The sequence below is a fragment of the Streptomyces echinatus genome, assembly GCF_014203595.1.
Taxonomy (GTDB): domain Bacteria; phylum Actinomycetota; class Actinomycetes; order Streptomycetales; family Streptomycetaceae; genus Streptomyces; species Streptomyces echinatus.
This window is the reverse complement of the sequence record NZ_JACHJK010000021.1, coordinates 1-57671: the sequence shown is the minus strand read 5'-3', so window position 1 is coordinate 57671 and position 57671 is coordinate 1. Positions and strand designations below refer to the sequence as shown.

The window sequence follows — 57671 nt, the reverse complement described above, 5'->3', positions numbered from 1 at the left end:
CAGCATGCGCCCGGATGACTGGCACCTCACCGAAGACGTCGAAGACTTCCTGGCCCGAGCCGGGGACTTCCTGCGCTCGCGCCCCGCCCTGCACACCATGCCGCTGACACTGACCGAGAAACTACGCGCACTCGGGCCGGCCGCATCCGGCACCCGGGGTCCGGTCTTCGGCCGGCTGGAGCGGGACGGTGAGGTCCATGCCACCTTCCACCGCTTCCCGTCCCGTGGGCTGAGCGTCACCTCTCTCACTCCCGAGCAGGCCGATACCCTCGCGGCCCGCCTGGTCGCCCTCGGTCGTCCCCTGCCCTACGTCAGCGCGGACCACGGCACCGCCACCGCATTCGCCGAGGCCTGGCGACGGCACACGGGGGCGACCTCGACGCTCCGTGTCCGGCTCCACCTGTACCGCCTCGGCACGCTCACCCCGCCGGAGCCGTTCCCGGAAGGACGGGGCCGCCTCGTGGGGGAGCAGGACCACGAACATCTCATGCGCTGGTGCCGTGAGTTCGCCGCGGACGTGGGAGAGGCCGTCACCATCGACGCGGCTTCGTGGGAGGGCACTCGCTTCGCCGAGAAGCGGTACACCTACTGGGAGACCCCGGACGGCACCCCCGTCTCCATGGCGGGCGTGAACCCTCTGGTCGCCGGCCAGGTCCGGGTGGACCCCGTCTACACGCCGGCCCACCTCCGAGGCCGCGGCTACGCGGCCGCCGTGACGGTCGAGGTCAGCCGCGCCGCGCTCGCCGCGGGGGCCGAGGAGGTCGTGCTGTTCACGAACTCGGCCAACCCGACCAGCAACGCCCTCTACCAGCGCCTCGGATACGAGCGGATCACGGACTTCGTCGTGTACGACTTCACGGCTGCCGAACCTGAGGCGTCCGGCCTGGCATGACGACAGGTCAGCCGCTGACCGTGCGGAGGAAGTGGTCGGCGTCCTCGGGTTCGGCGAGCCGTCCCAGCTCCAGCCAGGAGCCGTCGGTGAACGAGAGCCGGAAAGTGGCGAATCCGCGCGGCTGACCCGCCTCGCCCTCGATGCGGACCTGGTCGAGGGGGAACTCCGCGAAGGTACGGAAGTCATCGGCCTTGGTGGGCGAGAGCCGACGGCGCGGGGAAGTGGCGATGCTGACGTGCCCGCCGGCCAGGATGACCAGGCGTTTGGGGTTGGGGGAGTGCCCGTACCAGCGCAGCAGCAGCTGGCCCGCGGTCCTGCTCCAGTCGCCGTCGAAGACGCCGTCGGCCGGGTCCTCCCGGCGATCGCGGGCACGCTCGGGATCGGTCGCGGCACGCTGGGGATCACCCGGGGTCTGCGGCTGTCCGGTCCGCGCGGCACGGTTGCGTCGCGGCCGGGACGACCCGTCCAGACGGGCGCCCAGCTTGTCGAGCAGCATCATCGGGACGACGACGAAGAAGAAGACGACAGCGCCGACGTACAGCAGCCAGTGGTGCCCCGGCTTCAGCCGCCCCTTTCCTGCCGCGCGGTGCACGTCCTTGGGCGGTGCGGGGATGGGTTTGTGGATCTCGCACCACACCAGTGCCACGGGCTCCTCGCCCACGATCTTCCGGGCCCGTCGATGTACCGCACGCTTCGCCATGCCGAGGATCCTAGGCCGGGCCTTCGCCACCTCCTCGACGGGGTGGAAGACCGGGGGGCCTCGAACGGTCAGTTCTGGTTGACCGGCCAGACGGCCGCCGGGTCGCAGTGGGCCGGACAGGCCAGCAGGTAGACCTCGTTGCCCAGGAACAGCCAGTAGCTGTCGTCCCCGAGGCTGTAGGGCTGTTCCGGCTGGCCGGGGTGGACGGCGAATTCCATGCCCTCCGGCACCTGGCAGAGGTACACCAGGTCCGTTCCGCAAGCGCACCTGTGGTGCTCGGGATCCTGCGCCCAGGACGGCGTACCGCCCACCTTGAACGCCTGGGCCCCGATCCCTCGCGTGTCGGGGGTGTCCACGAACGGCCGCAGCGTCAGCGGCAGGGCACGCACGGACGGTTCGGCCTCCGGGAAGGGGTCCGTCGCGCGGCGCTGGAGCAGTACCCGCCAGAACGGACCGGGGTAGGGCGGTTGCGGAGCCTCCCAGTAGCGGGGTACGAGCCGGCCGTCGGCATAAGGGGCTTCGGCCGCGTCGTTGTGCGCACGGCAGTGAAAGACCAGCAGGTGGTCGCCGCCGAAGGGCCCCAGGTCCGGGGGAAGGTCGAGCTGGAAGAACAAGGCCATCCGCTCGCCGCAGAAGCACTCGGGCCAGTCCTGGGAGCCGTCGAGGAAGGGCCGGCCACCCACCGAGTTCCGCGCCGGCCGGTCCAGCGGTTCGGTTCCGACCTCGACGGCGTGGGCGGGCAGCCCCTCCCGTATGGGCCTGACGCTGCGTTCGATCATCCGCACACCCTACTGACCTGTGGTGAATCTCTGCGCCCGGGTCAATCCTCTGAGTTGCTGTCAACCCCCGAGCGCCGGCTTGGATCCTGTTGACTCATCGCGGTGACGAGGGTGGAGGAGATGTGGGCCAGGGCGGGGCCGGCACCGATGAAGAACGTTTCGACCCCCGCCAGCTCGTGGTTCATGCGAGCCATCGGCATTTCGTGGTCCAGGTCGTGAACACCGCGGACTCCGCGGACGACGACGTCGATCCCGACCCGGCGGCAGTAGTCGACCAGCAGGCCGCCGGTGTGGGAGTCGACCGTGACGTTGCTCAAGTCGGCTGCTGCGGCGCGGAGCCGGTCCAGCCGTTCCGGGACGGGGAAACGGCCGGTCTTCTTCGCATTGACCATCACGCACGCGACGACCTCGTCGAACAGGAAGGCCGCGCGCCGGAGTACGTCCTGGTGCCCTTGAGTGACCGGGTCGAAGGATCCTGGGAAGAGGGCTCGCATGCTCGGGTCAGTAGACCACGCTGTAGGACGGTACGGCGTGGCTGCAGCTCGCGGCCCGGATCTGGTCCATCCCGCGGTCGTTCTTCGCGTGGGTCAGGACGACCTGGCCGGTGCGCGGACCGAAGACCCCGTCGACGTCGAGTTCCTGAGTGGCCCAGGTGCGGTTGGAGATCTCCTGGAGACGCTTGACGCCGGCCCCCGTCTGGGGGCCGAACTTGCCGTCCACCGCGATGCGCATGCCGGTGTACCAGTTCACGAAGAACTGTACGCAGGCCACCTGGCGTGCGTAGTTGGGGTAGCCGTAGCCGACGGTCGGGTTGCCGGGGTCGGCCTGGGCCGTGGTGGTGCCGGCGGCCAGGAGGGCCACGGCGGCGGCGCCCACCACGCCGTTCCGCAGGGCCTTGAGGTGCTTCATCGGGGCGTTCCTTTATGTGTACATGTAATGACGATGGCGTGATCGTACACGTGTGGTCCGGCCAGAACCTGACGGTGTTTCGGACCGTCCCGCGGAACGGTGTGCTCCTCGTCCGGCGCGCGCCGGGACTGACGGACCTGCCCGGCACGGGCGACCTCCGTAGCGCCGGGCTTCGGCGACGAGAGCACGACGACCTCGTACCAGGTCGCCGACGAGTACCAGAACCTGATGTCGAGGGCGCGCGTCGGAACCGTCGTCATCGAGATGCACTACGGGCCCCTCCGCGACGAAGCCGGTTCCGAGAGCCAGGCGGAGCAACTCATGCGCATCGTGTGCGACGGCGCCCGCGCTCCGCTGCGCGGATCCTCGGGTCTCCGGGCAGGCCTTGCCGGGAGTGGGGCCTCGTCGCTCCCGTTCGCGCTCACCGCCGGCCCGTGAAGACGCCGCACCCGTCGGCGTACGAGCACCGGATGCGCCGGCCGACCGTCCGGGGCAGGCGCGGAACGGACACGGAATCCGGCCCGCGCCCCGGGGGACGTCAGTGTTCCGGCGCGGCGATCCTTGCGCGCAGTGTCTTCTTGTCGACCTTCCCCATCGGTGTGCGCGGCAGCTGCGGCATCGCGATCAGCCGGTCGGGGATCTTGTAGGCGGCCAGGCCGCGGCCCCGGAGGAACTCCTTCATGGCCGCCGGGCGGACGTCCGCCTCGGTGAGGACGACGAACGCGTACGTCCGCTCCCCGAGCACGGTGTCCGCCACACCGATCACGGCCGCGTCCTGCACGGCGGGGTGGGTGCGCAGCTGCCGCTCCACCTCCTCCGCGGAGACCTTCTCGCCGGCCCGGTTGATGACGTCCTTGGTCCTGCCGACGATCACGATGTTGCCGTCCGGCCTGCGCCGGACGAGGTCGCCGGTGCGGAAGAAACCGTCCGGCGTGAACGAGCGGGCGTTCTCCTCGGGGGCCCGGTAGTACCCGCGGATCGTGTACGGGCCCCGCGCCTGCATCTCACCCGCCTCCCCCTCGGGCACGGGGTTCCCCGACTCGTCGACGATCCGGACCTCGTCATCGGGTGACATGGGGCGGCCGTCCGTGTTGACGGCCACCTCCTCGGTGTCGTCGAGCCGGGTGTAGGTCAGCAGCCCCTCGCTGATGCCGTACCACCGCTGGATGCGGCAGCCCAGCACCTGGGTCGCGCGGCGCGCCAGGGCCGGGTCGAGCGGAGCACTGCCCACCTGGATCAGCAGGCGGGACAGCTCGCCGGGCGGTCGTCCGGAATCGGCCCACAGCCGCAGCACCGAGGGCACGACCGTGGTCACGGTGACCGCCTCGCGGCGCATCAGCGAGAAGACGTCGTCGGGCCGCACACTCGACGTCAGGACCGCCTTCCCGCCCAGCAGGAGACTGCCGAACACGCCCGGACAGGCGAGGGCCGCCTGGTGCGCGACCGGGTTGACGGCGAGGTACACCACCTCCGGACCCACCCGCATCGCCTCCGCGCAGGCCCGCATGACGTACTCGTAGTCGTCATGGGTCCGGGGAATCAGCTTCGGCAGCCCGGTGGTCCCCCCGGAGAGCAGGAACAGCGCGGGGTCGGACGCGTCCACCCGGGGCAGCGCGACGTCCCGGGCGTCCAGCGACTCCAGCGGGATGAACTCCTGGGCGTCGCCGCTGACGATCACGTGCGGGAGCGACGGGATCTCGCGGGCGATCGTACGGAAGTCGAACCCGCCGAACTCGTCCTTCACCACGTAGGCGACAGCCCCGGAGTGAGCGCACAGGTGCGCGATCTCGGCCCTGCGGTGACCGGGCAGCGCCAGCACCGGGATCGCTCCGGCCCGCAGCAGCGCGAAGACCAGGACGACGAACTCCGGGATGTTGGGGAGCTGCACCACCACCCGGTCCAGGGGCCTGATGCCCAGTCCGATCAGGCCACCCGCCAACCGGTCCGCCCGCCGGGACAGCTCCGCGTAGGTCATCCGGCGTTCGCCGCACACCACGGCCACCCGCTCGGCGTTCCGTTCGCACGACTCGTGCAACAAGTCGCCGATCGGCCGGCCGCGCCAGACCCCTGTCCGGCGCAGGTCCGCCGCGAGCTGTTCGGGCCAGTGCACAAAACCGTCAAGCATGATCGCGTTCCCTTTCGGCAGTCGGTCGAGGCGTGGATCGAGGGGGCGCGGAGGTGCGGGTGGAGCCGTGGGTGCGCTCGCTGCGTCCCGGCCGTGGGACGGCGGCGACGCGGGTGAAGGGCGGGTGCCTACCCCGGTGGCGGGCGGTGTCCGGTGCGGTGGTGCGCGACGTCCGCGTGCGACGTGAGCCTGGTGCGGTGCGGCGGCGTGCCTGCGGTCCTTTGTCGTCCCTTGGCATCGTCAGCGCCGCGATGCACCGCGCCGCGATCTCTTGCCGAGATCTGTCGCGGGCCCCGCGAATCCGCGACGAGTGGAAAACATGGTGCGGACGGAAGCGACGGCCGAGCGGAAAGGCGGCGAGGATGAGCCGGATACGGGAACGCGGCTGGGTGCGGTCGATGACCGCCGGTGACCCCCTCGGTGTTCGGGTGGTGTGCTTCCCGCACTCGGGGGGCTCGGCGATCACCTTCGGCGAGTGGTCCACCGCGGTGCCGCCCGGTGTGTCGCTGATGGCCGTTCAGTACCCGGGCCGCGGCGACCGCTTCGCAGAGCCGCCCGTGGACGACGTGGTCGCGATGGCCGGCTGCGCGGCGGCGGAGCTGCTGCGGTTGCCGCCGGGCGATCACGTGCTGTTCGGGCACAGCCTGGGCGCCCTGGTCGCCTACGAGACCGCCCTGCTGCTGCGGGATGCCGGCGAGGAGCCCCTGGCGCTCTGCGTGTCCGCCGCCCTGCCGCCCGGAAGCATGAACAACAGGGAGGTCCACCTGGCGCCCGACGACGAGTTCTGGGCGACCCTGTGCGCGCTGGGCGGCATCGAACCCGCGGTCGCCGAGAACGCCGAGCTGCGTGACCTCCTGCTGCCCGTCATCCGCTCCGACCTGCGGGCCCACGCGACCTATCGGCCCCGCCCCGGCACCCGTCCGCTGTCCTGCCCGGTGCGGTGTTACCACGGCGAGGGCGACCCGCTGGTGGAGCAGGCCCAGCTGGCGGGCTGGGCGAGCGTCACCTCCGGCGGCTTCACCGGGACCGTGCGGCCGGGCGGGCACTTCCACGTGACGACCGACGTCGAGGAACTCGTCGCGGACGTGCTGAGCCAGGGCCGGAAGTGAGGCGGCCTTGACCACCATCGCCGTGATCCCCGGTGACGGCATCGGCCCCGAGGTCATCGGGCCGGCGTTGGACGTCCTCGACGCGCTCGGCCTCGGGGTGCGGACGGACGTCCTGGACCACGTCAACGCGGAGACCTACCTGCGCACCGGAACCGCGCTGACCGGAGCCGACCTCGACCGGATCCGGTCCAGCGAGGCGGCGCTCCTCGGCGCGGTCGGGGATCCCCGGCTCAGCGACACCGCGTACGTGCGCGGCGTCCTCACCACCCTGCGGCTCGAACTCGACCTCTACGTCAACTACCGGCCCGCCAGACTCTGGCACGACAGGCTCAGCCCGCTGCGCGACCCGGCCCGCCGGGCGATCGACTGCGTGATCGTCAGGGAGAACACCGAGGGGCTCTACAGCGGCATCGGCGGCGGAACGCGCACCGGGACCCCGCACGAGATCGCCATCGACGTGGACCTCAGCACCCGCCAAGGCGTCGCACGGGTCCTGGAGTTCGCCTTCTCCGTGGCGCGCAGGTCGGTGTGCCTCGTCGACAAGGCCAACGCCGTCCGCAACGGCGGCCAACTGTGGCAGCGGTGCTGGAGCGAGGCGGTCGCACGGCACCCGGACGTGGAGGCGTCCCACCTCTACGTGGACACCGCCGCCCTGCGCCTGGCCACCGATCCGACCGCCTTTGACGTCATCGTCACCAACAACTCCTACGGGGACATCCTGAGCGACCTCACGGCCGCGCTCGCCGGCGGCCTCGGCGTGGCGGCCTCGGCGAATCTCAACCCCGTGACCGGACGCGCGCTCTTCGAGCCCGTGCACGGCAGCGCCCCGGACATCGCGGGCACCGGCGTCGCCAACCCGTTCGGCGCGATCCTCTCCGTGGCCCTGCTGGTCGAGCACCTGGGCCGGACCGAGGAGGCGGACGCGGTGCGCCGGGCGGTCGCCGCGGCCGTGGCGGCGGGCCGCGTCACCCCCGACCTCGGCGGAACCCTGAGCACGAAGGAGGTGGGCACCGTGGTCCTGACGGAACTGCGGCGGCCTTAGGGCCTGTCGTCCGGATCAGGCCGGGCTCGCGGGCCCTGGCACCGTGCCTCGCCGCGTTGTCGTCGGTCGCTGTGGCCCCGCCATGGCGCCCGCCTCCGCCGTGCGACGCACGGCACCGGGCCCCGCTTTCTGATCCGGCCCGATCCCGACGAAGGACCCTGGCGAGGCGCGGACGCGGACACGACCGCGGAACCGCGGGCGGAGCAACGGACGAGGGGCGGAGACGGCATGAACGGGAACGGCACGGACCGCACGGACGGGAACCCGGAGACCGTCATCGTGGGGGCCGGTCTGGTGGGCGCGGTCACGGCTCTCTACCTCGCGCCCCGCTACGGACCGGTCACCCTGCTGGAGAAGCGGGCGGACCCCAGGCGGGAGCCCGGTGGACAAGGCCGGTCACTCGTTGTGATGCTGTCGGCGCGCGGCTGGCGCGCCCTGTCGGACCTGGGCCTCGCGGACGACGTACGCCGGATATGCGTCCCGCTGCACGCACGCTGCGGGCATCTGCCCGACGGCCGGACGCGGATGACCCCCTACGGCCGGGACGGACAGCCCATCTGGGCGGTGGAGCGCCGGCGGCTGCACCACATGCTGCTGGACGCCGCCGAGGCGACCCCCGGCGTGCGCATCCGCTTCGGGCAGCGCGTGCGCTCGGTGGACCTGGACGAACCCGCGGTGCTGGTGGAGGACCGGCACGGCACGCACCGGCTGACGTGCCGCCGGATCCTCGGCTGCGACGGCGCGCACTCCGCGGCCCGGGCCGCCCTGGAGGCGCGCGGCGCCCGGGCCGAGGTGCGCACGCTGGACCTGGCCTACCAGGAGATCGACGTACCGGCCGGCCGGCTGGACCCGACCATCACGCACTTCTGGCCCACCGGGAAGGCGATGTTCGCCGCGCACCCCCTGCCGTCAGGGAAGCTCTCGGGATCCTTGTTCATGCGCCTCGACGGCCCCGCCCCGTCCTACGCGGCGGCCCGCGGCGGCCAGGACCTGCCCGAGATGTTCACCGCCCTCTTCCCCGAACTGACCGGGATCATCCCCGACATCGCGGAACAGCTCGCCGCCAAGGCCGTCTCGACTCTCACGGCCGTCCGCTGCGACCGATGGGTCTGGCGCGACACCTTCGCACTGCTCGGTGACTCCTGTCATGCGATGGCGCCCTTCATGGGGCACGGCATGAACTGCGGCTTCGAGGACGCCCGGGTCCTCGTCGACTGCCTCGACGCCGCCGCGGACGGGGCGGCCGGCCTGGCCGCCTACGAGAAGTCGCGGACCGAGGACGCCGACGCGATCTCCCTGCTGTCCTACCGGCACTACTTCACCATGGCCAACCCACCTCGCGAGCAGACCGCTGAGGAGGTGCTGCGCGGGCGGCTGACCGCCCTCTTCCCCGACCGGTTCGTTCCGCTGTACGAGCGGTGCGCCTTCACCGAGGAGAGCTACGCCTCCATACTCCGCGACGACCAGCGTCTGGACCGGCTCGTGGCGGATCTGCTGGCCCGGCACGGCACCGAACTGGTCTCGGCACCGGACGACCGGCTGCGCGCCTGCACCCCTTCCCCCATCTCGACCACAGCAACACTGGAGGACCCCGGATGTTCGTGATCCTGTTCAAGTCGCGCCTGTCCGAGCAGGCCGGCGAGGACTACTACGCCACCGAGGAGCGGATGCAGGAACGGGTCCGCGCCATCGCCGGGTCCGACCCGGTGGAGGTCAAGCACTACACCGGGGAGGACGGTGAACGCCTCGCCGTCATGATGTGGGAGGACGAGGAGACGCTGGACAAGTGGCGTTGCGACCCCGAGCACCAGGTGGCGCAGCGACTGGGCAGGAAACAGTGGTACTCCGCCTACGAGCTGACCGTCGCCGAGGTGGTCCGGACCAGCGCGCACGACCACGGAAGCCCGGCCGCGGCGGCCGAGGAGCCGCGCTAGCAGGCGACGGAGGACGGCCGTCGGAACGCGCGGACCGCGATCGAAAGACGTCCTGCGAGGGCGGTCGCCGCGGGCCGGACGGAGGCCGGCCCGAGTGGTCGGGCAGGGCTGAGCTGTTCCGGTGATGGCCAATTCCCTTTCGATCTCTGGCCAACATCTTTCATCCCGGTTGTTCAACCGCACGGGCCGCGACAAGCATCGGCACGGCGAGGGCCGTTGACCGGGAAACCACTTTTGCTGGGGGCATCTGGATGGGTTGTACCGGCGTCACATCCGCACAGGAAGCCATGTGGCTCGCGCAGGAATTCACTCCCGACGTACCGAACAACGTGGCCACTCTCTGGGACATCGACGGAGACCTGGACACCAGCCTGCTCGCCGCGGCCCTGCGGGCGGCGGTGGCGGAAGCAGACGCCCTGAAGGTGAACTTCCGCCGCGACGAGGACGGGCTGCGGGCGGTCGCCCGGGACCTCGGGGCGTGGGAGCCGTTCCGTCTCGACGTCGGTGATGCCGCCGACCCCGCCGACGCGGCCCGCACCGTCGTCGCCGATCTCGTGCGCCGGCCCTTCGACCTGACCGAGGACGCGCTGCTGCGGATCGGCTCGATCCGGCTGGGCCCCGAACGGCACCTGCTCGTGCTCGTCTTCCACCACATCCTCACCGACGCGTTCGGCGTTCTCACCCTGCTGTCCCAGCGGATCGCCGAGATCTACCGCGCGCTGCGCGCAGGCTCCCCGTCACCGGAGGGCGCCCCGAACCCGCCGGAGGACGCGGCGGCCAAGGACGCCGCCCACCGGGCGTCGGAGCGGTTCGCCGACGCCGAGCGGTTCTGGCGCGACTACCTCGCCGAGGATCTGCCCGCCGCCCGTCTGCCCGTCGGTGTCCGTCCGGGCGCCGACGCCCCCGCCGGCGAGCCCGGCCACTGGGACGGCCTCACCGCACCACAGGGGATGGCCACCCGCACCGCGACGGTCCCGGCCGCCGAACTCGCCGCCTGGGAACGCGCCTCCGCCGCGGCCGGGACCTCGGTGCCCGACCTGATCGCCTCGGCCGCCACCGCCTTCCTGGGGCACATGTGCGGACTGTCCGAGCCGCTGCTGACCATCACCGTCAACCACCGCGTCGGCGCGCTGCGCCGCTCCCTCGGCCTGCTCTCCAACCGGGTGCCGCTGCACTCGCGGGTGGACCCCGAGGCCGACTTCGTGGCACTCGCCGAGGAGCTCGGCCGGGCACGGCGCCGTGTCCTGCGGCACGCCCGGCACGACATATCCCTGATCAAACGGGCCACCGGCCACACCGCTGACGTGCGCAGCCCGTTCGGCGCCGTCGTCAACGTGCTCCCCTCCGTCGAGGCACTCGACCTGGCCGGCGCCACCGCCCACTTCGCCGGCGGCACCTTCGGCGTGATCGACGAGGTGATGGTCTGCGTCTACACCGACGGGAGGGCCGCCAGCGACCTGTACGTCCGGTTCGACGCGCCGCGGGCGGAGTACGACGACCAGGACATCGCCGGGCTCGCCGAGCGGTTCGTGACGTTCCTGCGTACGGCCCTCGCCGATCCGCACGCCCCGGTCGGGACCGTCTCCGCGCTGCACCCCGCCGAACGCCGCGCGCTGCTCACCGAGTACGCCGGTCCCACGGTGACCCCGCCGCCGGCGACCCTGACCGAACTGCTGGACCGACAGGCCCGCGCCACCCCGGACGCCGTCGCGGTGACCTTCGAGGACACCGGGGTGACCTACCGGGAACTGGCCGAGCGGTCCGGCCGGCTGGCCCGCCTGCTGACCGAGCGCGGCGCCGGGCCCGAGCGGTTCGTCGCCGTCGCGGTGCCCCGGTCCCTGGAACTGGTCGTCGCCCTGGTCGCGGTCCTCAGGGCGGGCGCCGCCTACGTCCCCGTCGATCCGGACTACCCGGCCGCACGGGTCGAGTTCATGCTCGCCGACGCCGCGCCCGCGCTGCTGCTGACGGTCAAGGACACCGCGGACCGGCTGCCCCGGACGGACGTCCCCGTGGTCATGGTCGACGACGCCCCGCTCACCGAGGGGCCCGTCACGTCCGCCGCGCACCGTCTCGACCACCCCGCGTACATGATCTACACGTCCGGATCGACCGGACGGCCCAAGGGCGCCGTCGTCACGCACGACGCGATCGTCAACAGGCTGCTGTGGATGCAGGACCGCTTCCGGCTCGACGGAACCGACCGGGTCCTGCAGAAGACGTCCGCCTCCTTCGACGTGTCCGTCTGGGAGTTCTTCTGGCCGCTGATCACCGGCGCCACCCTGGTCGTCGCCCGGCCGGACGGGCACCGCGACCCGGACTACCTCGCCGAGGTGATCCGGCGGGCCGGCGTCACGACGGCGCACTTCGTCCCGTCGATGCTGGCCGAGTTCGTCACCGAGGAGCGGGCTGCCGCGTGCACCGGTCTGCGCCGCGTCGTGTGCAGCGGAGAAGCACTGCCGGCCGAGCTGGCCGCGCGGTTCCACCGGACCTTCGGCGTGCCGCTGCACAACCTGTACGGGCCGACCGAGGCGGCCGTCGACGTCACCGAATGGCAGTACCGGCCCGGGGCGCGGACGATACCGATCGGCACCCCGATCTGGAACACCGCGCTCTACGTCCTCGACAGCCGGCTGCGACCGCTGCCGCCCGGCGTGTTTGGCGACCTCTACATCGCGGGCGCCGGACTCGCGCGGGGCTACCACGACCGCCGGGCCCTGACCGCGGAGCGCTTCGTGGCCTGTCCGTTCGGGGAACCCGGGCGGCGCATGTACCGGACCGGCGACCTGGCGCGCTGGAACGCCGACGGCGAGCTGGAGTTCGCCGGCCGCGCCGACCACCAGGTGAAGATCCGCGGCTTCCGGGTCGAGCCCCAGGAGATCGAGGACACGCTGACCGCCCACCCCGGAGTGCTCAGGGCGGCCGTCGTGGCCCGGGCCGGCCGAGCCGCGGACGGAGCCGCGCGGCTCGTCGCCTACGTCGTCCCGGTCACCTCGGGCGGCAGCGGCGGCACCGGCACCGACTGGGACCTGCACGCCGGTCTGGACATCGCCGAGCTGCGGGGCTTCGTCGCGGCCCGGCTGCCCGCCCACCTGGTGCCCGCCGCCTTCGTCGCGCTGGACCGGATGCCGTTGACCGCGAACGGCAAGCTGGACCGGGCCGGACTGCCCGAGCCGGAGGTCACCGGCCGTGCCCACCGGCCGCCCCGCACCGGTGACGAGAGCCTCCTGGCCGCGGCGTTCGCCGAGGTGCTCGGCCTGAGCCACATCGGGATCGACGACGACTTCTTCACTCTGGGCGGCGACAGCATCCGGGCGATCCAGGTGGTGGCCCGCGCCCGCGCCGGCGGTCTCGCGCTCAGCCCGCGCACCGTGTTCGAGTGCCGCACCGTCGCCGCGCTCGCGCAGGCCGCGACCCGCGACACCGCACCGCCGGCCCTCGCCGAACTCGAGGGCGGGGGCGTCGGCCTGCTGCCGCTGCCCCCCATGGCCCGGCTGTACGCCGAGCGAGGCCCCGGCCTTGACCGCCTCGCCCAGTGGCTGGTGCTGGAACTGCCCCCGGCCGTCGACCTCGCCGGCCTCACCGCGGCCCTGCGCGCCGTCCTCGACCGGCACGACGTCCTGCGCTCACGGCTGACGGACGACGGCCTGCTGGTGGAGCCACCCGGCACTGCGGACGCCGGCGCACTCGTCGACCGGGTCGACTGTCCGGGGGACTGGGACGGCGAGGCGTGGCAGACCCTGCTGCGCGCCGAGGCGGCCGAGGCCGTGCGGCACATCGACGCCCGGGCCGGGCGGATGCTCCGGCTGGTCTGGTTCCAGGGGGCCGCGGGCGGGCCCGGGCGGCTGCTGGTCGTGGCCCACCACCTGGTCGTCGACGGCATGTCCTGGCGGGTGCTGCTGCCCGACCTGGCCGCGGCCTGGCGCCAGGTCCAGGAAGGCCTGACCCCCGCGTTGCCGCAGGTGGGCACCTCCCTGCGGCGATGGCTGCACGCCCTGGCCGACGAGGCGGCCCGCCCCGGACGGGTGGCGGAGGTGTCGCTGTGGCGCGACCTGCTCGCGGCCCCCGTCGCACCCGTGGGCTCCCGGCCGCTCGACCCCGGACGGGACCTCACCTCCACCACGGACACCGTCCGGGTGGAACTCCCGGCCGACCTCACCGACGCGATCCTGACCTCCGTCCCCGCGGCCTACCGCAGCGGCGCCGACGACGTCCTGCTCACCGCCCTCGTCCTCGCGCTGGCCCGGGAACGGCGGGGGCTCACCGACGGCACGACGGTCGTACGGCTCGAAGGGCACGGCCGGCAGGAGGAACTGGTGCCGGGCGCGGACCTGTCCCGCACGGCCGGCTGGTTCACCACGGTCACCCCGGTGCGCCTCGACGTCTCGGGGATCGACGTGGAGGCCGCGATCACCGGCGGAGCCGCCGCCGCTGACGCCCTCAAGCGGGTGAAGGAGCAGCGGCGGGCCCTGCCCGACCAGGGCATCGGCTACACCCTGCTGCGCTACCTCAACGACGACACCGCCGCGCTGCTGAGCCCGTATCCGGCGGAGGACATCGGATTCAACTTCCTGGGCCGTTTCTCCTTCGAACGCCCGGAGCCGGCGCCCGGCCAGGACCCCGCCCACGGCCCCGGATGGACCCCGGCGCCCGAATGCGCCGAGCTGGTCGCCGCACCCGCCGCGGACATGCCGACGCCCAGCGCGCTCGAACTGAACGCCCTGGTGACCGGCACCGGCGACGACGCGCGCCTCACCGCCCTGTTCACCTTCGCCACCGGAGTGCTGACCGCCGACGAGGTCCGCGCCCTGTCCCGCACCTGGTGCGCCGCCCTGCGCGGACTGCGGAGCCTGGTCGCGTCCGGCGGACGGGGACTGACCCCGTCCGACGTCCCGCTGGTCACCGTCCGCCAGGAGGAACTGGACGGCTGGCAACGGCGCTTCGGGAGCGTCGGCGACGTATGGCCGCTCACGCCGTTGCAGGACGGGCTGCTGTATCACACGATGCTCGCGCAGAGCGCGTCCGAGGCGTACCAGACGCAGTTCGTGTTCCGGCTCGAAGGCGCACTGGACCCGGCGCGCCTGCGGGCCGCGGGCCAGGCCCTGCTCGACCGGCACCCGAACCTCCGGGTCGCGTTCCAGCCGAGCGCCACCGGTGAGCCCGTGCAGGTCGTCGTGGACGACGTCCCGCTGCCCTGGCGGCACCTCGACCTCACCGGCGAGGCCGACGCCGCCACGCGGCTGGAGGAGATCCTCGCCGAGGAGCGGGACACCCGCTTCCGCCCGGACAGCCCGCCGCTGCTGCGCCTGACCCTCGTCACGCTCGGCCCCCGGCACGCCGAACTGGCCCTCACCGCCCACCACGTGCTGCTCGACGGCTGGTCGGTGCCGCTCGTCGAGCGCGAGCTGATGGACCTCTACGAGGCCGACGGCGCCGCCATCGCACCGGCGCGCCCGCACGGCTACCGGGACTTCCTCAGCTGGCTGTCCCAGCAGGACACGGCACGCTCGGCCCGCGCGTGGGCCGAGGAGCTCAGCGGTGTGGCCGAGCCGACCCTGCTCGCGCCCACGACACCCGCGGACCGGCCGGCCGGCAGCGGCAGCGGACAGATCGATGTGCCGCTCACCGGCGAGGACGCCACCAGGCTGGCGCGCCGGGCCGCGGAGTGGGGCGTGACTGCCAACACCCTGGTGCAGGGCGCGTGGGCCGTGGTGCTCGCGCAGCTCACCGGCCGCGAGGAGGTGCTGTTCGGCGCCACGGTCGCGGGCCGGCCCTCCGGGCTGCCGGGCGCCGACACGACGATCGGCCTCTTCATCAACACGGTGCCCGTACGGGTGCGGTGTACGCCGGCCGACCCGGTTCCGGAGGTGCTCGGCCGGCTCCAGGACGCCCAGGCGCGACTGCTGGACCATCACCATCTGGGGCTCGCCGACATCCAGCGGGCGACCGGGCTGAACGCGCTGTTCGACACGCTGGTGGTGTTCGAGTCGTTCCCCGTCGACCGGTCCGGCCACTCGGCGGCGGGCGCGTCGGCGCACCCGGTGGTGACCGGTATCCGCCCGTACGCCCCGCCGCACTACCCGCTGACCGTGATCGCGGCGGCCGACCCGCTGCTGCGGATCTCCTTCCAGTACCGGCACCACGTCTTCGAGCGGGCCGCCGTGGAGGCGCTCGCCGACCGGCTGGTGCGGGTGCTGCGGCAGTTCGCCGCCGGTACGCGGACCACCGTCGGCGCGCTCGACGTGCTGTCCGACGCCGAGCGCGAACAGGTGCTGCACGGCTGGAACGACACCATGGTCCCGCCGCCCGAGCGCACCGTTCCCGACCTGCTCGCGGCGCGGGCCGCGGCGACGCCGGACACGGTCTGTGTCGAGTTCCGCGGGCACCGGCTGACCTATCGGGAGCTGGACGAGCGGGCCGGCCGGCTGGCGCACTGGCTGGCCGGGCAGGGCGTGGGCCCGGAGTCCCGGGTCGTGGTGCTGCTGCCCCGCTCGGCCGACCTGGTGGTGGCCCTGCTGGCCGTGTGGAAGGCCGGCGGCACGTATGTGCCGGTGGACCCGGAGTATCCGGCCGCCCGGGTGCGGGCCGTGGTGGAGAACAGCGCACCGGTGCTGGTCCTCGACGAGGAGCGACTGGCCGGGGTGGACCTGTCCGACCGGTCCCCCCACCCCGCCCACGGCCCGCGCGTTCCGGTCGGCGCCGACCATGCCGCCTACGTCATCTACACCTCCGGCTCCACCGGGACGCCCAAGGGCGTGGTGGTCCGCCACGGTGCGCTGGCGGTCCTGCTGACCGGTATGCAGGATCGATTCGCCTTGACGCCGGACGACCGGCTGCTGGCCTGCGCCACCATCGCGTTCGACATCGCCGCGCTGGAACTCTTCCTGCCCCTGCTCGCCGGCGCCCGGGTGGTACTGGCCGGCAAGGACGACATCACCCAGCCGACCGCACTGCTCGACCTCGTCGAACGGTCCGGCATCACCGTCATGCAGGCCACCCCCGCGCTCTGGCAGAGCCTGGTCACCCACGCACCGGCCTGCCTGACCGGGCTGCGGGTGATCTCCACCGGCGAGGCCCTGCCCCTGGCGCTCGCCGAAACCCTGTGCCGGCACGCCGCCGAGGTCACCAACCTCTACGGCCCGACCGAGACCACCGTCTACGCCACCGCCGCACGGCTGCTCCCCGGCCGCTCCGGCATGCCCCCCTCCGTCGGCGGCCCGGTCGCCGGCACCCGGATCCTCGTACTGGACCACGCGCTGCGCCCGGTGCCGCCCGGCGCTGCCGGTGACCTCTGGATCGCCGGCGAGGGCCTGGCCCGCGGCTACCACGACAGGCCGGGCATGACCGCGGAGCGGTTCGTGGCCTGCCCGTTCGGGCCACCCGGCGCGCTCATGTACCGCAGCGGGGATCTGGCCCGCTGGACGGTCACGGGTGAGGTGGAGTACCTCGGCCGCTCCGACCACCAGATCAAACTGCGCGGCTTCCGGATCGAGCCCGCCGAGGTCGAGCACACCCTGACCCGCCACCCCGCGGTCCGCCGGGCCGTCGTCATCGCCCGAGAGGACCGGCCGGGCGACCGCCGGCTGGTGGCGTACGTGGTCCCCGAGACCGACACCGAGACGCCCACCACGGAACTCCTGCGGGAGGCGGTGGGAGAGCGGCTGCCGGCCTATATGATCCCGGCCGCGTTCGTGACGCTCCCGGAACTGCCGCTCACCCCCAACGGCAAACTCGACCGTTCCGCCCTGCCCCGCCCGGAGTTCGGCGGGGACGAGTACCGGGCTCCCGACTCGCCCCGCGAGCAGACGCTGTGCGCGCTGTTCGCCGAGGTCCTGGGCGTCGAGCGGATCGGTCTCGACGACGACTTCTTCGTCCTGGGCGGCCATTCACTGCTGGCCACCAGGCTCGTGGCCCGGGTACGCGCCGAAATGGGCGTGGAAATCCCGATGCGCATCCTGTTCACCGCCCCGACCGTCGCCGAACTGACCGCACGCTGGAACGAGATGTCGGCCTCCACTCGAAAGCCGCTGCGGAGGATGACCGAAAGGTAGGAAACACCATGACCCCCCTGTCCTACGCGCAGCGGCGAATGTGGTTCATCAACCGCTTCGAAGGCCCTTCCTCCACCTACAACATTCCGCTGCTCCTGCGCTGTCACGGCCCGCTCGACACGGTCGCGCTGCGGGCGGCCTTTCGCGACGTGATGATCCGCCACGAGGTCCTGCGCACCGTCTTCGCGGAGACCGACGGCCAGCCGTACCAGCGTGTGCTCGACCCCGCCGAGATCGAACTGCCCTGGCAGGACTGGGGCCGGGTGGCCCCCGAGCGGGTGCCCGGCGTGGTGGCGTCGGTGAGCGGCAGCTGGATCGACCTGTCGACGGACGTGCCGCTGCGCGGCTGCGTCCTGCAGAGCGGCGACGAGGAATTCCTGGTCGTCCTGGTGATCCACCACATCGCCGGCGACGGCGGCTCGCTGGCCCCGCTGGCACGTGACGTCTCGACGGCCTACCGGGCCCGGGTGACCGGCACGGCACCGGACTGGCCCGAACTGCCCGTCCAGTACTCGGACTACGCCCTCTGGCAGCAGGAAATGCTGGGCGACGAAAAAGATCCGGACAGTGTCGTCTCGGTGCAGAGCGCCTATTGGCGCGACGAACTGGCGGGTGTGTCCAAACCTCTTCCCCTGCCCCTGGACCGGCCCCGCCCCGAGGTGGCGAGTTTCCGGGGCGGATCGGTTCCGGTCGGGTTGTCCACCGAACTGCGTGCCGCGGTCGAAAAGTTGGCGCAAACCAATGGTGTCACGACGTCGATAGTGCTCCAGGCCGCGTTGGTGGTGTTGTTGCATCGGCTGGGAGGAGGCAAGGATGTGACCGTCGGCTCGCCGATCGCGGGCCGTACGGAGGAGGCACTGAATGAACTGGTGGGCTTCTTTGTCAATACCTGGACGCTGCGCGTGCAGGTGACCGCGGACCGGCCTTTCGAGTGGGTACTGGAACAGGTACGGAAGAAGGCGCTTGCCGCCTATGACCATCAGGATGTGCCGTTCGAGCGGCTCGTGGAGCTGTTGCGGCCGGAACGCTCGACCGCGCATCACCCCCTGTTCCAGGTCGTGCTGGCGTGGCAGAACAACACCCCGCCGCACCTGGACCTGCCGGGCCTCACCGTGACCATGGAACCGCTGCCCACCGGCAGCGCGAAGTTCGACCTCTTCTTCAACCTGGCGCCGGACGAGTCCACCGGCTCCGTCGTCGGTGAGATCGAGTACGCCACCGACCTCTTCGACCGCTCCACGGTGGAGGAGATCGCGGCACGGTTCACGGCCGTCGTCGAGGAGGTCGTGGGCGACCCGAAGACCACCGTCGGCGTGGCGGCCGAGGCCGGGCCCGGCCGGTCCGGCGCCGCTCTCGACGCCGCCGAACGCCGGAAGATCCTCGTCGAGTGGAACGACACCGCCCGCCCGGTCCACTGCCCCGGACCGGTGCACCTGCTCTTCGAGGAGCAGGCCGCACGGCGACCGGAGGCCACCGCCCTGCGCTGGGCCGGCGGCACCATGAGCTACGGCGAGCTGAACCGGTGGGCGAACCGCGTCGCCTGGGACCTCAAGGAACACGGCGTCGGCGCGGAGACCGTCGTCGGCGTCGGTGTCCCGCGCGGCCCGGCCATGATCGCCGCCGTGCTGGGCGTGCTCAAGGCGGGCGGCGCCTATCTGCCGCTCGAACCCACGCTGCCGGCCGACCGCGTGGCCGGCATGCTCGACGACGCCGCGTGCTCCCTCGTGCTGTCCGCACCGGACACCGAACGCTGGGCCCTGCCGGACGGCGTCCGCCTCGTCGAACTCACCGACGCCCAATCGACCGGCCCCGACCACGATCCGGAACCGGCCGCGGGCCCGGACAACACGGCGTACATCATCTTCACCTCCGGCAGCACCGGGAAGCCGAAGGGCGTCGCGGTCACCCACCGTCCGGTGCACAACCTGCTCGACTGGTGCTACCGCACCTTCGCGTTCGGCCCCGACGACGTCGTCCTGTGCGTCACCTCGCTCGGCTTCGACCTCTCCGTCTTCGACATCTTCGGCCTGCTCGGCTGCGGCGGCGGCGTCTACATCGCGGACGCCGTCCAGCAGCGTGATCCGCAGCTGCTCCTGGACATTCTGCTCACGGAACCGATCACCTTCTGGGACTCGGTGCCCACCACCCTCAACCAGGTCGCCTCCCTGCTCACCGAGGACGGCGGGTACGAGGGCGCCGACGACCTGCGCCTGGTGTACCTCTCCGGCGACTACACCCCGCTGTCGCTGCCCGACGAGGTCCGCCGGGTGTTCACCGGCGCGGAGATCGTCAGCCTGGGCGGCGCCACCGAGGCGACGGTGTGGTCCAACTACTTCCGGGTCCGGGAGATCGACCCGTCCTGGCGCAGCATCCCCTACGGCCGCCCCATCGACAACGCCCGCTACTACGTGCTCGACGAGAACATGGAGCCGTGCCCCGTCGGCGTCGAGGGCGACCTGTACATCGGCGGCGACTGTCTCTGCGTCGGCTACGTCAACCGGCCCGAGCTGACCGCGGAACGCTTCGTCCGCGACCCGTTCAGCACGCGCGAGGGCGACAGGCTGTACCGCACCGGCGACCGCGCCAGCTTCTTCCCGGACGGCAACATCTGCTTCCTCGGCCGCGCCGACAACCAGGTCAAGCTGCGCGGGTTCCGCGTCGAGCCCGGCGAGATCGAGCACACCCTGGTCCGCCACCCGGCCGTCCGCCAGGCCATCGTGACCGCCCGTGAGGACCGCCCCGGCGACCTGCGGCTGGTCGCCTACGTCGTCCCCGACACCGGCACCCTGCGGCCCGCCGGCGACGCCGACGAACAGGTGGGGGAGTGGCAGGAGGTCTACGACCAGGCCTACTCCCACGACAGCGGACACGGATTCGGCGAGGACTTCACCGGCTGGAACAGCTCTTTCACAGGTGAGCCGATCCCGCTCGAGGAGATGCGGGCCTGGCGCGACGCCGCCGTGGAACGCGTCCTGTGCCGGTCACCCCGACGCGTCCTCGAACTGGGCGTCGGCACCGGACTCCTTCTCGCGCACATCGCCGCCCGGGTGGAGGAGTACTGGGCCACCGACTTCTCCCAGGCCGTGATCGACCGGCTCGGCGACCAGGTGACCCGGGCCGGCCTGGCCGACCGGGTCCGGCTGCGCCGCCAGGCCGCCGACGACCTCGCGGGACTGCCCCGGGGCGGATTCGACACCGTGGTGCTCAACTCCGTCGCGCAGTACTTCCCCGACGAGCGCTACCTCGCCCGGGTCCTGGACGGCGCCTGGGAACTCCTCGCCCCGGGCGGCCGGATCGTCCTCGGCGACATCCGGCGGGCGGCCTCCCTGCGCACGCTCCAGACGGGCATCCAGCGGGCCAAGCACCCCGACGCGGCACCGGCCGTACTGCGCACCACCGTCGACCAGGCCGTCCTGCTGGAGAAGGAACTCGTGGTCGACCCCGAGTGGTTCCTCAGCTGGGCACACCGGGCCGGGGCGGCCGGCACCGACATCCGCGCCAAGAACGGCATCCACCACAACGAGCTGACCAGGCACCGCTACGAGGTGGTGCTGCACAAGCCGGGCACGGCACCGGCGGACGCCCCGCGACGGCTCGACGCCGTCCCCACCCTGCCCTGGGAGGGCGACCTCGACCGGCTCGCCGACCGGGTACGCGACCGGTCCGAACCGGCGGTGCGGATCACCGGAGTCCCGAACGCCCGCCTCACCGAGGAGGCCGCCGCGGCCCGCGCCCTCGGCCTCGACGACTCCGCCGCGCCCGAGCAGCCGCCGCTCGACCCCGCAGAGATCCGCGCCTGGGCCGCCCGGTACGGCTGGGAAGCCGTGCCGACCTGGTCCGCCGACGCGGTCGACCTGCTCGACGTCGTCGTGCTGCGCGACGGCCCGGCGGCCGGCACCACCCTCACCGGCACATACCTGCCGGCCACCGACGGACGCACCCCGGCGAACGACCCCGCGGCAGCCGCCGCCGTCACGGCGCTGCTGCCCGACCTGCGCGGTCATCTGCGGGAGACCCTGCCCGAGTACATGATCCCGGCCGCCATCGTGCCCATCGCCTCCGTGCCGCTGACCGACAACGGCAAACCCGACCGGCGCGCCCTGCCCGAGCCCGACTACACGGCCGGTGGCGGCCGGGCCCCCGCCACACCGGAGGAGGAGTCGCTGTGCGCGCTGTTCGCCGCGGTCCTCGGTCTCGACCGGGTCGGCGTGGACGACAACTTCTTCACCGTCGGCGGCCACTCACTGCTGGCCACCCGGCTGGTCAGCCGCATCCGTGACGAGCACGGCGTGGAGATCCCCATCCGGCTCGTCTTCCAGTCGCCCACCGTCGCCGAACTGGCGGCCCACCTGACCACCCTGAGCGACGTCCGCCCGCCGCTGCTGCCCCGCCCCCGGCCCGAACGGCTGCCGCTCTCCTACGCCCAGCAGCGGCTGTGGTTCATCCACCGCTTCGAGGGACCCTCGGCGACCTACAACGTCAACCTGGTCCTGCGGATGCGCGGCGAACTCGACGCGGCGGCCCTGCGCCGCGCCGTGCACGACGTCGTCGTACGGCACGAATCACTGCGCACCGTCTTCGGCGAGGCGGACGGACAGCCGTACCAGCGGATCGTCGAACCGGCCGTGGTCGAAGTGCCCTGGGAGGAGAGCGAGGTCACCGAGGCCGAGCTGCCCGGCGTCCTGCGGGAGGCGGCGCGCCGCCCGTTCGACCTGGCGGCCGAGATCCCCGTCCGCTCCTGGCTGCTGCGCACCGGCGAGCGCGAGGCGGTGTTCCTGATCGGCGCGCACCACATCGCCGCCGACGGCTGGTCCGCCCTCCCGCTCGCCGAGGACCTCACCACCGCGTACGAGGCCCGCCGCGCGGGCCGGGCACCCGAGTGGGAACCGCTCCCCGTCCAGTACGCCGACTACACGCTCTGGCAGCGCGAACTGCTGGGCGACAGCGACACACCGGGCAGCCTCTACCGACGGCAGCTGGACTACTGGACCACCCAGCTGGCCGACCTGCCCGAGACCGTCACGCCACCCGCCGACCGGCCACGGCCCGCCGTCGCGTCGTACGCGGGCGATCTGGTGCCCCTCACCCTCGACGCCCAGCTCACCGACGGCGTGCGCAGGCTGGCCCGGGAGACCGGCGCCACGGTGTCCATGGTGCTCCAGGCGGCCCTCGCCGCGCTGCTCACCAGGCTCGGCGCGGGCACCGACGTGCCGATCGGCTCGCCCATCGCCGGACGCACCGACGAGGTGCTGGGCCGGCTGGTCGGGTTCTTCGTCAACACGTGGGTGCTGCGCGCGGACACCTCCGGCGACCCCACCTTCGCCGAACTCGTCGGCCGGGTCCGCGAGTGCAGCCTCGCCGCCTACGACCACCAGGACATCCCCTTCGAGCACTTGGTCGAGAAGCTCAACCCGGCCCGCTCGCCCGCCCACCACCCGCTGTTCCAGGTGTGCCTGGCGCTCCAGAACAACGCGCGACCGGAGTTCCACCTGGCGGGCCTGACCGTGACCGAGGAGCCGTTCTCCCCGGGCACCTCGCGCTTCGACCTGTTCATCAGCGTCACCGAACGGGACGAGGACGGCGCACCGGCCCGCATCGAGGGCTTCGCGGAGTACGCCACCGAGCTGTTCGACGCCGCGACGGTCGGCACGCTCCTCGACCGCTGGCTGCACCTCCTGCGCCAGGTGGTCGCCGCGCCGCAGACGCCCATCGGCTCCGTCGGCGTCCTGGCCGAGCACGAGCGCACGGCGCTCAGCGGCTGGGGCGGCCGGGGCCGGGACGCCCGGTTCGAGGCCGGTACCCTCCACGAGCGGTTCGCCGCCACGGCCGCGGCGACCCCGGACGCGACCGCGCTGGTCTCCGCGGACGGCACGCTCGCCTGGACCTACGCCGAACTGGACCGCTGGGCCAACCGCCTCGCCCACTATTTCCGGGCGCGCGGTGCCCGCCCGGACAGCCGTGTCGCGCTGGTGCTGGAACGCTCGCCGCTGCTCGTCGCCGCCGTCCTCGGCGTCCTCAAGACCGGCGCCGCCTACGTGCCGGTCGACCCGACCTACCCGCCCGAGCGCATCGACTTCCTGCTCTCGGACCTCGACCCGGCCGTCACCGTGGACGAGTCGCTCGCCGGGGAGGACCTCGACGCGCTGCCCGACTCGCCGCCCGCGCCGCACGGCACGGGCGAGCACTCCGTCGCCTACGTGATGTACACCTCGGGCTCCACCGGCCGCCCCAAGGGCGTGGAGGTGACCCACCGGAACGTGACCGACCTCGCCGTCGACGGCTCCTTCGTCACCGGCGCCCACCGACGCGTCCTCCTCCACTCGCCGCACACCTTCGACGCGTCGACGTACGAGATGTGGGTGCCGCTGCTCGGCGGCGGCACGGCCGTGGTGGCCCGGGCCGGCCGGCCGGACACCGCGGAGCTCGCCCGGGTGATCACCGAGCGGGAGATCACGGGACTGTGGCTGACCGCCGGACTGTTCGCCGTGATGGCCGAACAGCACGCCGCGTGCTTCCGCGACGTGCGGGAGGTGTGGGCGGGCGGCGACGTCCTCTCGCCCACCGCCGTCCGCGCGGTCCTCGACGCCTGTCCCGGCATCACCGTGGTCAACGGCTACGGCCCGACCGAGACCACCACCTTCGCCTCCCGTCACCGGGTGGCCTCCGCGGCGGAATGCGCCGACCCGCTGCCCATCGGCACCCCCATGGACGGCAGCCGGCTCCTCGTCCTCGACGACCGGCTGCGGCCGGTGCCGCCCGGCGTGGTGGGCGAGCTTTACATCGGCGGCGACGGCGTGGCGCGCGGATACGCGGGCCGCCCGGATCTGACCGCCACCCGGTTCGTGCCCGACCCGTCGGGACGGCCCGGAGCCCGCGCCTACCGCACCGGTGACCTCGTGCGCTGGAACGCCGCCGGCCACCTCCAGTACATCGGCCGCAGCGACGACCAGTTCAAGCTGCGCGGCTTCCGCGTCGAACCGGGCGAGCTGGAGACGGTGCTGCGGGAAGAGGACGGCGTGGCCAACGCGGTGGTCGCCGTGCGCCAGGACCGGCAGGGCGAACGCCGCATGGTCGCCTACGTGGTGCCCGACGGCTCCGCGTCGACCGGCCGGGACGCCGCCGACCAGGTCGGCGAGTGGCGCGAGATCTACGACACCATGTACGGCGGGACGGAGGTCGGCACCGACGGGGTCGGCGAGGACTTCACCGGCTGGAACAGCTCCTACACGGGCCGGCCCATCCCGCTGCCGCAGATGCGGGACTGGCGGGAGGCCGTGCTGCGGCGGGTACGGTCCCTGCGCCCGCGCCGGGTGCTCGAGGTCGGCGTCGGCTCCGGCCTGCTCCTCGGCCCGCTCGCGCCGGAGGCCGAGGAGTACTGGGGCACCGACTTCTCGGCGCCCGTCGTGGAACGGCTGCGCGCCCAGACCGGCGCCGACCCGCGGCTGTCGGACAAGGTGACCCTGCGCTGTCAGCCCGCCGACGACGCCGAGGGCCTGCCCGCCGGGTACTTCGACACGGTGATCCTCAACTCGGTCGTGCAGTACTTCCCGGACGCCGGGTACCTCACCCGGGTGCTCGACCTCGCGATGGAGCGGCTCGCGCCCGGCGGACGCGTCGTGCTCGGCGACATCCGCAACCACCGCACCCTGCGCACGTTCGCCGCCGCGGTCCACCGCTGCCGGCAGCCCGACGACGGACCGGCCGCCGTGCAGGCCGCCGTCGAACGCGCCGTGCTCGGCGAGAAGGAACTCGTCGTCGACCCGGGCTTCTTCACCCGCTGGGCCGAGGCGAGGCCGGACGCCGTAGCCGCCGACATCCGCCTCAAGCAGGGCACCCACCACAACGAGCTGACACGCCACCGCTACGAGGTCGTGCTGCACAAGGCGCCGGCGAAGCCGCTGGACCTCGGCGACCTGCCCGAGGCGGCCTGGGGGGCCGAGGTCCGTGAGGTCGCCGACCTGGAGGCCGCGCTGGCCCGGCACGGCGGCCGGCTGCGGCTGACCCGCGTCCCCAACTCCCGCCTGGCCGGCGAGGCCGCTGAGTGGGGCGCCCCCGCCGAACTGGGCGGCACCCTGGACCCGGCCGAACTGGAGGAGTGGGGCGCCCGGCGCGGCCTCGCGGTGTACTGCACCTGGTCGGCACAGGCGGGTGACTGCTTCGACGCGGCCGTCGTGCCCGATGTCGACGCCGTCTGCCTCGACGGCCTGTACCGGCCCGTCGGCGCCCCCTCAGGCCGGCCGACGAACGTGCCCGCGGTCTCCCGCCGCGTCTCCCGGCTGCCCTCCGTGCTGCGCGAACGGCTCGCGGGCCGGCTCCCGGAGTTCATGATGCCCGCCGACATCGTCGTCCTGGACCGGCTGCCGCTCACCGAGAACGGCAAGGTGGACCGGGCCGCGCTCCCCGAGCCGGACGCCGGCGGCGGCGACCACCGCGCTCCGCGCACCCCGCGCGAGGAGGAACTCGCCGCGCTGTTCGCCGAGGTACTGGGCCTGGACCGGATCGGCATCGACGACGACTTCTTCGCCTTCGGCGGCCACTCCCTGCGGCTGACGCGCCTGGTCTGGCGGATCCACGAGAAGCTGGGCGTGGACGTTCCCATCCGCACGGTGTTCCAGTACCCGACCGTCGCCGCACTCGCGGCACAGCTGTCCGCCGACACCGAGGCCGACGACTTCGAGGACCCGTTCGCCGTCCTGCTGCCGATCCGCACCGAGGGCCACCGGCCCCCGCTGTGGTGGCTGCACCCGGGCGGCGGGCTGAGCTGGCCCTACCTGGGCTTCGCCCGCCATGTGGAGCCGTCCCGGCCGCTGTACGGCATCCAGGCACGCGGCTTCGACGGGACCACCCCGCCGGCCGGCTCCATCGAGGAGATGGTCGAGGACTATCTCGAGCAGGTGCTCGAGGTCCAGCCGACCGGCCCCTACCACCTGCTGGGCTGGTCCTTCGGCGGCACCCTCGCGCACGCCATGGCGGCCGAACTGCAGCGCCGCGGACACGAGGTGGCACTCCTGGCACTGCTGGACGCCGCCCCCTCCAGCCACTTCGCCGACCTGGAAGCGCTGGACGAGGCCACGGTCCGCCGCTACCTCGCCAACTACATGGGGCACCTGGCGGGGATGGAGGAGTACCCGTCGCTGGTCACCACCGCCTCCTCGATCTTCATCGGACAGATGGAGCAGATGCGGCGGTTCACCTCACCGCGGTACCGCGGTGACGTCGTCTTCTTCAACGCGCTCCTCGACCCGGAGACCCACGACAAGCGGGAACTGGACGAGGAACTGGACGTGCTCTGGAGGGAGCACGTCGACGGTCGTGTGCAGCGCATCGACATCGCCTGCGCTCACAACGAGATGTACTGGCCGCGGAACGCGGCTGAGATCAGCCGCGCCATCAACCGGATCCTGCGGGCGGCGCAGTGACCCTGTTCGACCCCCCAACCGGTGGAACGAGATCTGGAGGACACAGGTGAGCACCAATCCGTTCGACGACGAGAACGGCGAGTTCCATGTGCTGGTCAACGACGAGGACCAGCACTCCCTCTGGCCGGCCTTCGCCGAGGTTCCCGCCGGCTGGCGCAGCGTCTTCGGCCCCGCCGGACGAGCGGAGAGCGTCGCCTACGTGGAGGAGCACTGGACCGACATGCGGCCACGCAGTCTCCGAGAGGCGATGAACGGCTAGGTCCGCGCCGTGAAGCGCGGCTCCGGCCGCTGACCTGAGGAAACGCGGCGCCACTGAGGGCCGAGGCCGTGGCAACCGATCCAGACCACCACGGCCTGCGGCCCTTTACACCTGTCCGGCCGACGGAAGACCCCGTCGGCCGGCGATGACAGTGACCATTTATTTGCGTCCACGGGGAGGCGTGTGCTGTGGGATGCACAACCAGCGATGTCATGTTCGTCCGATGGCCGGCACAAATAGACCTTCGGAACCGATGTAAGAGGGACGGCGTACCCCGTCTCCTCGTGGTGGAGGCAGGTGCCCGTCCGCCGGTGTGCAACGATCCCTTCGAGGACTGGGTCCGAGCGCCCATCTCACGGGATGATCTCGACGCCAGGGTAAGAGCTCTCCAGAACCGGCTCGACAGCCGGCAGATACCAACCCTCGACTCCGCCGGAACACTCAGCTTCGGTCCGCATTCGATCACCATCTCGAATGTCCAGACCGAATTGATGGAGCTGCTCATCGAGCACTTCGGCGAGGTGGTGTACCGGCATGAACTCGCACAGCGGCTCGCGGAACGCGTGCAGAGGCCGACCAGGAATTCGCTCGACCTCCACATCATGCGGCTCCGCCGCCGTCTGTCACCGACCGGCCTGGTCATACGCACGGCCTGGGGCCGCGGTTATGCGCTGGACACCGAGGCCGGCTAGGTGTGCCGTCTCGATACGCGGTGACACGTGTGACGGGTGCCTGAACAGGTGAGGGCCTTCTGGGGTCGGTGTGGACCGCGACATCCACGCCCGACCCCGGAAGGCCCTCATTTCCCACTGTGCCGCCCCGCCGACTCCGCCCCGCAGCGCCGGCGGCTCACGGCTACGGGTGGTGCACCTTCCCGCGCAGCCGGCGAAGTTCGGGGAAGGGCCGGGTGACTCGGCGGGCAAGGAAGTCGACACCGCTCGACCCGCCGGTCCCGCTCTGCTCCCCGACCATCTTCGACACCAGCGCCAGGTGCGCCACCTTCCAGTGCCAGTACCCGTTCCCCAGGTCCACCAGCGCTTCCGCGAGGCGGTGCAGCACGCCCAGCTCCACACCACGCCGGCACACGTCGTTCACGGACTGCCCGTGGTACTCGACCGCCGCCGCGAACGCCTCGTAGAGAGCACCCTGGTGGTGGCTGTTGCCCAGCAGCGTGGTCAGCCGCCGGAACTGCGTCGACTGCGCGCCGCTCGCCGTGTCCAGATAGGCCCGGAACTCGGCGAAGTACCGCAGCGGCAGTTTCTCCAGCACCAGCGTCTGCTGCTGCAGCACCCGTATCACCTCGCCGGCCCGCAGCAGGAACTCCAGCCCCAGCTCCAGATCGTGCGTGTCACAGGGCGGCAGGAGCGCCTCGGCAGCCGCGTCCAGGTCGGTCCCGAGCTGCTTCAGCCACAGCTCGCAGGACTGGTGGGTGATGATGAAGAACTGCTCGGCCAGGAGGACCGCGCGGCCGGCCGTATGTGGGGTCCGCGGCTCCTGGAGCGAAAGCAGAGTCTCCATCTGGAGATATCCCGCGTATGTCAGAGTGCCCAAGACGCCGCCTCCTCGTCATAGGTGGCCGGCCGGTCGCGGCCGGACAATCCGGCGCATCCGTCGACCCATGTGCCTGAGCGTGACACGGAAAGGAACCAGCTGATCTGCAATCTTTCGTCTCTCATTCAAGAGGAAAGACCCGCGCAAGAAATTCCCGGCGCCGGCGCCGCCGATGTCACGATTCGGGCATGACCACCCTGACCGAGCTGGACCTGACCGACGCGACCGCCTTCGTACGGCACGACGCATACGAGTTCTGGCGTCAGGTGCGGAAGTCCCGGCCCGTGTACTGGCACGAGGGGGACCCCGGGTTCTGGGTCGTCGCCCGCCACGCGGACGTGCTGGCCTGCTACGCCGACGTACGCTCCCTGAGTTCCGCGCGCGGGACCGTGCTGGACGTCCTGCTGAGCGGCGGTGACTCGGCCGGCGGCAAGATGCTCGCGGTCACCGACCGGCCCCGCCACCGCGAGCTGCGCAACCTGATGCTGCGCGCCTTCTCCCCGCGCGTACTCGGCGCGGTCGAACAGAAGATATGGGAACGCACGTCACGGCTCATCAAGTCCGTCACCAGGCAGGGTGAGTTCGACTTCGCGGCGGAGGTCGCCGAGCACATTCCGATGAACACGATCTGCGATTTGCTCTCCATTCCGGAGGCGGACCGCGAGAAGCTGCTGCGCTGGAACAAGCTGGCCCTCTCCTCGGAGGACGCCGAGTCCGACCGGCTGGACTCCCTGGAGGCCCGGAACGAGCTCATCGGCTACTTCATGGACCTCGCCCGGCACCGCCGCGCCGACCCCGGCGACGACGTCATCAGCATGATCGCCACGGCGGAGGTGGGAGACGGCCCGCTGACGCTGGAGGAGGTCGCGCTCAACTGCTACAGCCTCGTGCTCGGCGGCGACGAGTCCTCCCGCGTGTCCGCGATCTGCGCGGTGAAGACCTTCGCCGAGCATCCCGCCCAGTGGCGGGCGCTGCGCGAAGGGGCGTCCGAGATCGACACGGCGGTCGAGGAGGTCCTGCGCTGGGCCACGCCGGCCAGGCACTTCGCCCGCACCGCGATCCGGGACATGGAGATCGGCGGCCGGCGGGTGCGCGCGGGCGACATCGTGACGCTGTGGAACACCTCCGCCAACAACGACGAGGAGGTGTTCGACCGGCCGCGCCGGTTCGACCCGGCCCGCTCGCCCAACAAGCACCTCTCCTTCGGCCACGGCCCGCACTTCTGCGTCGGCGCGTTCCTCGGCCGGGCGGAGCTGCGCGCACTGCTGAGCGCACTCACCGAGTCGGTCGACGGGATCGAGGTGTGCGGCGAGCCCACACCGATCTACTCCAACTTCCTGAACGGTTACAGCAGCCTGCCGGTCGACTTCCGCTGACGGCCGTCAGCCGGACAGCCGGCTCTCGACGGCCGCAGCCAGTTCGCCGATCGTCGCCGCCTCCAGCACGGTCCGGATCGACAGCGCGACCTCGAACCGCTCCCGTATCCGGGCGGCCAGCCTGGTCGCCTGCACGGAGTGCCCGCCGAGCTGGAAGAAGTTGTCGGTGAGGCTCGCCTCCGGGATCCCGAGGACGTCCCGCACGATCGCGCAGACCACGGCCGCGCAGCCGACCGCCTCGACGGCGTCCGGCGCCCGTTCGCCGTCCCGGAGTCCCTCTGCCGCCGCGTCCGGCCGCGGCAGGGCCTCCCGGTCGATCTTGCCGTTGGCGAGTGTCGGGAACCGCTCCAGCACCGTGACCCGTGCGGGCACCATGTGCGCGGGCAGCGCCTCGGCGACATGGGCGCGCAGGTCACCCGGCTCCACCGGCGCCGTGGTGGTGACGTAGCCGACCACATGCGCGTCGGCCAGCTCACCCCGCACCACGGCGACGGCGACGTCCACCGCGGGATGGGCGGCGAGCCGGGTCTCGATCTCCCCGAGTTCGACGCGGAAACCGCGCAGCTTCACCTGGCCGTCCGCGCGGCCCGCGAAGAACAGCTCGCCGTCCCGCCCCCTGCGGCCCAGGTCGCCCGTGCGGTACATCCGGCTGCCGGGCGGACCGAACGGGTCGGCCACGAACTTCGCCGCGGTCGCTTGGAACCGGTTGAGATAGCCGCGCGCCAGCCCGCTGCCCGCGATGTACAGCTCGCCCTCCGTGCCGGGCGGCACCGGGCTCAGGCACTCGTCGAGCACGTACACCTCGTTGCCGATCCACGGCATGCCGATCCCGATGTCACCGGCGTCACGCACCGGGCCGCCGATCGTCGCCCCGACGGTCACCTCGGTCGGACCGTAGCCGTTGAACATCCGCCGCTTCGGTGACCACTTGCGCACCAGTGTCGGCGTACAGCTGTCCCCTGTGGACATGACGGTCCCGCCGAGCAGTACGTCCTCGGCGTCGGTCTCACTGAGCGCCACCGGCGGCAGTACCGCGTGGGTGATGCCGTACTTGAGCAAGGTGTTCCACAGCGGATGGCCCGGCAGCAGGTCGTCGGCGGGCACCATCACGAGGGCCGCCCCGGACAGCAGCGCCAGGGACACGTCCCAGAAGGCGGCGTCGAAACTGATGGACGCCCACTGGAGCACGCGGTCGCCCGGGCCCGCCCGCAGGAAGGCCGCCTGTGTGTCGGCCATGTCGCGCACTCCGCTGTGCGGCACGGCGACACCCTTGGGCGTTCCGGTCGACCCCGAGGTGTAGATGACGTACATCAGGTGCTCGGGGCGCAGCGCGGCACGGCGCTCGTGCTGGGCGACGTCGTGCCCCGGCAGAGCCGCGCATTGCGCGCGGAACGCCGGGTCGTCGAGGACGAGTTCCTCCGGGCCCACCCCGAGGGGCGCCACCGAGGAGGACCGCAGCAGCAGCACCGGCCGCGCGTCGGACAGCATGAACGACAGGCGTTCCGCCGGATATCCCGGGTCGAGCGGCAGGTAGGCGCCGCCGGCCTTGAGCACCGCCAGGATCGCCACGATCAGCTCGTTCGACTTCGGCATCGCGACCGCGACGAGAGAGTCGGGTCCGACACCGTGCGCGATGAGCCTGCGGGCGAGCCGGTTGACCCGGGTGTTCAGCTCCGCGTAGCCGAGGGTGCTGTCGCCGTCGATGAGGGCGGGCTCTCCGCCCCGGCGGGCGACGATTGACTCGAACAGTGCCGGCACCGTGTTCAAGCGCAGTCAGCTCCTTCGGGAGGCTCCCTGATCGACGGCGAATCTAATCTCCGGCGACCGGGGAGCCCGGCGAATCCTTCCCGTCTCTGTCAGTGGCCGCTCCCGGCGCCGGCGGGTACGCGCCGACGGTCCCCCGACCGGGTGACGGCGGCGCCGTCGCCGACGTGCAGGGCCGCGTCGGCGGTGGCCAGGGTGGTCTGGTCGAGCGGGAAGTAGCCCTGCTGCGGGGTGGTGTCCGTCCGGGACCGGCCGGCGGCGACCGTGCCGGCGGGGACGAGAGCCCAGTCGGTGACGTGGTCCTGCAGGTGGCTCTCGTAGGTGCCCGGCTCGGGGTCGCCCAGCCCGAGGGCCTCGCTGCGGCCCAGGCTGCCGACGACGAAGAGGTACTGCTCGCCCAGCAGCGGTGCCACGACGGTGCCGGCCCCGGGCCAGCTGACGCTCAGGTCGCCCAGGCTCCAGCTGCTCGGGGTCCGCTGGAGGTGCACGTTGTGGGCGGAGACCAGCGTCGCGCCCCGGCGGCCCTCGATGCTGCGGATGTCGAGGAGGTTCTGCGCCATGAGCGCGTCCCGGGTGGCGAACAGCCGGGACAGCCGGGCGTTGTTCTCCAGGCGCTGGGCCGCCTGCCGGTGGTAGCGCAGCAGACCGAGGCCGGCGGTGAGATGTGTCCTGGCCCGGAGCCACTCCGCGCCCGAGGTCTGCGCGATCCGCTCGGCGGCGTTGGAGTGGAGCAGGGTGAGCATGTCGTCGGCGAGGGACCACAGCCGCTCGGCCTCGGGCGTGGCGCCGACCGACATGGCCGGATCCATCACCGCCTCCGTACGGCTCCACTGCTCGTCCGCGCCGAGCAGCCCGGCGAGGTCGAGGTCGAGCCCCAGATAGTCCCGGGCGTGTTCGAGGAAGCGCCGCGGGCTGGGGGCGCTGGTCGTCTCCGTCGGGGCGTCGAAGCCGTAGAAGCTCAGCTGCTCCTCCGGCGGCAGGCCCGCGTTGTGGTCCCGCATCCAGGCGACGAGGCGCCGGTTGGTCTCCAGGTTCCCGAAGTCGTGGGAGAAGCCGTCCCGCGCCACCTCGTCGAGATCCCCGTCGCCGCCCTTGACGAAGTCGTCGACGCGCAGCGCGGCCACGCGGTCGGTCTCCAGGGCGATCGAGCGGAAGCCGAGGCCGGCCAGCCGGGCGAACAGCTCGTTGCGCACCCACCCGAAGGCGGGTTCCCGGTGGGTGGGTTCGCCGAGCGCCAGTACAGCGCACGAGGCCACGGGAAGGTCGTGAAAGTCCTTGCTCATGTCTGTCAATCGAATCATTGAAAGACCCGTTGAGGCTTACGGCGATGCCGTCGGTGCGGCGGGCGGGCCCGCCGGGCCGCGAGGTCTCAAACCGTCGGGGAGTACCCCGGCGCGGGAGCCGGTTCCGCGCCGGCCGTCGGTCCGGCCGGGGCGACCCCCAGGAGGGCCACGTACCCGCCGAGCTGGGCCGCCGCGTCGAGCATGGACACACCGCGGGCCGTGAGCCGTCGCCGCCAGTCGTCGAGGGCGGCGGACAGCGCCTCGGTGCCGCCGGCCGTGCGGATCTGCCGGACCACCGTGCGGATGTGCTCCAGCGGGTAGCCCCCGCGCCTGAGGAGATGGGTCAGCTCGGCGTCGCGCACGTCCGTGGCGCCGTACGAGCGGTGGCCGGTGACCGGCTCCCGGGCGGGGGTGAGGATGCCCACCGCTTCCCAGTTCCGCAGGGTCGCCGCGGTCACCCCCAGACGGCGCGCGAGTTCGCCGATGCTGAGCGGTTCGCTGCCGGCGGACGTGTGGGCGGGGCCGGGGGCGGGCCCGGAGGTGAGGTGCTCCACCGCCCGCCCCACCGCGTCCAGCGTGCTTCGGTCGCGCAACAGCTGGGCGTGGCCGCGGTCGACGGCCGTCAGCGCGGCGTCGAGGTCGCCGGTGTTGAGCGTCCGCATGATCTCCCCGCCCGTGGCGTACCCGTAGGCCTGGACGAGCGCCAGATAGGCGCGCAGGGCCGCGGCGTGGGTCTCGGTGTAGGTGCGGTAGCCGGACGGGGTGCGCCGGGCGAGCGGGATGAACCCGTCCCGCTCGTAGTTGCGCACCGCCTGGGTGGAGATGCCGTGCTCACGGGCCAGGTCGAACGGACGCAGGTACTTCACGGTTTGAGACTTTATCCCAAGATCTCCGGGTGTTTTCCGCCAAACCCTCAACCGACTTTGCAGGTATACGCTTGAGTCCCATGAACCGGGACGTTCAGGAACTCGTCACCACGTCGCATGACGAAGACGTGCTGCGTCCGACCAACGGGAGGGACACCATGACGGCCGGCACGGAGACCGACACCCAGACTCCCGCGCTGTGCGCCGCCGACAGCCATGATCTGATCCGTGTGCACGGGGCACGTGAGAACAACCTCAAGAACGTGCATGTCGAGATACCCAAACGGCGGCTGACCGTGTTCACCGGGGTCTCCGGCTCGGGCAAGAGCTCCCTGGTGTTCGACACGATCGCCGCGGAGTCGCAACGGCTGATCAACGAGACGTACAGCGCCTTCATCCAGGGCTTCATGCCCACCCTGGCGCGGCCCGAGGTCGATGTGCTCGACGGGCTGACCACCGCGATCCTCGTCGACCAGCAGCCGATGGGCACCAGTCTCCGCTCCACGGTCGGCACCGCCACCGACGCGGGCACACTGCTGCGCATCCTCTTCAGCCGGCTCGCCCAGCCGCACATCGGGACGCAGAAGGCGTTCGCCTTCAACGTCGCCTCGGCCGACGCGTCGGGCGTCCTCGTGGTGAACGGCAAGAAGATCGAGAAGGGCTTCAGCGTCGTCGGCGGCATGTGCCTGCGGTGCGAAGGCATGGGCACCGTCTCGGACATCGATCCCGCCCAGCTCTTCGACGACTCCAAGTCGCTCGCGGACGGCGCGGTCACGGTCCCCGGCTGGAAGCCCGACGGCTGGGTGGTGCAGTCCTTCACCGAATCGGGCTTCCTCGACCCGCACAAGGCGATCCGCGACTACACCGAGCAGGAAAGGCACGACTTCCTGCACCGGGACCCGGTCAAGGTCAAGGTGAAGGGCGTCAACACCACCTACGAGGGCCTTCTCGCGCGCGTGCGCAAGTCGTTCCTGTCCAAGGACAAGGAGACGCTCCAGCCGCACATCCGCGCCTTCGTGGAACGGGCGGTGGCGTTCTCCGCCTGCCCCGAGTGCCACGGCACCCGGCTCAGCGAGACCGCCCGGTCCGCGAAGATCGACGGCCTCAGCATCGCCGACGCCTGCGCCATGCAGATCAGCGACCTCGCGGCCTGGGTCCGCGGTCTGACCGACCCGTCGGTCAGGACACTGCTCACCGTGCTCGGCCAGACCCTCGACTCGTTCGTCCGGATCGGCCTGGGCTACCTCTCGCTCGACCGGTCCTCCAGCACGCTCTCGGGCGGTGAGGCCCAGCGCGTCAAGATGGTCCGCCACCTGGGCTCCGCGCTCACCGACGTCACCTACGTCTTCGACGAGCCCACCGTCGGCCTGCACCCGCACGACATCCAGCGGATGAACGAGCTGCTGCTGCGACTGCGCGACAAGGGCAACACCGTGCTGGTCGTCGAGCACAAGCCGGAGACGATCGTGATCGCCGACCACGTCGTCGACCTGGGACCCTACGCCGGCACCAAGGGCGGCGAGGTGGTCTTCGAGGGCACCGTCGAGGCACTGCGGACCAGCGGCACCGTCACCGGACGGCACCTGGACGACCGGGCCTCGCTGAAGCCGTCCGTGCGCGAGCGCTCCGGTGTGCTGGAGGTGCGCGGCGCCAACGCCCACAACCTGCGCGACGTCGACGTGGACATCCCGCTCGGCGTGCTCACCGTGGTCACCGGCGTCGCGGGCTCCGGCAAGAGTTCCCTGATCCACGGCTCGGTAGCGGGCCGGGACGGCGTCGTCACGGTGGACCAGTCGCCCATCAAGGGCTCCCGGCGCAGCAACCCGGCCACCCACACCGGCATGCTCGAACCGATCCGCAAGACGTTCGCCAAGGTCAACGGCGTCAAGCCCGCCCTGTTCAGCCCCAACTCCGAGGGCGCCTGCCCCACCTGCAAGGGCGCCGGAGTCATCTACACCGACCTGGCGATCATGGCCGGCGTCGCCACCACCTGCGAGGAGTGCGAGGGCAAGCGGTTCCAGGCCTCGGTGCTCGAGTACCGGCTCGGCGGCCGGGACATCAGCGAGGTGTTCGCGATGCCGGTGGCCGAGGCCGCCGAGTTCTTCCGCAGCGGTGAGGCACGGACGCCGGCCGCGTGTGCCGTCCTCGACCGGCTCGCCGAGGTCGGACTGGGCTACCTCAGCCTCGGCCAGCCGCTCACCACCCTCTCCGGCGGCGAGCGGCAACGGCTGAAGCTGGCCGGTCACATGGCAGGAACGGGCAGCGTCTACATCCTCGACGAGCCGACCAGCGGCCTGCACCTGGCCGACGTCGAGCAACTGCTCGCCCTGCTCGACCGGTTGGTGGACGCCGGCAAGACGGTCGTCGTCGTGGAGCACCACCAGGCGGTCATGGCGCACGCCGACTGGATCATCGACCTCGGCCCCGGCGCCGGCCACGACGGCGGCCGGATCGTCTTCGAGGGCACGCCCGCCGAACTCGTCGCCGCCCGCTCCACCCTCACGGGCGAGCACCTCGCCCAGTACGTCGGCGCCTGACCCGACGCGGCCCGTCGCCTGCCCCCGCCCGGTGACAGGGGCGGGGGCGTCGACCGCGGCCGGCTCCCGCCGGGCCGGGAGCCGGCCTCACCCCTACCGCCGCAGGCGCACGACTGTCTGGCTCACCTCTTTCGCCCGCCCCTCTCCGGTACCGCGGCGGCGACCACAATGCGGGCCGACGGCCTCCTCCCGCCGGCAGCCCGTCCCGGCGTTCCCCATCGCGCACCGGCCGGACCGCTCCCCGCGGCGGACGGACCCCGCTCGCACCGCCCGACGGAAGGGATCAGACCGATGTCCTCGCACGCCGACCACACCACCGTGATCGTGGGAGCCGGCCCCGCCGGGCTCACCGCGGCGCTCAGCCTGGCCAGGTACCGGCACCCGGTGACCGTCGTGGACAGCCCGCGGGCACCGCGCAACAGCGCGTCGCCGGGGGTGCACGGCCACGTCGGAATGGACGGCGTCCCGCCCGCCGAGTTCCGGGCGCGCGCCTGGCGGGAACTCTCCCGCTACCCGACCGTGGAGCGGCTGGAGGCCGACGCCGAAAGTGTCTCCCTCGCCCCGGGCGGGGGCTTCCGGGTCACCCTCGGCGGCGGTGAGGCCGTCGAGGCCCGAAGCGTCCTGCTCGCGACCGGTGTCGTCGACGTCCATCCGGCCGACGTGGACGGCTTCGCGGCCTGCTGGGGCCGCAGCGTGATCCACTGCCCGTTCTGCCACGGTGAGGAGAACGCCGGCGGGCGCTGGGCGACGGTCGCCGACAACGCGGAACTCGCGGCGCTGTCGGCCGTGGCCTTCCGGGCCTGGAGCGAGGACACGATCGCGATCTGCCAGGAGTCCATGCCCGGCCTGGAGACCGCTCGCGCGACCGCGCGAAGCAGGGGAGGTGACGTCGTCGCGGGAACGGTCCGCCGCCTGCACCACCGCGAAGGCGCCCTGCAGGCGGTCGAGTTGGCCGACGGCAGGATCCTGGAGCGGCAGACCCTGGTGTGGACGCCGCGACAGCAACAGCAACCCCTCGTGCAGCGCGCGGCCGAGGAACTGAAGCTGACGGTCGACGACGCCGGATTCGTCGGCGTCGACGCCTCTCAGTGCACCAGCGTGCCGGGCCTGTACGCGGCCGGGGACCTGACCAGCCGCTGGAAGCAGTCCGTCACCGTGTCGACCGCGGCGGGCGCGGCGGCCGCCGACGCCATCCACATGTCGGCGTTGCTCGGTGCCGTGCACCACTGAACCGGTCGCCGCCCCGCCACCACCCACGCCAGGGCGCGTCGGATCAGGAAAGGAATCACGGCAGATGCCAGCAGCGATCAGAACGGCCGGACTGTGCAAGCGTTTCGGCTCGCTCACCGCACTCGACCACCTCGAACTCACGGTGCCCGAGGGCACGGTGCACGGCCTGCTCGGCCCCAACGGCGCCGGCAAGACCACCACCGTCCGGATCCTGGCCACCCTCATCACACCGGACGAGGGAACGGCCGAGGTGTTCGGCGTGGACGTGCGCGACGACCCCCGGCGGGTCCGGTCGGTCATCGGGCTCACCGGCCAGTACGCCGCCGTCGACGAACTGCTCACCGGGCGCGAGAACCTGCACATGATCGGCAGGCTGTTCCGGCTGTCGAAGTCCGACTGCCGGGCACGCGCGAGCGAGTTGCTGGAACGCTTCGGCCTGGGTGACGCCGCCGACCGGCAGCCCAAGACGTACTCGGGCGGGATGCGGCGCAGGCTCGACGTCGCGGCCAGCCTCATGGCGCGGCCCAGGCTCATCTTCCTCGACGAGCCGACGACCGGCCTCGACCCGCGCAGCCGTATGGAGGTGTGGCGGCTCCTGCGCGAACTGGTCGCGGACGGTACGACCGTACTGCTCACCACCCAGTACCTGGAGGAGGCGGACCAGCTCGCCGACTCCCTGTCCGTGATCGACCAGGGCAGAGTCATCGTCAGCGGTACCCCGGACGAGCTGAAGGCCCAGGTGGGCCAGGACCGGGTCGGCATCACGCTCCTCGACCCGGGAGTCATGGAGCGCACGGTCCGGATCCTGCGGGAGCGGCTGGGCACCGACCCGGTCGCCGACCCGGACAAGATGCAGGTCCACGCGCCACTGCCGGACGGCGGCACCCTGCCCGACCTGCTCCACCTGCTCAGGGAGTCGGGGATCGCGGTCGGCGACGTGGCGCTCCGCCGGCCCACCCTCGACGACGTCTTTCTCTCCGTGACCGGCCGATCCGCCGATCACGGCACCGACCGGCGCACCAGTGGGAAGGAAACCGAGCGGCCATGACCTCCACCACTCTGACGTGGGAGAGCGGCACGTCCTGCACACAGTCGCGGAACGCCCTCGCATGGTGGTGCTCCGACGTGTGGCAGATGACCCTGCGCAACGTACGGCACGTGCTGCGCAGCCCCGAGCTGGTGATGTTCTCGCTGGTCCAACCGGTGATGTTCATCCTGCTGTTCACGTACGTCTTCGGCGGCGCCATCGATGTCGGCGGCGAACGCTACGCCCAGTTCCTGCTGCCCGGGATCCTCGTCCAGATGGCGCTCTACGGCTCCGCCGCCGGCACCACCATCGGGGTCGCCGCCGAGATGCACGAGGGCCTCATGGACCGCTTCCGCTCGATGCCGATGAGCCGTACCGCCGTGCTCCTCGGACGCACGCTGTCGGAGATCTTCCGCAACGTCGGCGTGGCCGGCGTGACCGTGGGAGTCGGCCTGCTCGTCGGCTTCCGGTTCCGGGGCGGACTCCTGCCCGCGCTGGCCGGCCTGCTGCTGTTGCTGCTCTTCGGCTACGCGGTGTCCTGGTTCGCCGCCTACCTCGGGCTGTCGGTGCGCAACCCGGAAGCCGCCCAGGCGGTCGGCGGTGTGTGGATCTTCCCGTTCACACTGATCTCCTCGGCGTTCGTACCGACCGGCTCGATGCCGGGCTGGCTGCAGGCGTACGCCGCCCACAGCCCCATGACGGCGGCCGTGAACGCGCTGCGGGCACTGTTCACCGGGGGGCCGGCGACGAGCTACGTCCTGCAGACCGTGGCCTGGTCGGTCGGCCTGATCGCGGTGTTCGCCCCGCTCGCGGTCCGCAAGTACGGCTCGCGCTGACCGGCGGCCGTTGCGCCCGTGACAGAAATTCGCAAGAGACCGAGGACGCACCAGGAGGCGACGCAATCATGGCAGCCATGACTGAACCTGTCGGCGCACCCGACGGACCTGCCGCGATGACCGAGGTGTTCGACGCCGTCTACCGCGGGGAGAGCCCGTTCGGCAAGCGCCCGCCGTGGGACATCGGGGCGCCTCAGCCCGCCTACGTCGCCCTGGAGGAAGCGGGGCTCATCGGCGGCGCGGTGCTCGACGCGGGCTGCGGCACGGGCGAGGACGCCCTCCACGTGGCCGGCAAGGGATACGCGGTCACGGGGCTGGACCTGTCCCCGACGGCGATCTCCCTCGCCCGGGACAAGGCCGCGGCACGCGGACTCGACGCCGTCTTCGAAGTCGCCGACGCCCTCCGGCTCGAGGGCTACGAAGGGCGTTTCGACACCGTGATCGACTCCGGCCTCGCCCACACCTTCGAGGGCGACATGCTGCGCTCCTACGCGGCGGCCCTGCACCGGGCCTGCCGCCCGGGGGCGGTGGCGCACATCCTCTCGATCAGCGACCGGGGGTCCGCCGAGATGCAGACGCGCCTCGCCGAGGCCATCGAGGAGATACCCGCGCCGCTTCCGGACGACGACGAGCCGCCCGGCCTCAAGCGCTCCGCCGACCACTTGCGCGACGGCTTCGCCGACGGCTGGACGGTCGAGTCGATCGACGAGGCCCTCATGCGCGGCGTCATCCCGACCACGTCGGAACTCCTCGACGTGCACGCCTGGCTCGGACGCTTCCGCCGTAGCTGAGCGCGACCACCGAACACGGCTCCTGCGAAGGTGATCAACGATGAAGGTGCGAGTAGGCAAGTGGCTGCGGACCGTCGCGTCTTCACCGGCCGGCCGGGCGGCCAGACGCGCGCTCCCGTCGGCCGGCACCTCCCCGGCCCCGCCCCGCTGGGCCGGGGCCGCCCGCACCGCCTACCGGTTCGGCTCCGTCTACGCCGGCCTGTACTGCCTGACCAGCCCGCAGGTCTATCTGGCACTGCGCGGCGGCGGCATGGGGCGCCTCCAGGAAGCGGCCGACTCCTGGGCGAAGCTCTGGGCGATACACCCGGTGCGGAACTGGATGTCCGTCCGGGTCTTCGGCAAGGAGCTCGGTGACCGCTTCGACGGCGGCGACGACCCGCACACCTGGGCGGGGCAGCTCTGCTGGCTCGCGGGCGCCGCCGCGGCCGTCCCGGTCTGGTCCCTGCTCGACCGGCACCGGACGGACCAGGCGACACCGGCCAAGTGGTTCCACCTGGCCGCCCGCTTCTGCCTCGCGGGGCAGATGTTCTCCTACGGCGCGGCCAAGGCCGTCCCGCTCCAGTTCCAGCTGCCGCCGTCCAAACTCGTCGAGCCGCTCGGCGACCTCAGCCCGATGGGCCTGCTGTGGGCGCAGACGGGGTCCTCGAAGCCGTACCAGATGCTGCTCGGCTGTGCGGAGATCGCCGGCGGGCTGCTGCTCATCGTGCCGCGCACGGCGTCGCTGGGCGCGGCGCTGTCGGCGGCGGAGATGGCTCAGGTGTTCCTCCTCAACATGACCTTCGACGTCCCCGTCAAGGTCCACTCCTTCCACCTGCTCCTGCTCAGCGTGCTTCTGCTGGCCCCGCGGACGCCCCGCCTGGCCGGGGCCCTGCTGACGGAGCGCCCGCTCCCCGCGGCCGCCCCCGCGGACCTCTTCCGTTCCCGCCGGGCGAACCGGATCGCCACCGCCCTGCAGGCCGGGGCGGGACTCTGGTTGCTCGGCACACAACTGCGCAACGACTGGTCGTTCTGGAAGAACCACGGCGGCGGACGGGAAAAGCCCGAGCTGTACGGCGTCTGGGACGTCACCGACTTCTCCATCGACGGCGAGCAGCATCCGCCCGTGACGACCGACGGCCAGCGCTGGCGCCGAGTCGTCGTGGACTCCGCCGACGCCGTGGCCATCCAGCACATGGACGACTCGCTCGACCCCTGCATGGCGGCGATCGACATGAACGCCCGGTCCGTCGCACTGACCAAGATGGCCGACCCGAAGTGGCAGGTGACGTTCGCCTTCGAGCGCCCGGCCGACGACCGGCTGATCCTGGAGGGCGACGCCGACGGCTACCACCTCCGCCTGCACCTACGGCGCCGCGATCTCGGCTCCTTCCCGCTGGTCGGCCGCGGCTTCCACTGGGTGCAGGACAACTCGTACCTGCGCTAGCGGACCGGTCGGCCGAAGCGGCACACGCGGGACGGCGGCCCGCCGTCCACGGAAGGAGGACAACGGATGAGCGCGGACGTGGAGACGCTGGCCGCGGAGGTGCGAGGACCCGTCCTGCTGCCCGGCAGCCGGGAGTACGACGAGGAACGGAGCGGCTTCCAGGCCGGCTTCCGGCACCGACCCGCCGTCGTCGTCGGCGCCACCCGCCCCGAGGACGTGCGCGCCGCGGTCCGCTTCGCCGCCGAGCGGAGACTGCCCGTCGCCGTGCAGTCCACCGGACACGGCATCGTCACCGCCCTGGACGGTGAGGGCGTTCTCGTCACCACCCGCCGGATGAAGGCCGTCACGGTGGATGCGGAGGCCGGGACCGTCAGGGCCGAGGCCGGCGTGCTGTGGGGAGAGGTCATCGAGCGGGCCGCCCCGCACGGCCTGGCCCCGGTCAACGGATCGGCCCCGCACATCGGCGTCGTCGGCTACCTCCTCGGCGGCGGTGTCGGCCTGCTCGGCCGCCGGACCGGATACGCCAGCGACTACGTCCGCGCCCTCGACATCGTCACCGCCGACGGCGTGCAGCGCCGAGTCACGGCCGGCTCCGACCCCGATCTGTTCTGGGCGCTGCGCGGTGGCGGCGGCAACTTCGGCGCCGTCACCGCCGTCGAGACCGCCCTCGTGCCGGTGACCCGGCTCTACGGCGGCGGCCTCCACTTCGCCGCGGACCAGCCCGTCGACCTGCTGCACGCCTACCGAGCATGGACCCTGACGCTGCCCGAGGAACTCACCTCCTCGATCGGCCTCATGACCTGGCCGTCGTCGCCGTCCGTCCCCGAGTCACTGCGCGGACGCTACGTCGCGCACGTCCGCATCGCCTTCACGGGCTCCACCGCGGAGGGCGAACGGCTCGTGGCACCCCTGCGCGCGCTCGGCCCGCGTCTGATCGACACCGTCCGGGAGATGCCGTACACCGAGGTCGGCACCATCTATCAGGACCCGCGGGTCCCGCACGCCTACTTCGGCGGGAACGTCCTGCTGCGCGAACTCGATCCAGCGGCCCTGCGGACCGTCGTGGACGTGGCCGGACCCGGTGCGGCCGTGCCCTGCATCGTCGAGATCCGCCACCTCGGCGGGGCCTTCGCCCGCCGGCCCGCCGACCCGGGCGCGGTCGGCGGCCGTGACGCCGCGTACATGCTGCGAGTGATGACCAGCGGCACGGCCGCGCCGTCCACCGCAGCCCGGCCGGTCCATCAGCGCGTCTACGACGCCCTGAAGCAGTGGACCGTCGGCCGCGCCCTCAACTCCGTCTACCACGACGGCGCCCCGGTCCTCCAGGAGCAGGTCCGGGAACTCTTCGCGGCCGAGGACTTCGAGCGGCTGCGACGCGTGAAGAAGCTGCACGACCCGCACAACCTGTTCCGGTTCACCCACAACATCCCACCAGCGGACGGCAACTGACCGGTCTTTTCTGCGCCTGCGAGCGGCAGTACGCCGCCGGGGCCGGACCGCTTCCCCTCAGCGGCGGCCGGGCTGAGCGTCGGTGAAACGATCACCACGGACCTCGTCAGGGCCGACTCCGCGTGACTCCAGGCGTCACACACCAGGCGTCGACCGGCCGCCGGCGCCCGGACGCCGTCGCCGCAGCAAGGACCGGGCTGCCCGGCGTACGAGGAAGGAATCCTGGATGTCCGGTACAGCGGCATCTGTCATCGAGATCTTCGAACAGCAGGCGGCAAAGCGCCCGGAGGAGATCGCGGTCCGCGACGCCCGCGGTGAGCTCACCTACGCCGAATTGGACCACCGGGCGAACCAGCTGGCTCACGAACTGCGCGCCCGCGGAGTGGACGCCGAGGTCCCGGTGGCGCTGCTGATGCGCCGCTCGGCCGATCTGATCGTCACCCTGGTGGCCGTCCTGAAGGCGGGCGGTGTCTATCTGGCGCTGGACCCCCGCCTGCCGGCGGAGCGCCGGACGACGGTTCTGCTCGATGCCCGGCCGGCGCTGGTCGTCACCGACGAGGAGCCGCCGTCCGCCACGGCCGGGGATCCGCCCTGGTGTTTGCTGGCGGAGCTGTCGGCGTGCGCCTCGCGACGGCCGACGACGCCCCCGGTGACCCGTACCTCGGCGGAGAGCACCGCCTACATCGCGTACACCTCCGGATCGGCCGGGAAGCCGAAGGGCGTCATGGTGCCGCACCGGGCGATCGCACGGCTGGTCGTCGGAGCGGACTATCTGCCGATCAGGGCCGACGACGTCTTCCTGCAACTGGCCCCCCTCGCCTTCGACGCCGCGACCCTGGAGATCTGGGGGCCGCTGCTGGGCGGCGGCAGACTGGTGGTCGCGCCGGAACACCAACTCCCCCTGGAAGCACTCACCGACCTGGTGCGCGGCGAGGGTGTCACGATCCTGTGGCTGACCGCCGGGCTGTTCCACCACCTGGTCGCGTCAGGCCTCGCGGCACGGCTGCGCGGCCTCAGGTTCCTGCTCGCCGGCGGCGACGTGCTGTCGGTGGAGGCGGTCAACGCCGCCATGGCGGAACTCGACGGCACGACGCTGATCAACGGCTACGGCCCCACCGAGAACACCACGTTCACCTGCTGCGCGGCCCTGACCGAACCGGTCAAGGCGCCGCGGGTGCCGATCGGACCGGCGATCGACGGCACCTCGGTCTACGTGCTCGACGACGAGCTCCGGATGGCACCGGACGGGCAGACGGGCCGCGTGCACGCCGCCGGCGCCGGTCTGGCGCACGGCTATCTCAACGATCCGGCGCTGACCGCTCAGCGATTCGTGGCGAACCCGTTCTCGGCGGTACCGGGGGACCGCATGTACCGCACCGGAGACCTCGGATCCCGCGATGCGGACGGTGCGCTCGACTTCCACGGCCGGGAGGACCGGCAGGTCAAGATCCGCGGCTTCCGGATCGAACCGGGCGAGGTGGAACACGCTCTGCGCGCACACCCGGACGTGGTGGACGCCGCGATCGTCGCCCCGTCGTCGGGTGACGAGCGCTCCCTCGTCGGGTTCTACGTCGCCGACGAACCGCTGGTCTCCGAACACCTGCGCACGCACCTGGGAACCCTTGTCCCCCCGTACATGATCCCGGCGGGCCTGGTGTGGCTGGAGGCCCTGCCCCTGACGGCCAACGGCAAGGTCGACCGGGACGCGCTGACCGCGTACGCGCCGCCGGGCCGGGGGGATTTGAGTTCGGACTACCGCGGCCCCGGCACTCCGGTGGAACAGTGGCTCGCCGAGATGTGGGGCGACCTCACCCAGACGTCCCCCGTCGGCGTCGACGACGACTTCTTCGAGCTCGGCGGTCATTCGCTGATGGCCGTCCGGATCATCGTGGAGATCAGCGGCCGCACGGGCGTCGAGATCGACCCGCAGGATTTCTACGCCTGTCCGACGATCGCCGAGCTTGCCGAGCTGATAGCCGCCGGCGCCCGTGAATAGGCGGCACGAGGAGTACTGAAGACCGAAAGTCCGCCCATGAATGAGAAGCGAAAGATTGCTGATCAGTATCCGCACCGGCGTGCAATGCTCCGGTCATGGGCCTCGAATGCCGTCCGCGATCGGTTGGGAGTTGATGTCGCAATGAAGCTGGAGCGTACGGACCCGCGCTCCTACACCCCGCTGACCGAGGAGGAACGACGGCGGCGGGCGGAGAGCACCGGCGGTGAGCCGATGCTCGATTTCGATGTCACGAACGACTCCGAGAGCACGGCCTACATCGGATACCACCACGTGGACGTCCTGCTCGGTCTCCAGCATCCGCGCACCGGCGAACCCGCCGAGCTGTCGTTCTACATCACCGGCCAGATCCAGGAACTGCTGTTCAAGCTGCTGTTCACCGAGGTCAACCGGATCCGAGACCTGCTGTTCACGGACAGCCTCGACGAGGCCCTTCGGTATCTGCGGCGCGTCGAGCGCGTCCAGCGGGTGCTCACGACGACATGGGAGCCGGTGAGCACCATCACGCCCACCGAGTTCGCGGCCTTCCGCGACGAGCTGGGTTCGGCGTCGGGCATCCAGTCCTACATGTACCGGCAACTCGAATTCGCGCTCGGCAACAAGGCTCCCCGGATGACGGAACCGTACCGGCCGGTGGGCTGGGCGTACGAGCAGGTCATGGCCGCGCTGCGGGCACCGAGCCTGTACGACGCGGCGCTCGGAGTGCTCCAGCGCCGGGGCCTGGGCGTCCCGGCCCACTGTGTCGAGCGGGACTTCGCCGAGCCGTACCAGCCGCACGCCGCGGTCGAACAGGCATGGGCGCGGGTCTACCAGTCACCCCGCGAGCATCCGGACGTGTACGCCCTGGCCGAATCGCTGTCTGATCTGAACCATCTGCACGCGCAATGGCGCTACACCCATCTGCTGACCGTGGAACGCATACTCGGCCACAAACCCGGCACCGGCGGGACCTCCGGCGTCAACTGGCTGCGCAAGGTGGCCGAACACCGTTTCTTCCCCGAGCTGCTGGCCGCCCGCACCGCCATCTGACGCCGATTTCCCGGTGATTTGGGGGAGATCATTGAGTTTCCTCGTCTACCGCCGATATGACCAGACCGAGCTTGACCGCCAGTATTCCCCGAGCTCCTGTGCGGACGACATGCCCGCCATTCTCGCCGAATACACGACGCGGAGCGCGCTGACGAGGACCGAGCTGCCGGTGCACGCCGGCATCCGGTACGGCGCACTGCCCTGCGAAAGCCTCGACTTCTTCCCGGCGCGCGGCCCACGGGCGCCGCTGCTGGTGTTCGTGCACGGCGGCTATTGGCAGGAACTCGGCAAGGACGACTCCTCCTTTCCCGCACGCCGGCTCGTCCCGGCCGGCGCCGCGTTCGCGGCGATCGGCTACGGGCTGGCCCCGCGGTACCAGCTCGACGAGATCGTCGACCAGGTACGACGCGCCGTCCGGTGGCTCGTGGAGCACGCACAGGACCTCGGGTTCGACGGCGAGCGGATCGTGCTCGCCGGAAGCAGCGCCGGCGCTCATCTGGCGCTGATGGCACTGCTCGACGGCTGGATGCCCGGGGGCACGCAGCCGGCGGACGTGATCGCCGGAGCGGTCCTGCTCAGCGGCGTGTACGACCTCGAACCGCTCCGGCTCACCTACGTCAACGAACCGCTGGGACTCGACTCCGAGGCGGCCGCCAGGCTCAGCCCGATCCGCCACCTCCCGGACCGGCTGCCGCCGCTGGTGGTGGCGCGCGGCGGCGCCGAGACCGCCGAGTTCGCCCGCCAGCACCGCGCGCTCGTCGAGGCCGCCACGCCCCGTTCGGCCGCCGTCCACGATCTGGTGATCACGCACCGGAACCACTTCGACATCACCTTCGACCTCGACGATCCCGCCAGTGACCTGGGCGCCGCGGTGCTCCACCGGCTCGGGCTGCCCGGGCGGGCATCCAGAAGAGCGGCAGGCGACTCCGTCCGATCCCACCGAGACATTGGAAGCACATGAGCGACAACCTGATCAAGAAGATACTCGTGCTCGGCGGCGGTACGGCAGGCTGGATGACCGCTTCCTACCTCGGCAAAGCGCTCGGCCCGACCGTCCGGATCACCGTGCTGGAAGCGCCGGCCATCCCGAAGATCGGCGTCGGCGAGGCCACGATCCCCAATCTCCAGCGGGTGTTCTTCGACTACCTGGGCGTGACCGAAGAAGAGTGGATGCCGGAGTGCAACGCCAGTTACAAGATGGGCATCAGGTTCATCAACTGGCGCACTCCGGGAGCCGGAATGTCCCGCCCACGGCCCTACGGACGGTACGGGGATCAGTTCGACCACCTCTTCGGCCTGCTTCCCAACCACGACAACCTGCCGCTGTCGCACTACTGGACGTACAAGAAGCTGCACGGACTGACCGATGAGCCGTTCGACCGCGCCTGCTACCCGCAGCCGGCCATCTTCGACCGGAAACTCTCCCCGCGCTTCCTCGACGGCCGCCGCGTGGCGAGTTACGCCTGGCATTTCGACGCCGACCTCGTCGCCGACTTCCTGCGCAGGTTCGCCACCGTCAAGCAGGGGGCGACACACATCGAGGACAAGTTCATCGCGGCGGAGACCGATCAGCGCGGCCACATCGTCGCCGTCACCACCGAGTCAGGACGCAGGCTGGAGGCGGATCTGTTCATCGACTGCTCCGGTTTCCGCAGCCTCCTGATCAACCAGGTGATGAAGGAACCGTTCCTGGACATGAGCGACCACCTGCTCAACGACCGGGCGGTGGCCACCAGGGTGGAGCACGACGACGAGGAGAACGGCGTCGAGCCGTTCACCTCCTCGATAGCCATGAGCTCCGGCTGGTCCTGGAAGATACCGATGCTCGGCCGTTTCGGCACCGGGTACGTGTACTCCAGCCGGTTCACCTCGCAGGAGGAGGCCACCCGGGAGTTCTGCCGGATGTGGGGCATCTCCCCGGACACGCATCCGATGAACCACGTCCGGTTCCGGGTCGGCCGGAACCGGCGGGCATGGGTGAAGAACTGTGTGGGAATCGGACTTTCGTCCTGTTTCCTGGAACCGCTGGAGTCCACCGGGATCTACTTCACCTACGCCGCCCTCTACCAACTGGTGAAGCACTTCCCGGACAAGCGCTTCGATCCGGTGCTGAGCAAAAGGTTCAACAGCGAGATCGAGGCGATGTTCGACGACACGAGAGACTTCATCCAGGGCCATTTCAGCTTCGCGCCGCGTGACGACACGCCGTTCTGGCGGGCGTGCAAGGAGCTGGAGCTGGCACCGGAGTTCGTCCACAAGGTCGAGATGTACAAGGCCGGCCTCGGGGTGGACCTACCGGTGACCGACGAGACCACCTACTACGGGAACTTCGAGGCCGAGTTCCGGAACTTCTGGAGCAACGCCAACTACTACTGCGTGTTCTCCGGACTCGGCATGATGCCGGAACACGATCCCACACCGCTCGGCTACCGACCGGAGTCCGTCGAATCCGCCGAAGCGGTGTTCACCCAGGTCCAACGGCGACGGGACGAACTGCTCGACTCCCTGCCCCCGATGCACACCTACCTACGTCGGCTCCACGCGAAGTAACCGCTTCCCGGCGCCGAGACACTGCCCGGACACAGGGAGACGCGGAGGAACACGGTGCCCGAAACACCCTCAGCCGCCGACGTCGTGTCGCTGGACGCCTTCCGGTCGCTCATGTCGGAGTTCCCGACCGGGGTCGCCGTGGTGACGTCCTTCGACCCCGACGGCGAGCCCCGCGGCATGACCTGCTCCGCCCTGTGCAGCGTCACCGGTGCGCCGCCGACCCTGCTGGTCTGCCTGCGCCGGGAGAGCCCGACACTCGACGCGGTCACCCGCTGCGGGCGGTTCGCGGTCAACTTCCTGGACGCCGAGGCCCAGCACGTCGCCGAGCTGTTCGGGTCACCGGCGAAGACCGGGCGCTTCGACCTGGTGGACTGGTCGATGGGCCGTTGCGGGCCGCACATCGCCGAGCACGCGCACGCCATCGCGGACTGCCGGGTCGCGCGCACGGGAGACGGCGGAAGCCACGTCGTCGTGTTCGGCGAGGTCAGCGACGTAACCCTGCACAGGGGACGGGACCCGCTGCTGTACGGCCGACGGCGGTACAACGTGTGGCCCGAGCAGGCGGCGCGCCGGCCCGCACTGTGCCCCCGCGACGCGCCCCCGCCGGACCAGCCGTCAGAGACCTGAATGGAGACAGCCATGCCCACCCCCAGTCGGGAAACCGCCGAACGGCTCGACCGGACCGATCCCCTGGCCGCGATGCGAACGAGGTTCTCGTTGCCGGAGGGCGTGGTGTACCTGGACGGCAATTCCCTCGGCGCCCTGTCCGTCGGCGTGCCGGCGGCGGTCCGGACGGCCATCGTCGAGAACTGGGGACAGCACCTCATCAACGTCTGGACCGACGACGGCTGGTGGGACGTGCCACTGCGGGTCGGCGACCGCGTCGGGCATCTGCTCGGTGCGCGGGCCGGCCAGACCGTCGTGGGTGATTCGACCTCGGTCCACCTGTTCAACGTGCTGACGGCCGCGGCCCGCTTGCGTCCGGATCGCCGACTGCTCCTGGTCGAAGAAGGCGGCTTCCCCACGAACCACTACCTGGCCGCCTCGGTCGCCCGCATACTCGGGCTGGAGGTCCGCCGGATACCCATGCCCGACATGGCATCCACCCTCCGCCGGCTCGGTGAGCGGGTCGCGGTCGTCACCGCGGGGGCCGTCGACTACCGCACCGGCGAACTCTGGGACGTCCGCGCGGTCACGGCCGCGGCGCACGACGTCGGCGCGGTCGCCGTCTGGGACCTCTGCCATGCCGTCGGCGCCCTCCAGCTGACCCTCGACGCGGACGGCGTGGACTTCGCGGTGGGGTGCTCCTACAAATTCCTGTCGGGCGGCCCCGGCGCCCCGGGGTTCGTCTACGCCGCCCGCCGCCACCACGGCGGCATCGATCAGCCACTGTGCGGCTGGCACGGACACGCCGAACCGTTCGCGATGGTGCCCGACTACGAGCCCACGACCGGAATCGGACGGCTGCGGGTCGGCTCTCCGAACATCCTGTCCATGCTGGCACTGGACGCGGCACTCGACGTCTTCGACGACGTCGAGATGGCCGCGGTCCGCGAGAAGAACCTGGCGCTCGGCGACTTCTTCATCGAGGCGGCCGACGCCCACCTGGCGGGGTGCGGATTCGAGCTGGTCACGCCCCGCCGTGGCGATCGGCGCGGAAGCCAGGTGACGCTGCGCCATCCGGAGGCGGAGAAGATCATGCGGGCCCTGAACCAGCACGGGATCATCGGCGACGTGCGCCCTCCGAGCCTGCTGCGCTTCGGGTTCAACAGCCTCTACATCTCCTACACCGACATCTTCACAGTCGTCGAGGCACTGCGTTCGTGCACATGACCCTAGGCGGTGCGCAACTTCGTGACCACCGGCATGTGCTTGATGCCGGCCGCGAAGTCGGACGCCAGATGCTCCACCGGGCCGGCCAGGTCGAATCGCTCCACCGAGCCGGCGATCTCGGCGAACAGCGCGTTCAGCGCCATCCGCGCCAAGGCGGCCCCGACACAGTGGTGCGGCCCGAAGCCGAACGCGACGTGCGGGTTCGGTGAGCGGGTCACGTCGAACCGGAAGGGCTCGGAGAAGACCTCCTCGTCCCGGTTCGCCGAACCCAGCCAAGTCACCACCGCGTCGCCCTCACGCACCTGTCGGCCGCGCAACGTCGTGTCCTGAGCCGCGTGGCGCAGAAAGTGATTGGCCGGCGAGGACCAGCGCAGACCCTCCTCCACCGCGCCGGACACCAGTCCCGGATCGTCGACCACCTTGCGGTACTCCCCGGGGTTCTCGATGAACGCCAGCACCGTCTGGGTGACCGCGTGCGGGGTGGTCACGTTGGCACCCAGCAGCAGGCTGTAGCAGTTGTAGACCAGCTCGTCGTGACGCAGTCCGCGCCCGCCCACCTCCACACCGAGGAGCGCGCCGATCAGACCGTCTTCCCGGGAAGCGCGGCGAGCCCGGCGGGAGAAGTACGAGAACAGCTCGTGATGCGCCGTCGCCAAGGTGTTGAGCCGGTTCCCCAGCCGGAAATCGGGGTCCTCGGGTGCGATGGCCGTGGTGGTGAGCACCGTCAGCCGCGCCCAGTCCTGCTCCGGAATGCCCATCAGCGTGCCGGTGAACGCCATCGGGAATCCCGCCGCGAGTTCGGCCAGGTCCCGGGGGCCGTCGGCCAGTCGTTCGAGCAGACGGTGGGCCACCTGCCGGACCTTCGGGACGAACGGCTCCAGCGCCCTCCTGGACAGCAGCCTGGCGATCGGCTCGTGCAGCATCGTGTGCACCGGCGGGTCGCTGGCCGCCATCATCTTGCCGCCGGCCGGGTCCCGACCGCCGAGGACCGACAACAGGGTCCCCCGGCTCGATGTGAACCTGGTGTGGTCCCGGAGCACTTCGCGGACGTCGTGGTACCTGGTGACCGACCAGAATCGGCGACCGTCCGGCAGCGACCGGAGGTGCACCGGGGCGCGCTCACGCAGTGTGGTCCAGATCGCGTGCGGGTCACCGGAACCGTACAGGCGCGGATCCAGGAGATCCAGGGAGTCCAGATCCGTGGAAGGTGCCAGCGCGGTTCGCTCACTCAGCTTCATCGAGGTCTCCCTGCTCTCGGACGTCAGCCGGTTCCTGGACGCCGACAGCGGTCCACAGGGCCGTCGCCTTGGCCACCAGCTCGCCCCGGTCGTCGTACAAAGCGGTGCCGACCGTCGCGGTGCGGCCTTGCCGGCGCCATCGGCGTGCGACCACGACATGGGGTGCCGGCGGACGGGGCGGCCTGCGCAGGACCGCGATCATGCGGGTGAGCACCATGGGCTCCCGGACCGGATCCGTGGTCCACCCGCCGGGACAGTCCAGGACACTCCACACCAGCTCGGGCCGGTCGGACGACGCCGCCGTCGGTGTCCAGGGACACGCCACGACACCGGGCGAACCGGCGACCTCGCCCGGCGCCACCGGGAAGCCGTCCGCCGGCTCGCGGTTCGGTCCGCAGACGAAACAGGTCGGGAACGGATGACCCACACGCCCCCGGTAGCGTGCGCTCGCCTCGGCCGCCGCCCGGAGCGGCACCGCTTCCACGGCCGGGAACTCCGCCGCGGAGGTGGTCATGGTCGCGATCAGCCGGTCGCCGTCCCAGATCTGGGAGCGCCGTGCTCCGGGACGGAACTCCAGGGCGTGGTCGAGCCGTGGCGCCCCGAGCAGCGTCACGGCGACCGGTCGGCGCTGGTGGCCCGCGGCCAGCCCCGCGAACGCGCCGCAGGCGTAGCCGCCGTTCGCCGTGCCCGGCGGGCCGTTGTACCTGGCGGGTATGCGCACCGTCCGATCCGCCGCCATGTCACAGCGCCCGCGTGTCGGCTTCGACACCGGCTCGGAGAGCGTCGACGAGGTGACCGGGTGCCTTCACGAACGCCTGATGATCGCCCTCCAGCACGAGCGACGTGCAGCGTCCCCAGCGTGCCCACCCCGCCATCAACCCGTGCGGGATCTCCTCGTCGGCGGACCAGCCGATCGCCCGGATCCCGAAGGAATCCGTCGCGGACCGCTCCGGACGGTAGGCCTTGTTCGCCGCCAGGTCGTCCACGAGTACCTTGACGAAGAAGTCGACCAGGCGCTTCGTCGGCGTGACCAGACCCAGCAGGTTCACGACCACGCCCCTCAGCTCGTCCTCGTCCATGTCGAGGAAACGGCCGTACGGCCCGTCGTCCGGCGCCACTTGTGAGGAGACGAAACAGGTGGTCGGTGACCTGTTGTCGCCGGACGCCATGTGCCGCGCGAACTCGAAGGCCGCGAGCGCCGCCCCGCAATGCCCGAACACACTGAAGTCGCGGTCCAGGACCGGGCCCAGCTCGGCGGTCATCCGCTCGGCCAGGTTCTCGTAGGTTCCGTAGTGGGCCTCGCTCATCCGCGTTTCCCGGCCGGGCAGTTGCAGCGGTACCACGGCCGTGTCCCCGATGCGGTCGGGCCACTGGCGGTACATGGAGGCGCCGCAGCCGGAATAGGGAAAACACAGCAGCAGATGGTTGCAGTCGTCCGGCGGCACGGTGGCGAACCAGCGGTTGTGGTTCTGTTCCCTCTTGGTCATGTGTCCTTCCCCGCGGTCCGGTTGCGGAAAGCCTGGTTCAGTACGCTGCCGACCACCTGCATGGATTCCGGCCGGTCCATGTCCTGATGGCTGGTCGGAACGACGTGGACGGTCATTGGGCCGTGGATGTGACCCCGCCACGCGCCCGCGGGATCGAGCCGCGAGGAGTCCTCGCCGCCGTCCACCGTGACCGCGCCGGCCTTGAAGAACACCGCGGCTCCGTCGAATTCCGGCGGCAGATATCCGGTCAGCATCGCGATGTGCTCCACGCTGATCCCCGTCACGAGGTCGGAGATCGCGTCCACATCGAGCGAGTCCGCGTCGGCGTACCTGTGCCGCAGGAACTGGTCGAACCCCTCACGGATCTCCTGGCCGCCGAGGTTCCCCGCTTCGACGGCGGTGTCCGGGTAGCAGTCCATCATCGCCAGCAGCTCGACCTCCTCGCCGCGGGCCCGGAGCTCGGCGGCGATGGCGTGCGCGGCGAAGCCGCCGAACGACCAGCCGAGCAGGTTGTACGGTCCGTGCGGCTGAACCGACCGGATCCTGGCGAGATAGGTCTGGACGAGCTCGGCCATCGACGTCGGCATGGGTTCGGGGCCGGTGGGATCGAGACCGGGCGCCTGCAGCGCGTAGATCGGCCGGTCGTCGACGTAGCGGGCCAGGCTGAGATAGAACCAGCCGACGCCGCTCACCGGGTGCAGACAGAAGAGCGGGCGTTCGGTGCCGCCGGAGCGGATGGTCATGAGCGGCGCGTAGGTCTCGTCGCGGCCGTCCGGTGCCATGCCGAGCAGCCGTGGCGCCAGGTCGGCCACGGTGGGGCACTCGAACACCGTCCGGATGGGGACGTCGATCCGGAGAACGGTGCGGATGCGGGACAGCAGCCTGGTGGCGAGCAGCGAGTGGCCGCCCAGTTCGAAGAAGCCGTCGTCGATCCCGACGTCGGGTACGCCCAGCACCTCGGAGAAGAGGCCGGTGAGCACTTCCTCGTGCGCGTTCCGTGCCCGCCGCGACGAGCCGCCGGTGATCTCCGGCGCCGGCAGGGCCTCCCTCTTCAGCTTTCCGTTGGCGGTCAGCGGCAGACCGTCGAGGAAGATCACCGCCGAGGGGACCATGTACGCGGGCAACCGGCCGCTCACGAAGGCACGGAGGTCCACCGCCTGGTCGGCGACCGGAACGTTGCCGTACACGGTCAGTGGTCCCGCCTGTGTGAAACCAGGCGCGTACACATCGGTGCGGACGGTGCCGGCACCGTCGGGTGCCGCGAGCACGACGTCCAGGTGTCCGGCGACCTGCGACCACGTCACCGCCGTCGAATAGCCCAGCCGCTCCCCGAGCGTGTAGAGCTCTTCGCGCAGCGCTCCGACGGCCGCCGGCGCGTTGTGCTCGGCGTGCAGAAGGCCGGTGGCGCGCACGGCGGTCGCCAGGGCCGGGTCGGGCACACCGACGATCCGGACACTCTCGGGCCGCCGCGTCCGCAAGTGCCGTTCCAGCTGTTGGAGGCCGCCCACTTCGCTCCATCGCAGGCGGGGGACGGCAGTGAAGGACCGTGCCGGAACCGGTGCCTTGCGCACCGTCACGTCGTAGCGGTACTGACTCAGTTCGTTGTCGTACCAGCCGCGTTTGATCTGTACGTCGACCGCGCCGACCGACGGCAGCTTGTCCCGCAGTGCCGCGAAGAAGTCCGGATGCAGGACGAGCTCGGTCTCCATGGCGATCGCCGTGGCGATGGTGCCGCGGATCCTGCCCCGCTCGGTCTCGTCGAGGTCGCCCACGTCCTCGTGACCGAGTCGGCGGATCTGAACCATGGTGGCGAACTCCCGCAGCAGTGCCTTGTTCCGGATGTCGCCGATGAACAGCGCGCCGCCGGGCGCCAGCAGGCCCATCGCCTTCTCGATGACGTCCACCAGGTACTGCACACTCGGGAAGTACTGGACGACGGAGTTCAGCACGATGGTGTCGAAGTCGCGCTCCGGCAGCAGATCCAGCCGATCGGCGGGCTGGACGAGCAGCCTGACCCGGTCCGCCCAGTCCGCCGGCGCCTCGGCGAGGTGCTGCCGGAGCCCGTCGATCACCGACTCGGAGAAGTCCGTGCCGTAGTAGGTCTCGCATTCCGGGGCCAGGCGGGCCAGGAGGAGGCCGGTGCCCACCCCGATCTCCAGCACCTTCGACGGCCGCAGGGACCGGATCCTCGCGACGGTCGCGTCGCGCCACTCCCGCATCTCGGCCAACGGAATCGGCTTCTCGGTGTAGCTGCTGTTCCACCCGCGGAAGTCGTCACCGAAGCCGGCGTCGGCGGTGTCACCGGCCTGGTGTTCTCCGCGGTACAGATCGTCGTAGGTGTCCCGCCATTGCTCCACCAGCTCGACCTCGCGGCTCTCCTGCCGGTCGGCGGACGCCACCTGGTTCCGGACGACATAGGCGACCAGTTGCTTGACGTCCTGTCCGGCGATGTCACGAGCGACGACCGCGGCCTGCGCCACCTGAGGGTGCGCCAGCAGGACCGACTCGATCTCACCGGGCTCGACCCGGAATCCGCTGATCTTCGTCTGATCGTCGACCCGGCCCATGAACACCAGCACGCCCTCGCGCGTCCAGCGCGCGAGATCGCCGGTGCGGAACATCCGCGAACCCGCCGGACCGTAGGGGTCCGCCACGAAACGTTCCGCGGTCGGCCCGGGCCGCCCGGAGTACCCGCGCGCCAGGCCGGCGCCGGCGATCCACAGCTCCCCGACGACACCGGTGGCGACCGGATCCAGCTCACCGCTCAGAACGTAGACCCGGGCATTGCGGATCGGGACGCCGATGGGGACCACCGGATCGTCGAACCGCTGACGGGTGGCGGCACAGACCACATGAGTCGTCGCGTTCACCGTGGTCTCGGTCGGGCCGTAGATGTTGACGACCCGGATATCGCTGTTCGCCCGGAGAACCCGGTCGACCGCCGCGGTCGGCACCTTGTCGCCGCCGGTGGCCAGGTAGCGCAGCGTCCGCAGGCCCGGCAGCTCCTCCGACGACATGAGATCGAACAGACCGGCGGTGGCCCACAGTGTGTCGATCTCGTTCTCCGCGATGAACTGGAGGCGTTGCGCCGGCGACTCCCGGTCCGCCGGCAGCGGGAAGAGGGTCTTGCCGCGCAGGAGCGCCGGCCAGATCTCGTACACCGACGCGTCGAAGGCGATCGACGACTGGAGGAGAATCCGGTCGCCCGGTCCCTCCGGCCAGCCGTGCCAGGCATCGTTGAGGACGCTGCGATGGGAGACCGCGACTCCCTTGGGCCGTCCCGTCGAACCCGACGTGAACATGACGTACGCCAGATGGTCCGGGCGCAGTCCGTCTCGGGGCGGGTCCGTGCGCTCTCCGCCGACGATGTCCGCCAGATACAGCCTGGGGATGCTCTCATCGGGCAGCACGTCGCGGGTGTCGACGGCACTGCTCGTCACGATCAGAACCGGCTTGCCGTCGGCCAGGAGGGAACCGTTGCGCAGACTGGGATAGGCCGGGTCGATGGGCAGATAGGCGGCGCCGGCCTTCAGGATTGCGAGGATGGCGATGATCAGTTCCGGCGAGCGGGGGAGTGCGACCGCCACCACTGATTCGAGGTGTACGCCGTGCGCGAGCAGCGCGTGCGCGACCTGGTTGGCGCGCACGTTGAGCTCGTCGTACGTGATGTCCTCGCCGCCGCTGGAGATCGCGACCGCGTCCGGTGTCCGCGCCGCCTGCCGTTCGAACAGGAGGGGGACGGAACCCTCCGGAATCGCGGCGTCCTCGCCGACCCGGTTCCACGTCTCGAGGAGTTGGTGGCGCTCGTCGGGGAGGAGCACGTCGAGGGTTCGCAGCGGTGTGTCCGGGGTGGCGGCCACCGTGCGCAGAACTGTCTTGAACCGGGTGATCAGCTGCTCGATGGTTTCCCGGTCGAACACGTCGGTGGCGTATTCGACGTACCCCACATAGCCGAGTGGATGGTCTTCGTCGCGGGGTAGTTCCGAGAGGTTGAAGAGCAGTTCGAACTTGGCGGTGCCGGACGATATCGGCTCGAAGTCGATCTTGATGTCGCCCAGGGCGAAGGTCGGATAGACGTTGTTCTGGAAGGCGAGGGAGGTTTGGAAGAGGGGGTGGTGGGCGGTGGTGCGGGTGGGGTTGAGGAGTTCGACGAGTTGTTCGAAGGGTGCGT

The 57671-nt window shown here is 71.4% G+C and carries 36 protein-coding genes; 23 read left to right on the top strand and 13 right to left on the bottom strand.

Annotated elements, in window-relative coordinates:
* The first annotated feature begins 4 nt into the window (after nucleotides 1-4).
* Nucleotides 5-892 carry a GNAT family N-acetyltransferase gene (locus FHS34_RS37460; RefSeq protein WP_184974083.1) on the top strand — a complete coding sequence of 296 codons (888 nt, stop codon included), beginning with the start codon at nucleotides 5-7 and terminating at the stop codon, nucleotides 890-892.
* A gap of 7 nt (nucleotides 893-899) precedes the next feature.
* Here the strand turns inward: FHS34_RS37460 and FHS34_RS37455 are convergent, their stop codons facing one another.
* The 5 genes from FHS34_RS37455 to FHS34_RS37435 all read right to left on the bottom strand — a co-directional run bounded on the left by FHS34_RS37455 (nucleotide 900) and on the right by FHS34_RS37435 (nucleotide 5405).
* Complete coding sequence (locus tag FHS34_RS37455) at nucleotides 900-1592, bottom strand: hypothetical protein (RefSeq protein ID WP_184974082.1); 693 nt, start codon at nucleotides 1590-1592, stop codon at nucleotides 900-902.
* A gap of 68 nt (nucleotides 1593-1660) precedes the next feature.
* Nucleotides 1661-2371: a hypothetical protein gene (locus FHS34_RS37450; protein WP_184974080.1), complete on the bottom strand. Its 711-nt coding sequence runs from the start codon at nucleotides 2369-2371 to the stop codon at nucleotides 1661-1663.
* 41 nt (nucleotides 2372-2412) lie between these two features.
* On the bottom strand, nucleotides 2413-2865 hold the full coding sequence (gene coaD / locus FHS34_RS37445) for a pantetheine-phosphate adenylyltransferase (RefSeq protein ID WP_184974078.1): 453 nt from the start codon (nucleotides 2863-2865) through the stop codon (nucleotides 2413-2415).
* 7 nt (nucleotides 2866-2872) lie between these two features.
* Nucleotides 2873-3280 (bottom strand): peptidoglycan-binding domain-containing protein, encoded by a 408-nt coding sequence (locus FHS34_RS37440; protein WP_184974076.1) that lies wholly within the window; start codon nucleotides 3278-3280, stop codon nucleotides 2873-2875.
* A gap of 538 nt (nucleotides 3281-3818) precedes the next feature.
* Nucleotides 3819-5405 (bottom strand): (2,3-dihydroxybenzoyl)adenylate synthase, encoded by a 1587-nt coding sequence (locus FHS34_RS37435; RefSeq protein WP_184974074.1) that lies wholly within the window; start codon nucleotides 5403-5405, stop codon nucleotides 3819-3821.
* A 362-nt stretch (nucleotides 5406-5767) separates the two neighbouring features.
* Here FHS34_RS37435 and FHS34_RS37430 point away from each other — a divergent pair, with 362 nt between their 5' ends.
* From FHS34_RS37430 to FHS34_RS43615, 8 genes are all read left to right on the top strand, one after another.
* Complete coding sequence (locus FHS34_RS37430) at nucleotides 5768-6514, top strand: thioesterase II family protein (RefSeq protein ID WP_184974072.1); 747 nt, start codon at nucleotides 5768-5770, stop codon at nucleotides 6512-6514.
* 7 nt (nucleotides 6515-6521) lie between these two features.
* Nucleotides 6522-7556 (top strand): isocitrate/isopropylmalate dehydrogenase family protein, encoded by a 1035-nt coding sequence (locus tag FHS34_RS37425; RefSeq protein WP_184974070.1) that lies wholly within the window; start codon nucleotides 6522-6524, stop codon nucleotides 7554-7556.
* Between the two features lie 228 nt (nucleotides 7557-7784).
* Complete coding sequence (locus FHS34_RS37420; RefSeq protein WP_184974068.1) at nucleotides 7785-9161, top strand: FAD-dependent oxidoreductase; 1377 nt, start codon at nucleotides 7785-7787, stop codon at nucleotides 9159-9161.
* Complete coding sequence (locus FHS34_RS37415; RefSeq protein WP_184974066.1) at nucleotides 9152-9490, top strand: antibiotic biosynthesis monooxygenase family protein; 339 nt, start codon at nucleotides 9152-9154, stop codon at nucleotides 9488-9490. Before FHS34_RS37420 ends, FHS34_RS37415 begins: the two co-directional genes overlap by 10 nt.
* Before the next feature lie 251 nt (nucleotides 9491-9741).
* Nucleotides 9742-17538 (top strand): non-ribosomal peptide synthetase, encoded by a 7797-nt coding sequence (locus tag FHS34_RS37410; protein WP_225817804.1) that lies wholly within the window; start codon nucleotides 9742-9744, stop codon nucleotides 17536-17538.
* Nucleotides 17539-17546: 8 nt separating this feature from the next.
* On the top strand, nucleotides 17547-26957 hold the full coding sequence (locus tag FHS34_RS43620; protein ID WP_184974062.1) for a non-ribosomal peptide synthetase: 9411 nt from the start codon (nucleotides 17547-17549) through the stop codon (nucleotides 26955-26957).
* 46 nt (nucleotides 26958-27003) lie between these two features.
* Nucleotides 27004-27216, top strand: a complete 213-nt coding sequence (locus tag FHS34_RS42985) for an MbtH family protein (RefSeq protein WP_184974060.1) — start codon at nucleotides 27004-27006, stop codon at nucleotides 27214-27216.
* A gap of 284 nt (nucleotides 27217-27500) precedes the next feature.
* On the top strand, nucleotides 27501-27908 hold the full coding sequence (locus tag FHS34_RS43615; protein WP_221509979.1) for a helix-turn-helix domain-containing protein: 408 nt from the start codon (nucleotides 27501-27503) through the stop codon (nucleotides 27906-27908).
* 163 nt (nucleotides 27909-28071) lie between these two features.
* On the opposite strand, the gene FHS34_RS37390 is transcribed toward FHS34_RS43615, so the two are convergent.
* Nucleotides 28072-28767: a tryptophan 2,3-dioxygenase family protein gene (locus FHS34_RS37390; RefSeq protein ID WP_184974058.1), complete on the bottom strand. Its 696-nt coding sequence runs from the start codon at nucleotides 28765-28767 to the stop codon at nucleotides 28072-28074.
* 188 nt (nucleotides 28768-28955) lie between these two features.
* On the opposite strand from FHS34_RS37390, the gene FHS34_RS37385 reads away from it, so the two are divergent.
* On the top strand, nucleotides 28956-30143 hold the full coding sequence (locus FHS34_RS37385) for a cytochrome P450 (RefSeq protein WP_184974056.1): 1188 nt from the start codon (nucleotides 28956-28958) through the stop codon (nucleotides 30141-30143).
* 6 nt (nucleotides 30144-30149) lie between these two features.
* Here FHS34_RS37385 and FHS34_RS37380 read toward each other — a convergent pair whose 3' ends face one another.
* From FHS34_RS37380 to FHS34_RS37370, 3 genes are all read right to left on the bottom strand, one after another.
* On the bottom strand, nucleotides 30150-31901 hold the full coding sequence (locus FHS34_RS37380) for a non-ribosomal peptide synthetase (protein WP_225817810.1): 1752 nt from the start codon (nucleotides 31899-31901) through the stop codon (nucleotides 30150-30152).
* 98 nt (nucleotides 31902-31999) lie between these two features.
* Complete coding sequence (locus FHS34_RS37375; protein ID WP_372478639.1) at nucleotides 32000-33190, bottom strand: erythromycin esterase family protein; 1191 nt, start codon at nucleotides 33188-33190, stop codon at nucleotides 32000-32002.
* Nucleotides 33191-33276: 86 nt separating this feature from the next.
* The gene (locus tag FHS34_RS37370; protein WP_225817805.1) at nucleotides 33277-34056 is read right to left on the bottom strand and encodes a TioE family transcriptional regulator; all 780 of its coding nucleotides are present in this window, start codon (nucleotides 34054-34056) and stop codon (nucleotides 33277-33279) included.
* 158 nt (nucleotides 34057-34214) lie between these two features.
* Here FHS34_RS37370 and FHS34_RS37365 point away from each other — a divergent pair, with 158 nt between their 5' ends.
* The 13 genes from FHS34_RS37365 to kynU all read left to right on the top strand — a co-directional run bounded on the left by FHS34_RS37365 (nucleotide 34215) and on the right by kynU (nucleotide 50775).
* Nucleotides 34215-36593: an ATP-binding cassette domain-containing protein gene (locus FHS34_RS37365; protein ID WP_184974159.1), complete on the top strand. Its 2379-nt coding sequence runs from the start codon at nucleotides 34215-34217 to the stop codon at nucleotides 36591-36593.
* Nucleotides 36594-36884: 291 nt separating this feature from the next.
* Nucleotides 36885-37823: an NAD(P)/FAD-dependent oxidoreductase gene (locus FHS34_RS37360; protein WP_184974052.1), complete on the top strand. Its 939-nt coding sequence runs from the start codon at nucleotides 36885-36887 to the stop codon at nucleotides 37821-37823.
* 64 nt (nucleotides 37824-37887) lie between these two features.
* Nucleotides 37888-38871: an ATP-binding cassette domain-containing protein gene (locus FHS34_RS37355; protein ID WP_184974050.1), complete on the top strand. Its 984-nt coding sequence runs from the start codon at nucleotides 37888-37890 to the stop codon at nucleotides 38869-38871.
* Nucleotides 38868-39686: an ABC transporter permease gene (locus FHS34_RS37350; RefSeq protein ID WP_184974049.1), complete on the top strand. Its 819-nt coding sequence runs from the start codon at nucleotides 38868-38870 to the stop codon at nucleotides 39684-39686. The genes FHS34_RS37355 and FHS34_RS37350 overlap by 4 nt, the downstream gene beginning before the upstream one ends.
* 77 nt (nucleotides 39687-39763) lie before the next feature.
* Nucleotides 39764-40477 carry a class I SAM-dependent methyltransferase gene (locus FHS34_RS37345; RefSeq protein WP_184974047.1) on the top strand — a complete coding sequence of 238 codons (714 nt, stop codon included), beginning with the start codon at nucleotides 39764-39766 and terminating at the stop codon, nucleotides 40475-40477.
* Nucleotides 40478-40517: 40 nt separating this feature from the next.
* Nucleotides 40518-41900, top strand: a complete 1383-nt coding sequence (locus tag FHS34_RS37340) for a DoxX family protein (protein ID WP_184974045.1) — start codon at nucleotides 40518-40520, stop codon at nucleotides 41898-41900.
* A gap of 66 nt (nucleotides 41901-41966) precedes the next feature.
* Entirely contained in the window at nucleotides 41967-43349 is a 1383-nt protein-coding gene (locus FHS34_RS37335; RefSeq protein WP_184974043.1) for an FAD-binding oxidoreductase, read from the top strand.
* A 226-nt stretch (nucleotides 43350-43575) separates the two neighbouring features.
* A complete protein-coding gene (locus FHS34_RS37330; protein ID WP_184974041.1) occupies nucleotides 43576-45345 on the top strand; it encodes a non-ribosomal peptide synthetase in 1770 nt (589 codons plus the stop codon).
* 141 nt (nucleotides 45346-45486) lie between these two features.
* Nucleotides 45487-46392, top strand: a complete 906-nt coding sequence (locus FHS34_RS37325) for a tryptophan 2,3-dioxygenase (RefSeq protein WP_184974039.1) — start codon at nucleotides 45487-45489, stop codon at nucleotides 46390-46392.
* Between the two features lie 109 nt (nucleotides 46393-46501).
* Nucleotides 46502-47353, top strand: a complete 852-nt coding sequence (locus tag FHS34_RS37320) for an alpha/beta hydrolase (protein ID WP_184974037.1) — start codon at nucleotides 46502-46504, stop codon at nucleotides 47351-47353.
* A complete protein-coding gene (locus FHS34_RS37315) occupies nucleotides 47350-48942 on the top strand; it encodes a tryptophan halogenase family protein (protein ID WP_184974035.1) in 1593 nt (530 codons plus the stop codon). Before FHS34_RS37320 ends, FHS34_RS37315 begins: the two co-directional genes overlap by 4 nt.
* 54 nt (nucleotides 48943-48996) lie before the next feature.
* Complete coding sequence (locus tag FHS34_RS37310) at nucleotides 48997-49569, top strand: flavin reductase family protein (RefSeq protein ID WP_225817806.1); 573 nt, start codon at nucleotides 48997-48999, stop codon at nucleotides 49567-49569.
* A gap of 12 nt (nucleotides 49570-49581) precedes the next feature.
* Nucleotides 49582-50775 (top strand): kynureninase, encoded by a 1194-nt coding sequence (gene kynU / locus FHS34_RS37305; RefSeq protein WP_184974033.1) that lies wholly within the window; start codon nucleotides 49582-49584, stop codon nucleotides 50773-50775.
* A 2-nt stretch (nucleotides 50776-50777) separates the two neighbouring features.
* Here kynU and FHS34_RS37300 read toward each other — a convergent pair whose 3' ends face one another.
* From FHS34_RS37300 to FHS34_RS37285, 4 genes are all read right to left on the bottom strand, one after another.
* Nucleotides 50778-52013 carry a cytochrome P450 gene (locus tag FHS34_RS37300; protein ID WP_184974032.1) on the bottom strand — a complete coding sequence of 412 codons (1236 nt, stop codon included), beginning with the start codon at nucleotides 52011-52013 and terminating at the stop codon, nucleotides 50778-50780.
* Nucleotides 52000-52734, bottom strand: a complete 735-nt coding sequence (locus FHS34_RS37295) for a hypothetical protein (protein ID WP_225817807.1) — start codon at nucleotides 52732-52734, stop codon at nucleotides 52000-52002. The genes FHS34_RS37300 and FHS34_RS37295 overlap by 14 nt, the downstream gene beginning before the upstream one ends.
* 19 nt (nucleotides 52735-52753) lie before the next feature.
* Entirely contained in the window at nucleotides 52754-53500 is a 747-nt protein-coding gene (locus tag FHS34_RS37290; protein ID WP_184974029.1) for a thioesterase II family protein, read from the bottom strand.
* The coding region (locus FHS34_RS37285; protein ID WP_184974027.1) for a non-ribosomal peptide synthetase at nucleotides 53497-57671 on the bottom strand (4175 nt) is incomplete at its 5' end. The genes FHS34_RS37285 and FHS34_RS37290, both read right to left, overlap by 4 nt.

Bases quoted from the DNA above. Each gene is read 5' to 3' on its own strand.
- FHS34_RS37460 (WP_184974083.1), top strand. From the start codon at position 5: ATGCGCCCGGATGACTGGCACCTCACCGAAGACGTCGAAGACTTCCTG.
- FHS34_RS37455 (WP_184974082.1), bottom strand. From the start codon at position 1,592: ATGGCGAAGCGTGCGGTACATCGACGGGCCCGGAAGATCGTGGGCGAG.
- FHS34_RS37450 (WP_184974080.1), bottom strand. From the start codon at position 2,371: ATGATCGAACGCAGCGTCAGGCCCATACGGGAGGGGCTGCCCGCCCAC.
- coaD (WP_184974078.1), bottom strand. From the start codon at position 2,865: ATGCGAGCCCTCTTCCCAGGATCCTTCGACCCGGTCACTCAAGGGCAC.
- FHS34_RS37440 (WP_184974076.1), bottom strand. From the start codon at position 3,280: ATGAAGCACCTCAAGGCCCTGCGGAACGGCGTGGTGGGCGCCGCCGCC.
- FHS34_RS37435 (WP_184974074.1), bottom strand. From the start codon at position 5,405: ATGCTTGACGGTTTTGTGCACTGGCCCGAACAGCTCGCGGCGGACCTG.
- FHS34_RS37430 (WP_184974072.1), top strand. From the start codon at position 5,768: ATGAGCCGGATACGGGAACGCGGCTGGGTGCGGTCGATGACCGCCGGT.
- FHS34_RS37420 (WP_184974068.1), top strand. From the start codon at position 7,785: ATGAACGGGAACGGCACGGACCGCACGGACGGGAACCCGGAGACCGTC.
- FHS34_RS37415 (WP_184974066.1), top strand. From the start codon at position 9,152: ATGTTCGTGATCCTGTTCAAGTCGCGCCTGTCCGAGCAGGCCGGCGAG.
- FHS34_RS37410 (WP_225817804.1), top strand. From the start codon at position 9,742: ATGGGTTGTACCGGCGTCACATCCGCACAGGAAGCCATGTGGCTCGCG.
- FHS34_RS43620 (WP_184974062.1), top strand. From the start codon at position 17,547: ATGACCCCCCTGTCCTACGCGCAGCGGCGAATGTGGTTCATCAACCGC.
- FHS34_RS37385 (WP_184974056.1), top strand. From the start codon at position 28,956: ATGACCACCCTGACCGAGCTGGACCTGACCGACGCGACCGCCTTCGTA.
- FHS34_RS37375 (WP_372478639.1), bottom strand. From the start codon at position 33,190: ATGAGCAAGGACTTTCACGACCTTCCCGTGGCCTCGTGCGCTGTACTG.
- FHS34_RS37365 (WP_184974159.1), top strand. From the start codon at position 34,215: ATGACGGCCGGCACGGAGACCGACACCCAGACTCCCGCGCTGTGCGCC.
- FHS34_RS37360 (WP_184974052.1), top strand. From the start codon at position 36,885: ATGTCCTCGCACGCCGACCACACCACCGTGATCGTGGGAGCCGGCCCC.
- FHS34_RS37355 (WP_184974050.1), top strand. From the start codon at position 37,888: ATGCCAGCAGCGATCAGAACGGCCGGACTGTGCAAGCGTTTCGGCTCG.
- FHS34_RS37350 (WP_184974049.1), top strand. From the start codon at position 38,868: ATGACCTCCACCACTCTGACGTGGGAGAGCGGCACGTCCTGCACACAG.
- FHS34_RS37345 (WP_184974047.1), top strand. From the start codon at position 39,764: ATGACTGAACCTGTCGGCGCACCCGACGGACCTGCCGCGATGACCGAG.
- FHS34_RS37340 (WP_184974045.1), top strand. From the start codon at position 40,518: ATGAAGGTGCGAGTAGGCAAGTGGCTGCGGACCGTCGCGTCTTCACCG.
- FHS34_RS37335 (WP_184974043.1), top strand. From the start codon at position 41,967: ATGAGCGCGGACGTGGAGACGCTGGCCGCGGAGGTGCGAGGACCCGTC.
- FHS34_RS37330 (WP_184974041.1), top strand. From the start codon at position 43,576: ATGTCCGGTACAGCGGCATCTGTCATCGAGATCTTCGAACAGCAGGCG.
- FHS34_RS37325 (WP_184974039.1), top strand. From the start codon at position 45,487: ATGAAGCTGGAGCGTACGGACCCGCGCTCCTACACCCCGCTGACCGAG.
- FHS34_RS37320 (WP_184974037.1), top strand. From the start codon at position 46,502: ATGCCCGCCATTCTCGCCGAATACACGACGCGGAGCGCGCTGACGAGG.
- FHS34_RS37315 (WP_184974035.1), top strand. From the start codon at position 47,350: ATGAGCGACAACCTGATCAAGAAGATACTCGTGCTCGGCGGCGGTACG.
- kynU (WP_184974033.1), top strand. From the start codon at position 49,582: ATGCCCACCCCCAGTCGGGAAACCGCCGAACGGCTCGACCGGACCGAT.
- FHS34_RS37300 (WP_184974032.1), bottom strand. From the start codon at position 52,013: ATGAAGCTGAGTGAGCGAACCGCGCTGGCACCTTCCACGGATCTGGAC.
- FHS34_RS37290 (WP_184974029.1), bottom strand. From the start codon at position 53,500: ATGACCAAGAGGGAACAGAACCACAACCGCTGGTTCGCCACCGTGCCG.